Origin of the sequence: Spirillospora sp. NPDC047279, assembly GCF_040643285.1 — a bacterium.
In the GTDB taxonomy this organism is placed as follows: Bacteria; Actinomycetota; Actinomycetes; order Streptosporangiales; family Streptosporangiaceae; genus Spirillospora.
This window is the reverse complement of sequence record NZ_JBEYUA010000010.1, coordinates 1-57,671: the sequence shown is the minus strand read 5'-3', so window position 1 is coordinate 57,671 and position 57,671 is coordinate 1. Positions and strand designations below refer to the sequence as shown.

47 protein-coding genes, 1 tRNA gene, 1 other RNA gene and 1 pseudogene (1 of these 50 running past the window's edge) are annotated in these 57,671 nt (G+C 67.3%); 33 read left to right on the top strand and 17 right to left on the bottom strand.

The window, feature by feature from the left end:
- From ABZ810_RS25420 to ABZ810_RS25395, 6 genes are all read left to right on the top strand, one after another.
- Positions 1 to 888, top strand: the 3' portion of a protein-coding gene (locus ABZ810_RS25420) for a DUF2637 domain-containing protein (RefSeq protein WP_358407173.1). It extends 237 nt beyond the left edge of the window; 888 of the gene's 1,125 nt are visible here — the last part of the coding sequence; its start codon lies beyond the left edge, outside the window; the stop codon is at positions 886 to 888.
- Positions 888 to 3,077, top strand: a complete 2,190-nt coding sequence (locus ABZ810_RS25415) for a hypothetical protein (protein WP_358407171.1) — start codon at positions 888 to 890, stop codon at positions 3,075 to 3,077. The genes ABZ810_RS25420 and ABZ810_RS25415 overlap by 1 nt, the downstream gene beginning before the upstream one ends.
- A 173-nt stretch (positions 3,078 to 3,250) precedes the next feature.
- Positions 3,251 to 3,505 carry a hypothetical protein gene (locus tag ABZ810_RS25410; RefSeq protein ID WP_358407170.1) on the top strand — a complete coding sequence of 85 codons (255 nt, stop codon included), beginning with the start codon at positions 3,251 to 3,253 and terminating at the stop codon, positions 3,503 to 3,505.
- 48 nt (positions 3,506 to 3,553) lie between these two features.
- Complete coding sequence (locus ABZ810_RS25405; RefSeq protein WP_358407168.1) at positions 3,554 to 5,542, top strand: DUF3987 domain-containing protein; 1,989 nt, start codon at positions 3,554 to 3,556, stop codon at positions 5,540 to 5,542.
- Positions 5,543 to 5,757: 215 nt separating this feature from the next.
- A complete protein-coding gene (locus tag ABZ810_RS25400) occupies positions 5,758 to 5,964 on the top strand; it encodes a helix-turn-helix domain-containing protein (RefSeq protein ID WP_358407166.1) in 207 nt (68 codons plus the stop codon).
- A gap of 18 nt (positions 5,965 to 5,982) precedes the next feature.
- Entirely contained in the window at positions 5,983 to 7,248 is a 1,266-nt protein-coding gene (locus ABZ810_RS25395) for a site-specific integrase (RefSeq protein ID WP_358407164.1), read from the top strand.
- 90 nt (positions 7,249 to 7,338) lie between these two features.
- Here ABZ810_RS25395 and ABZ810_RS25390 read toward each other — a convergent pair.
- Positions 7,339 to 7,423 (bottom strand) — tRNA-Ser (locus tag ABZ810_RS25390).
- Positions 7,424 to 7,433: 10 nt separating this feature from the next.
- Positions 7,434 to 7,778, bottom strand: coding sequence for a DUF952 domain-containing protein (locus ABZ810_RS25385; RefSeq protein WP_358407163.1), 345 nt, complete (start codon positions 7,776 to 7,778; stop codon positions 7,434 to 7,436).
- 60 nt (positions 7,779 to 7,838) lie between these two features.
- Here ABZ810_RS25385 and ffs point away from each other — a divergent pair.
- From ffs to ABZ810_RS25350, 7 genes are all read left to right on the top strand, one after another.
- Positions 7,839 to 7,934: signal recognition particle sRNA small type (gene ffs, locus ABZ810_RS25380), an RNA gene on the top strand.
- 37 nt (positions 7,935 to 7,971) lie between these two features.
- Positions 7,972 to 10,071 carry a DNA polymerase III subunit gamma and tau gene (locus tag ABZ810_RS25375; RefSeq protein ID WP_358407161.1) on the top strand — a complete coding sequence of 700 codons (2,100 nt, stop codon included), beginning with the start codon at positions 7,972 to 7,974 and terminating at the stop codon, positions 10,069 to 10,071.
- A gap of 251 nt (positions 10,072 to 10,322) precedes the next feature.
- The gene (locus ABZ810_RS25370; RefSeq protein WP_358407159.1) at positions 10,323 to 10,727 is read left to right on the top strand and encodes a YbaB/EbfC family nucleoid-associated protein; all 405 of its coding nucleotides are present in this window, start codon (positions 10,323 to 10,325) and stop codon (positions 10,725 to 10,727) included.
- A 45-nt stretch (positions 10,728 to 10,772) separates the two neighbouring features.
- A complete protein-coding gene (gene recR / locus ABZ810_RS25365) occupies positions 10,773 to 11,372 on the top strand; it encodes a recombination mediator RecR (RefSeq protein ID WP_358407158.1) in 600 nt (199 codons plus the stop codon).
- Entirely contained in the window at positions 11,365 to 11,913 is a 549-nt protein-coding gene (locus tag ABZ810_RS25360; RefSeq protein ID WP_358407156.1) for a DUF5063 domain-containing protein, read from the top strand. The genes recR and ABZ810_RS25360 overlap by 8 nt, the downstream gene beginning before the upstream one ends.
- Before the next feature lie 357 nt (positions 11,914 to 12,270).
- A complete protein-coding gene (locus tag ABZ810_RS25355; RefSeq protein WP_358407154.1) occupies positions 12,271 to 13,545 on the top strand; it encodes an aspartate kinase in 1,275 nt (424 codons plus the stop codon).
- 262 nt (positions 13,546 to 13,807) lie between these two features.
- Positions 13,808 to 14,476, top strand: a complete 669-nt coding sequence (locus tag ABZ810_RS25350) for a TetR family transcriptional regulator (protein WP_358407153.1) — start codon at positions 13,808 to 13,810, stop codon at positions 14,474 to 14,476.
- An 85-nt stretch (positions 14,477 to 14,561) separates the two neighbouring features.
- Here ABZ810_RS25350 and ABZ810_RS25345 read toward each other — a convergent pair whose 3' ends face one another.
- The 3 genes from ABZ810_RS25345 to ABZ810_RS25335 all read right to left on the bottom strand — a co-directional run bounded on the left by ABZ810_RS25345 (position 14,562) and on the right by ABZ810_RS25335 (position 17,817).
- The gene (locus ABZ810_RS25345; protein WP_358407151.1) at positions 14,562 to 15,170 is read right to left on the bottom strand and encodes a hypothetical protein; all 609 of its coding nucleotides are present in this window, start codon (positions 15,168 to 15,170) and stop codon (positions 14,562 to 14,564) included.
- 193 nt (positions 15,171 to 15,363) lie between these two features.
- Positions 15,364 to 17,136 carry a prolyl oligopeptidase family serine peptidase gene (locus ABZ810_RS25340; RefSeq protein WP_358407150.1) on the bottom strand — a complete coding sequence of 591 codons (1,773 nt, stop codon included), beginning with the start codon at positions 17,134 to 17,136 and terminating at the stop codon, positions 15,364 to 15,366.
- A 57-nt stretch (positions 17,137 to 17,193) separates the two neighbouring features.
- A complete protein-coding gene (locus ABZ810_RS25335; RefSeq protein WP_358407148.1) occupies positions 17,194 to 17,817 on the bottom strand; it encodes a serine hydrolase in 624 nt (207 codons plus the stop codon).
- A 19-nt stretch (positions 17,818 to 17,836) separates the two neighbouring features.
- On the opposite strand from ABZ810_RS25335, the gene ABZ810_RS25330 reads away from it, so the two are divergent.
- Positions 17,837 to 18,463: a hypothetical protein gene (locus ABZ810_RS25330; RefSeq protein WP_358407145.1), complete on the top strand. Its 627-nt coding sequence runs from the start codon at positions 17,837 to 17,839 to the stop codon at positions 18,461 to 18,463.
- A gap of 116 nt (positions 18,464 to 18,579) precedes the next feature.
- Here the strand turns inward: ABZ810_RS25330 and ABZ810_RS25325 are convergent, their stop codons facing one another.
- A complete protein-coding gene (locus ABZ810_RS25325; protein WP_358407848.1) occupies positions 18,580 to 19,386 on the bottom strand; it encodes a MerR family transcriptional regulator in 807 nt (268 codons plus the stop codon).
- 103 nt (positions 19,387 to 19,489) lie between these two features.
- On the opposite strand from ABZ810_RS25325, the gene ABZ810_RS25320 reads away from it, so the two are divergent.
- The gene (locus ABZ810_RS25320) at positions 19,490 to 20,152 is read left to right on the top strand and encodes a mechanosensitive ion channel domain-containing protein (RefSeq protein WP_358407143.1); all 663 of its coding nucleotides are present in this window, start codon (positions 19,490 to 19,492) and stop codon (positions 20,150 to 20,152) included.
- Positions 20,153 to 20,313: 161 nt separating this feature from the next.
- On the top strand, positions 20,314 to 20,526 hold the full coding sequence (locus ABZ810_RS25315; protein ID WP_358407141.1) for a hypothetical protein: 213 nt from the start codon (positions 20,314 to 20,316) through the stop codon (positions 20,524 to 20,526).
- A gap of 3 nt (positions 20,527 to 20,529) precedes the next feature.
- Here the strand turns inward: ABZ810_RS25315 and ABZ810_RS25310 are convergent, their stop codons facing one another.
- The 3 genes from ABZ810_RS25310 to ABZ810_RS25300 form a co-directional block, all read right to left on the bottom strand.
- Positions 20,530 to 20,670, bottom strand: a complete 141-nt coding sequence (locus tag ABZ810_RS25310) for a hypothetical protein (protein ID WP_358407139.1) — start codon at positions 20,668 to 20,670, stop codon at positions 20,530 to 20,532.
- Positions 20,671 to 20,735: 65 nt separating this feature from the next.
- Positions 20,736 to 21,005 carry a hypothetical protein gene (locus ABZ810_RS25305; RefSeq protein ID WP_358407138.1) on the bottom strand — a complete coding sequence of 90 codons (270 nt, stop codon included), beginning with the start codon at positions 21,003 to 21,005 and terminating at the stop codon, positions 20,736 to 20,738.
- A 202-nt stretch (positions 21,006 to 21,207) separates the two neighbouring features.
- Positions 21,208 to 22,161 (bottom strand): LysR substrate-binding domain-containing protein, encoded by a 954-nt coding sequence (locus ABZ810_RS25300; protein ID WP_358407135.1) that lies wholly within the window; start codon positions 22,159 to 22,161, stop codon positions 21,208 to 21,210.
- A 94-nt stretch (positions 22,162 to 22,255) separates the two neighbouring features.
- Here ABZ810_RS25300 and ABZ810_RS25295 point away from each other — a divergent pair, with 94 nt between their 5' ends.
- Positions 22,256 to 23,410 (top strand): diaminopropionate ammonia-lyase, encoded by a 1,155-nt coding sequence (locus tag ABZ810_RS25295; RefSeq protein WP_358407133.1) that lies wholly within the window; start codon positions 22,256 to 22,258, stop codon positions 23,408 to 23,410.
- 516 nt (positions 23,411 to 23,926) lie between these two features.
- The gene (locus tag ABZ810_RS25290) at positions 23,927 to 24,928 is read left to right on the top strand and encodes a serine hydrolase domain-containing protein (RefSeq protein ID WP_358407130.1); all 1,002 of its coding nucleotides are present in this window, start codon (positions 23,927 to 23,929) and stop codon (positions 24,926 to 24,928) included.
- Between the two features lie 12 nt (positions 24,929 to 24,940).
- Here ABZ810_RS25290 and ABZ810_RS25285 read toward each other — a convergent pair whose 3' ends face one another.
- From ABZ810_RS25285 to ABZ810_RS25265, 5 genes are all read right to left on the bottom strand, one after another.
- Complete coding sequence (locus ABZ810_RS25285) at positions 24,941 to 25,747, bottom strand: SAM-dependent methyltransferase (RefSeq protein WP_358407128.1); 807 nt, start codon at positions 25,745 to 25,747, stop codon at positions 24,941 to 24,943.
- A 204-nt stretch (positions 25,748 to 25,951) separates the two neighbouring features.
- Entirely contained in the window at positions 25,952 to 27,187 is a 1,236-nt protein-coding gene (locus ABZ810_RS25280; RefSeq protein WP_358407127.1) for an amidohydrolase family protein, read from the bottom strand.
- Positions 27,188 to 27,330: 143 nt separating this feature from the next.
- Entirely contained in the window at positions 27,331 to 29,268 is a 1,938-nt protein-coding gene (locus ABZ810_RS25275) for an acyl-CoA dehydrogenase (RefSeq protein ID WP_358407125.1), read from the bottom strand.
- A gap of 107 nt (positions 29,269 to 29,375) precedes the next feature.
- Complete coding sequence (locus ABZ810_RS25270) at positions 29,376 to 30,869, bottom strand: aldehyde dehydrogenase family protein (RefSeq protein ID WP_358407124.1); 1,494 nt, start codon at positions 30,867 to 30,869, stop codon at positions 29,376 to 29,378.
- Between the two features lie 269 nt (positions 30,870 to 31,138).
- Positions 31,139 to 32,098 (bottom strand): hypothetical protein, encoded by a 960-nt coding sequence (locus ABZ810_RS25265; protein ID WP_358407121.1) that lies wholly within the window; start codon positions 32,096 to 32,098, stop codon positions 31,139 to 31,141.
- Positions 32,099 to 34,476: 2,378 nt separating this feature from the next.
- Here ABZ810_RS25265 and ABZ810_RS25260 point away from each other — a divergent pair.
- Positions 34,477 to 34,655, top strand: a pseudogene (locus ABZ810_RS25260) (IS5/IS1182 family transposase); the annotation flags it as partial.
- A 167-nt stretch (positions 34,656 to 34,822) separates the two neighbouring features.
- On the opposite strand, the gene ABZ810_RS25255 reads toward ABZ810_RS25260, so the two are convergent.
- Positions 34,823 to 35,746: an NAD-dependent epimerase/dehydratase family protein gene (locus ABZ810_RS25255; protein ID WP_358407118.1), complete on the bottom strand. Its 924-nt coding sequence runs from the start codon at positions 35,744 to 35,746 to the stop codon at positions 34,823 to 34,825.
- Between the two features lie 382 nt (positions 35,747 to 36,128).
- On the bottom strand, positions 36,129 to 36,425 hold the full coding sequence (locus ABZ810_RS25250) for a hypothetical protein (protein WP_358407115.1): 297 nt from the start codon (positions 36,423 to 36,425) through the stop codon (positions 36,129 to 36,131).
- Positions 36,426 to 36,463: 38 nt separating this feature from the next.
- Between ABZ810_RS25250 and ABZ810_RS25245 the strand changes: the two genes are divergently transcribed.
- From ABZ810_RS25245 to brxL, 13 genes are all read left to right on the top strand, one after another.
- On the top strand, positions 36,464 to 37,006 hold the full coding sequence (locus ABZ810_RS25245; RefSeq protein WP_358407112.1) for a hypothetical protein: 543 nt from the start codon (positions 36,464 to 36,466) through the stop codon (positions 37,004 to 37,006).
- 11 nt (positions 37,007 to 37,017) lie between these two features.
- Complete coding sequence (locus tag ABZ810_RS25240) at positions 37,018 to 37,221, top strand: helix-turn-helix domain-containing protein (protein WP_358407109.1); 204 nt, start codon at positions 37,018 to 37,020, stop codon at positions 37,219 to 37,221.
- A 438-nt stretch (positions 37,222 to 37,659) separates the two neighbouring features.
- On the top strand, positions 37,660 to 39,021 hold the full coding sequence (locus ABZ810_RS25235; RefSeq protein ID WP_358407107.1) for a site-specific integrase: 1,362 nt from the start codon (positions 37,660 to 37,662) through the stop codon (positions 39,019 to 39,021).
- A gap of 581 nt (positions 39,022 to 39,602) precedes the next feature.
- Positions 39,603 to 39,815 carry a DNA-binding protein gene (locus tag ABZ810_RS25230; RefSeq protein WP_358407104.1) on the top strand — a complete coding sequence of 71 codons (213 nt, stop codon included), beginning with the start codon at positions 39,603 to 39,605 and terminating at the stop codon, positions 39,813 to 39,815.
- Positions 39,812 to 40,378, top strand: coding sequence for a BrxE family protein (locus ABZ810_RS25225; RefSeq protein ID WP_358407102.1), 567 nt, complete (start codon positions 39,812 to 39,814; stop codon positions 40,376 to 40,378). The genes ABZ810_RS25230 and ABZ810_RS25225 overlap by 4 nt, the downstream gene beginning before the upstream one ends.
- Positions 40,375 to 41,160, top strand: coding sequence for a BrxA family protein (locus ABZ810_RS25220; protein ID WP_358407100.1), 786 nt, complete (start codon positions 40,375 to 40,377; stop codon positions 41,158 to 41,160). Before ABZ810_RS25225 ends, ABZ810_RS25220 begins: the two co-directional genes overlap by 4 nt.
- Positions 41,157 to 41,732, top strand: coding sequence for a BREX protein BrxB domain-containing protein (locus ABZ810_RS25215; protein WP_358407097.1), 576 nt, complete (start codon positions 41,157 to 41,159; stop codon positions 41,730 to 41,732). The genes ABZ810_RS25220 and ABZ810_RS25215 overlap by 4 nt, the downstream gene beginning before the upstream one ends.
- Before the next feature lie 14 nt (positions 41,733 to 41,746).
- Complete coding sequence (gene brxC / locus ABZ810_RS25210) at positions 41,747 to 45,292, top strand: BREX system P-loop protein BrxC (RefSeq protein WP_358407095.1); 3,546 nt, start codon at positions 41,747 to 41,749, stop codon at positions 45,290 to 45,292.
- Positions 45,289 to 47,265: an ATP-binding protein gene (locus ABZ810_RS25205; RefSeq protein WP_358407093.1), complete on the top strand. Its 1,977-nt coding sequence runs from the start codon at positions 45,289 to 45,291 to the stop codon at positions 47,263 to 47,265. The genes brxC and ABZ810_RS25205 overlap by 4 nt, the downstream gene beginning before the upstream one ends.
- A complete protein-coding gene (locus tag ABZ810_RS25200; RefSeq protein WP_358407092.1) occupies positions 47,258 to 49,084 on the top strand; it encodes a DNA methyltransferase in 1,827 nt (608 codons plus the stop codon). The genes ABZ810_RS25205 and ABZ810_RS25200 overlap by 8 nt, the downstream gene beginning before the upstream one ends.
- Before the next feature lie 641 nt (positions 49,085 to 49,725).
- Positions 49,726 to 51,165 (top strand): hypothetical protein, encoded by a 1,440-nt coding sequence (locus tag ABZ810_RS25195; RefSeq protein WP_358407091.1) that lies wholly within the window; start codon positions 49,726 to 49,728, stop codon positions 51,163 to 51,165.
- A 1-nt stretch (position 51,166) separates the two neighbouring features.
- Positions 51,167 to 53,722, top strand: a complete 2,556-nt coding sequence (locus tag ABZ810_RS25190; protein WP_358407088.1) for a PglZ domain-containing protein — start codon at positions 51,167 to 51,169, stop codon at positions 53,720 to 53,722.
- 23 nt (positions 53,723 to 53,745) lie between these two features.
- The gene (gene brxL, locus ABZ810_RS25185; RefSeq protein ID WP_358407085.1) at positions 53,746 to 55,758 is read left to right on the top strand and encodes a protease Lon-related BREX system protein BrxL; all 2,013 of its coding nucleotides are present in this window, start codon (positions 53,746 to 53,748) and stop codon (positions 55,756 to 55,758) included.
- A gap of 463 nt (positions 55,759 to 56,221) precedes the next feature.
- Here the strand turns inward: brxL and ABZ810_RS25180 are convergent, their stop codons facing one another.
- Complete coding sequence (locus tag ABZ810_RS25180) at positions 56,222 to 56,692, bottom strand: ATP-binding protein (protein WP_358407083.1); 471 nt, start codon at positions 56,690 to 56,692, stop codon at positions 56,222 to 56,224.
- Between the two features lie 220 nt (positions 56,693 to 56,912).
- On the opposite strand from ABZ810_RS25180, the gene ABZ810_RS25175 reads away from it, so the two are divergent.
- Positions 56,913 to 57,620, top strand: a complete 708-nt coding sequence (locus ABZ810_RS25175) for a helix-turn-helix transcriptional regulator (RefSeq protein ID WP_358407081.1) — start codon at positions 56,913 to 56,915, stop codon at positions 57,618 to 57,620.
- Positions 57,621 to 57,671: the final 51 nt, after the last annotated feature.

The following is a 57,671-nucleotide window of genomic DNA, read 5'->3' as shown; positions in this document are numbered from 1 at the left end:
TTCGCCGCGCTGGACATCGTCCTTGCCCGGCTCGACATGCGGGTGCGGTGGCTGCGCCTCATCCCGTGGACGCTGACCGCCGCGACGGTGTACCTGAACGTCGCCGAGGAGACCACCTTGTTCGGCGCGGTCGCGCACGCGGTCCTGCCGTGCCTGTGGGTCGTCGCGGTCGAAGTCGGATCACACGTCGTCCGCATCCGCGCCGGTATTGAAGCCGGGACGCGGATGGACGGCATCCGGGTCTCGCGGTGGGTGCTGGCGCCGTGGCCGACGCTCAAGCTGTGGCGCCGCATGGTGCTGTGGGAGATCCGTTCCTACCCCGAGGCCCTCGGCCGCGAGCGTGACCGCGTCCTGGCTCTGACCGACCTTCAGGACACCTACGGCCGGTGGGCTTGGCGCCGCAAGGCACCCCGCCGCGTCCGCGCCATGTACCGCCTCGGCGAGCTCGTCCCCGTCAACGAGACCGCCATCCCGGTTGCGCCGGACCGTCCCGCCATCGAGCCCGGACCGTCCGATGCCTCTCCGGCCGAGCCGTCCGGGACCGCCCCGGAGACCGCGCCCAAGACGGTCCGTAAGACCGCGCGCGGACGGTCCGGCTCGTCGTCCGGCGCCCGGTCCCGGACGAGCACGCGGCCCGCACGTACCCGGAAGACCCGACCGGTCCCGGACGTGGACGACCTCATGCCGCTGGGATGGCGCATCGCCGCCGATCTCGGCGAGCAGGGCCAGGCCCTGACCCGTGACGCCTTGGCCGCCGAGCTGCGCAAGGCCGGAAGCCCTGTCGGTAACGAACGCGTCGGTGCGCTGCTGTCCCGCCTCAAGACCGAGGCGCCCACCGATGACGCCGAACTGGTGACCGTGAGCGCAACCGAGGGAGACCACGCCTGATGAGGATCAACGGCACCCCCAAGCCCCTGGCCGAGGTCGTCCGCCTTCCCGTGGCGTCCAGCCCGGACGCGCCCGCCGATCCTGGTCCACGCGCCGAGGACGCCCAGGCGCCGGACACCGCGCCCGAGATGCAGGACACCTCCTACGCGGTGACGCTTGACGACCCGGACGAAGAGAGCAACGACACCGCTGCCGGACCGGTGTTGTCGGGAACGGTCCTGCGCCCCGCGGGCGACGACACGAGCACCGAGGGTGCTCGGCGCCCCATCGTCCCGCCCGTCCTCCGAGACCGTGTGACGTTCAAGGCCGCTGTCCGCAAGCTGGTCGGGCGGTGGCTGCACATCACCGGCTATCACGCCATCCGCGCGCCCTGGTACTCGGTCAAGATGACCGGCTACGCCCTGGTCGGCACGGGCAAGCTGGCCGCCAAGCAGGTGCGTTGGTGGTGGGTGCTGGAGCAGGAGCCGTTGCGCCAGGCCGCCGCGAGCAAGGGCGACGCTGACCTGTGGCTCAAGCTGCACCGCGAGGCCACCAAGGTACGTACCGGGCGCGGCCTGGCCGTGCTCGCCGAGACCGCGCTCCTCGGCCTCGGCGCGGTGTACCTGGCAGGGTCCCCGTGGGGGATGGCGTGCGCGGTGGTCATCACGGTGCCGCTGCTCGCTCGGTACGGACGTCCAGCCGGCCGGAACATCGCAGGCCACGCGGTCATCCCGTCGCGGTACCGGGTCATCACCCATGACGTGGTGCTGCGCGCGTACTACGCCGCCAAGCTCGGCCACCCCGACAAGCCCGGTCAGCAAGTCCAGTTCGCCGCGCCCGGCCTGGCCGCCGATGGCGACGGCTCCAAGGTCACCGTGGACCTGCCGTACGGGAAGGGCTTCAACGACGTCGTCCAGGCCAAGGACGCGCTCGCCTCGGGGCTGGACGTGGCGATCTCGCAGGTGTTCGTCTCTCGGGACGCGACCTCGCACCGGCGTCACACCTTGTGGGTCGCCAACCGTGACCCCCTGGCGGTGCCGGTCGGGCGTACGCCGCTGCTGCGGTGCAAGCCCACCGACATCTGGGAGCCCGCGCCGGTCGGCCTGGACGAGCGAGGCCGCGCCGTGGTCGTGCCGCTGCTGTGGAACTCGACCATGGTCGGTGCCCAGCCCCGGCAGGGAAAGACGTTCTTCGCGCGCCTGTTGGCGCTGTACGCCGCGCTCGACCCGTATGTACGGCTGTCGGTGTTCGACGCCTCGGGCAAACCCGACTGGCGCAAGTTCGCGCTCGTGGCTCACCAGTTCTCCTCCGGCCTGGTGATGACCCGCGACGGCGATCCCGTCGAACTCCTCATCGAGGCGCTGCGGGAGTTGAAGGCCGACGTCCAGGACCGCTACCAGCGGCTCTCCGACCTGCCCACCGACGTGTGCCCCGAGGGCAAGCTCACGCGGGACATCGCCCGTGACCCCAAGTACGGGATGCCGGTCCGTGGAGTGTTCCTGGACGAGTTCCAGGAGTACTACGACACCCCCGACGCCGAGGCGAACAAGGAGATCGCGTCCCTGCTGTTGTTCCTGGTCAAGACCGCCCCGGCCGCCGGAGTGTTCATGGTCGACGCCACTCAGAAGCCCTCCGGCATCGGCGCCGGGCAGGTGGCGACCTCGTTCAACTCCTTCCGCGACAACCACCAGGCCCGCTTCAGCCTCCGTACCGGCTCGTGGCAGGTGTCGGACCTGGTCTTGGGCGCGGGCGCGTACTCCGAGGGCTTCGACTCCTCGCTGTTGCTGCCCTCCTACAAGGGCGTCGGCATCCTGCGCGGTGCCTCCGACGACACCCCAACTGTGCGCTCCCACCTGGCCGACGCCGAGGACGCCGAGAAGATCCTCAACGCCGCCCGCGAGATCCGCGAGCGCACCGGAACCTTGTCCGGGCACGCCGCCGGCGACCGAACGGCCCGCCAGGTGCGAGACGTGCTCGCCGACGCGCACGCCATGTTCATGCCCGGAGAAGGGTTCCTGCCCTGGCAAGAGCTGGCCGTACGCCTGGCCGACAAGTTGCCCGCTTCGTACGGCGACCTGACCGCCGAGGCGATCTCGGCTCAGGTCCGCTCGTTCGGTGTACCGAGCGTGAACGGCAAGCGGGACGGCCAGGTGCTCAAGGGCGCCAAGCACGACGCCATCCAAGGCGCGCTCCAGGCCCGCACGCCCTGACCGGCCGTCCGCCCGGCTCGGCCACCCACCGAGCCGGGCGGACGGTAGCGGACACCCCGCAGCGGTAGCGACCGCGCTACCGCCCCCGCTACCCACCTGATCAGCGCGAATACCCGCAGGTAGCGGGTAGCGCGCCCCGTTCTCCCTGCCCAGAAACGGCCCTCGGAGGCACCGTGACACCCCTCGTCGCCGCTACCGCTACCACCACCAGCGCTACGCCCGCCCTCCTCGCCCTCGGCCTCCTGCTGCTCGCCGGATACGCCGCCGCCTGCTGGCTCTGGCCCTTCCGCGCCTGCACCCGCTGTCACGGCACCGGCAAGTTCCGCTCGCCGTCCGGCCACGCCTGGCGCTACTGCAACCGCTGCTCCGGCAAGGGCGCCCAACTCCGCCTCGGCCGCCACGTCTGGAATGCCCTCACCCGCCGCTAGCCCGCTCCGGCCGCCTCACTGACCGCGTTCTTCCGAGAGGAACCCACCTTGACCACGCCCCGCCTGCACGTCGTCAACGGCGATCAGGACGGCCAGGCCGCCGAGCTGGCCGAGTTCGTCCGGCCGCTGCCGCACAACATCCAGGCCGAGCAACACCTCCTCGGCGCCGTGATGCTGGCCCCCGCCGAGCTGCCCGAGGTGCGCGGCCTGCTGGACGGCACTGAGTTCTACCGCCCCGCCCACGGCGTCATCTGGTCGGCCATCGTCGGCCTGGCCGACCGAGGCGCCCCGTTCGAACCCGTCGCGGTCGCCGCCGCCATCGCCGCGCGCGACCTGGCCGCTCTCGGCGGTGGCCCGTACCTGCACACCCTCATCAGCCAGGTGCCCACCGCCGCGAACGCCACCTACTACGCACACCTCGTCCGGGGCCTGGCCTATGCCCGCCAGGTCGTCACCTCCGGCACCCGGCTGATGCAACTCGGCTACGCCGCCACCGGCGACACCCACAACGACCTACGCGGCGCCGTCGTCGCCGAGCTGGCCGCCGTCACCGCCGCCCAGTCCCAAGGCTGGGCCGAACCCACGCCGCTCTCGGCCGCCGCCGAGCTACCGCCGTTCCCGGTGTGGGCGTTCCCGGACTGGCTCGACGAGTACACCGCCGGACTGGCCGAGGTCACCCAAACCCCGCCCGACCTCGCCGGGTGCCTCGCTTTGGCCGTCCTCGGCGTCGCCGCCGGCGGAAAGGTCTGGGCACGCGCCACCACCTGGACCGAGCCCACCAACCTGTTCACCCTCGTCGTGCTGCCGCCCGGCAACCGCAAGTCCGAGGTGTACAAGCACATGACCGCGCCGATCAAGACCGCCGAAGCGGCCCTTGTCGAGCAGGCCAAGCCCCGCATCGCCGAGGCAGCCGTAGCGCGCAAGGTCGCCGAGGCCAACGTCGAGAAGACCGAGAAGGCCGCCACCGCCGCCATCGACGCCACCCAGCGCGCTGTGGCGATGGACGAGGCCGCCGCCGCGCGCCTGGACCTGGAGGAGACGCCGATCCCGGCTGAGCCGTGCCTGTTCTCCGATGACGCCACCGTGGAACGCCTCACCAGCCATGTGGCCGAGCAGGGCGGCCGGTTCGCGATCCTGTCACCCGAGGGCGAGATCTTCTCGATCGCCGCCGGCCGCTACTCCGGCGCCCCGAACCTGGCCATCCTCAAGTCCGGCCACGCAGGCGAAGAGATGCGCATCGACCGCATGGGCCGCGCCTCCGAACGCATCACCGCCGCCACCATCACCCTCGGAATCTGCACCCAACCCGGCGTCCTGGCCCGCCTCGGCGAGACCCCCCAGTTCGGCGAACAAGGACTACTCGGCCGCCTGCTCTACTCGGTGCCCGCCTCCCTGCTCGGCTTCCGCAACGAGCGGCCCGACCCGATGCCCGAGCACATCCAGACCACCTACAGCGCCAACGTCCAAGCACTCGTCCTATCCCTGGCCGCCCTGCCCGAGCCCGCAACCCTGCACTTCGCCACCGACGCACAGGCCGCCATCCTCGACCTGGCGCGCGAGCACGAGATCCGGCTACGGCCCGGCACCGGCGACCTGGCCCACATGACCGACTGGGCAGGCAAGTACGTCGGTGCCGTCGTCCGCATCGCCGCCCTGCTCCACCTCGCCCAGCACATCCACGACGGCTGGGACCGCCCCATCACGCTCGCCACCTTCACCAACGCACGGCTGATCGGCGAGTACTTCACCCTCCACGCCCAAGCCGCCTATGACGCCATCGGCGCCGACCCCGCCGTCAACGACGCCCGCGCCGTCCTGGACTGGATCGACCGCACCGCCACCACACGATTCACCGCCCGCGACCTCATGCGCAGCGGACTCAAGAACCGCTTCAAGAAGGCCACCGACACCGAACCCGCGTTGCGCGTCCTGGAGTCCCACGGCTGGATTCGGCGCCTCCCGAGCCCGCCCAACCCGCGCAACCGGCCCACCGCCCCGGCCTACGAAACACACCCCGACCTGACCAACACCCCATGACCGCACGTGCCACCCTCCGCGACCGGCCCGCAGGACCCCAGGGAAGCCGGGGGACAGGGGGACACAGGTACAGAAGGCGACAGAACTACTTCTGTCGGCTTCTGTCACCCCGTCACCGCGTCACCAACCCCCGATCACCCCCGTTCCGGCCTGGCCGTACGTGACGCTCCGCAACCGTCCAGCGATGCCGTTCCGCCCAGCCCGGAGGTTCCGAAGTGACCGCCCTCATGACCACCGACTCGGATCTTCTGCTCACCGTCGAAGAGGCCGCCCAGCGCCTCAAGATCGGCCGGACCCAGATGTACAGCCTCATCACCTCAGGCGAGGTCCAGAGCGTGACCATCGGCCGCCTGCGCCGAATCCCCGCCGAGTGCCTCGCCGCCTACGTCTCCGGCCTCCTGGCCGCCGTCCAGCCCAGCTAACCCAGAGGAGATCGAGTAATGGGGCGCAACGCCAACGGAAGGTCCAGCATCTACAAGGGTGCGGATGGCTACTGGCACGGCCGCGTGACGGTGGGCGTGAAGGATGACGGGAAGCCTGATCGGCGGCACGTCAAGAGCAAGTCCAAGAGCATTGTCACCGGGAAGGTTCGCGACCTGGAGCGGCTTCGGGACAAGGGGAGTTTGCCGAAGGCCGGCCAGCGCTGGACCGTCGAGAAGTGGCTTGAGCACTGGATCGACAACATTGCCGTACCGCCGAGGATCTCGGAGAACGCGCATTCCGGTTACCGGGTGGACGTCGAGAAGCACTTGATCCCTGGCCTTGGTGCTCACCGTCTGGACAAGCTGACTCCCGAGCATTGCGAAAAGCTCTACGCCAAGATGCAGGACCGGGGCCTGTCCGCAGGCACGGCCCATCACGTCCATCGGACCCTGCGAAACGCCCTGAACGTGGCCGTGAGACGTGAGGCCGTCGGAACCAATCCCGTGCTCATGGCTGCCGCCCCGAGGCTGGATGAGGAGGAGCCAGAGCCGTACGAGATTGACGAGATCAAGCGCCTGCTCAAGGTCGCCCAGAGCCAGGAACGCAACGGCGCCCGGTGGGTGCTGGCGCTCGCGCTCGGCCTCCGCCAGGGCGAGGCTCTCGGGCTCAAGTGGGCTGACGTTGACCTGGCCACAGGGATGATCCGAATCAGGCGGGGGCGCCTACGTCCCAAGTACGCCCACGGCTGTGGGGCTAAGCCGTGCGGCCGGAAATCGGGCTACTGCCCCCAGCGTGAGCAGACACGTCCGGAGACGGGCCGCACCAAGTCCAAGGCTGGCCGCCGAACCATCGGGCTGCCGACACCGTTGATCAGGCTCTTGGAAGCCCACCGAGACAAGCAGACCGCCGAGCGTGATCAAGCCCGCCAACTCTGGTCGGAAGGCGGCTACGTGTTCACCAAGCCCAACGGGGAGCCCCTTAACCCGAACACCGACTACCACGAGTGGAAATCGCTCCTGGCGATCGCCAAGCTTCGCGAGACGCGACTTCATGACGCCCGGCACACAGCCGCGACGGTGCTTCTGATCCTCGGGGTCCCCACGCCTACGGCTATGGCGATCATGGGGTGGTCAAGCGCATCGATGGCCACGCGCTACCAGCACATGAGCGACGCTATCCGGAACGACGTCGCCGCCCGCGTCGGTGGTCTCCTCTGGGAGCCCGGCCAGGACCGCGACGAGGACGACGAGGACCCTCCGGAGGAGGCGGAACCGGCCGCCTGAAGGGTCAACTGAGACCCAAATTGAGACCCAACGTGATGAGGGCGGCACCTGTGGGTGCCGCCCTCATCACGTTTTGCCTGCTTAGAGACGCGGAGGATACGAGATTCGAACTCGTGAGGGGTTGCCCCCAACACGCTTTCCAAGCGTGCGCCCTAGGCCACTAGGCGAATCCTCCGCCGTAGAGACTACCGGGTCCGGGGCACTGGTCGGACATCAATAACGGCCGGGAGCGGGATCGGGCCGTAGATATGGGGGAAGAGCTGGCCGTCGGCGGGTTCGTGCCGGACCTCGGCGCCCAGTTTGGCGACGTCGATGGTGAGGAGGACGAGGTCAGCGGGGTCGACGGCGGTGTAGAAGCGGTCGAGGACGCCCTTGGCCTGGGAGAGGTCGGCGGAGCAGTGGATGAAGCCCTCCTCGGCGAGGGTCACGCCCAGGGTGGACCACGCGTACGACACTCCCGCCTGGCGGGCCGATTCCCAGTGGCGGCGTTCGGCGATGTGGAGAAGGGTTTCGGTGGGTTCGTCGGCCATGGGGCCGGAGCCTACGTGGCAACCGTGCATATCGGGGGCCGGGGATGCCATAGACTCTCTGCAGACCCCTCGCACGGCGTCATCCTGTGAACCTCCCCAGGGCCGGAAGGCAGCAAGGATAAGCAGGCTCTGGCGGGTGTGCGGGGGGTCCCTTTGCTTCTGACGCTCTGCTTCTCGAGGGAGGGCGGACCTCGTGAGTCTGGCTCTGTACCGCAAGTACCGACCAGCGACGTTCGCCGAGCTCAAAGGGCAGGAGCACGTCGCGGAGCCGCTGCAGCAGGCGTTGCGCAACGGCCGGATCAACCACGCGTACCTGTTCAGCGGGCCGCGCGGGTGCGGCAAGACGTCCAGTGCCCGGATCCTGGCCCGCTCGCTGAACTGCGAAGAGGGCCCGACGCCCGATCCCTGCGGCAAGTGCGACTCGTGCGTCGCACTGGGGCCGTCCGGCAGCGGGCACATCGACGTCATCGAGATCGACGCGGCCTCGCACGGTGGTGTGGACGATGCTCGTGACCTGCGTGAACGTGCGTTCTTCGCCCCGGTCTCGGCGCGCTTCAAGGTGTACATCATCGACGAGGCGCACATGGTCACCCGGGAGGGATTCAACGCGCTGCTGAAGCTCGTCGAGGAGCCGCCGCCGCACCTGAAGTTCGTCTTCGCGACCACCGAGCCGGAGAAGGTCATCGGGACCATCCGGTCCCGGACGCACCACTACCCGTTCCGGCTGATCCCGCCCGGCACCCTCCAGGAGCTGGTCGAGGAGATCCTGAAGTCCGAGGACGTGCCGTACGAGACCAACGCGCTGCCGCTGGCCGTGCGGGCGGGCGCGGGGTCGGCCCGCGACACCCTGTCGATCCTGGACCAGCTGCTGGCCGGGTCGGACGAGAAGGGCATCACGTACACCAAGGCGGTGTCGCTGCTCGGCTACACCGACTCCGCGCTGCTGGACGAGGTGATCGGCGCGTTCGCCGCCCGTGACGGCGCCCAGGTGTTCGCGGCGATCGACCGGGTGATCGAGAGCGGCCAGGACCCGCGCCGGTTCGCGGCCGACCTGCTCGAACGTGTCCGCGACCTGGTGATCCTGTCGAACGTGCCGGAGGCCGGCGGGACCGGCCTGCTGAACGTCCCGCCGGACGAGCTCGAGCACATGCGGCGCCAGGCCGGCTCGCTGGGGCCGGGGGAGCTGACCAGGGCGGCCGACCTGCTGCACACGGGACTGACCGAGATGCGCGGGGCGACCTCGCCGCGGCTGCTGCTCGAACTGGTCTGTGCCCGCATCCTGCTTCCGGCGGCGTACGAGGACGAGGCCTCGATGTTCGCCCGCCTGGACCGTCTCGAGCGCCAGGCGTCCCAAGGTGGCTTCCAGGCGGCGCCTGCTCCCTTCGCCGCGTCGGCGCCTCCGCCCGCCGCCGCACCCGCGGCCCCGCCCGCGCCTGCCTCCCCGCCGCCTGCCGCGCCTGCGTCGGCTCCGCCGAGTGCCGCCCCTCAGGCGGCCACGCCGGTCAGGGAGACCGAAGCCCCGTCGCCGCCTCCCAGCAGGCCGGAGGCTCAGCAGGCGCCGCAAGCCCCGCCTCCCAGGCCCGAGCCGCGGCAGGCGCCGCCCGCACCCGCCTCGGCTCCGCCGCCGGCGGCGCCCGCCGCCGGTGGTGGCATGGACATCGGTACGGTGCAGCGGTTGTGGCCGGACATCGTCGAGGCGGTCAAGCAGAAGAGCCGGGTCGCCTGGATGGTGATCATGAACGGCGCGCGGCCGCTCACGCTCGACGGCAACCTGCTGACGCTCTCGTTCGAGGCCGAGGGCGCGCGCACGAACTTCGCCAACGGCGGCCGTGACGCCGTGCTCCGCGAGGTGCTCAAGGAACGGATGGGCGTCGACTGGCGCATCGACACGGTGCTCGGCGGCGCCGCGCCGGGCGGCGGACGTCCGGGCGGTGGCGGCGGACGTCCGTCGAACGGTCCGGGCGCGCCCGCCGCGGGCTTCTCCAACTCCACCGCACCGGCCGCGCCGCGTCCCAATCCCGGGCCGACGCCGTCCGCACCGCCCGCCGAGCCGAGCCCGCCCGCCGCGACCTGGCCCGGCGACCCGGCTCCCGCGAGCACGCGGTCCGTTCCGCCGCCCGGCCCGCCCGCCGACGAACCGCCTCCGCCGCCCGAGCCGCCCCTCGACGAGAGCGACGAGGTCGACCCGGTCGGCGACGCCGATGCCGACGGGACCGAGGCCGAGGCCAGCGGCATGGCCCTGATCCAGCGTGAGCTGGGCGGCAAGATCATTCGCGAGATCGACAACACCTGATCCTCGTTCGCGCGCCCGGACGTCCGTGTGGTTTGCGGCTCATCCGGAGGGCGGCGGAACGGGACGCGGCGGCCGGACGTTTCCGGGCTGAGGGCGTCGGCCGTCGAAGAATGCCGACGTCAGACCAGACACCGGCGCCGGTACGTACCGCACGACGGTCGAAACCCGTAGTCTCGGGGAGACACACGTCCGTGGTCGGCGGGTCGCCGAGCAAGAAGGCCCGGTACCGGGCCGGAAGGAACGGAGAAACCGTGGAACCCGGTGGTCAGTTGAACATCCAGGAGCTGCTGCAGCAGGCGCAGAAGATGCAGGAGCAGCTCTTCAGCGCGCAGCAGGAGCTCGCGGAGGCCGAGGTCGTGGGCAGCGCCGGTGGCGGGCTCGTGAAGGCCACGGTCAACGGCCAGGGCGAGGTGACGGGGATCTCCATCGACCCGAAGGCGGTCGACCCCGACGACCCGGCGGACACCGCCGAGACGATCGCCGACCTGGTGCTCGCCGCGATCCGCGACGCGGGCCGTGCCGCCCAGGAGCTGATGCAGGAGAAGATGGGCCCGCTGGCCGAGGGACTCGGCGGCGGTGGCGGCCTTCCCGGCCTCCCGGGGCTCCCCGGCATGCCCGGCGGCCCTGGTGGCCCCGGTGGCCTGCCCGGCGCCTGACACGCGTACGTCCCCTGATCGATCGAGCTTGGAAGGAAGGGTCCGTTGTACGAAGGGGTGGTCCAGAACCTCATCGACGAGCTGGGAAGACTTCCCGGCGTCGGCCCCAAGAGCGCGCAGCGGATCGCCTTCCACCTGCTGGCCGCCGATCCCGCCGACGTGGAACGGCTGACCAAGGCGCTCAAAGAGGTCAAGGACAAGGTTCGTTTCTGCAAGACCTGCGGGAACGTCGCAGAAGAAGAGGAATGCCGGATCTGCCGAGACGCGCGCCGCGACCCGCACATCATCTGCGTGGTCGAGGAGTCCAAGGACGTCGTCGCGATCGAGAAGACCCGGGAGTTCCGTGGCCGCTACCACGTGCTCGGCGGGGCGATCAGCCCCATCGAGGGCGTCGGTCCCGAGGACCTGCGCATCAGGGAGCTGATGCAGCGCCTCGCCGACGGGACGATCACTGAACTGATCCTCGCCACCGATCCCAACCTGGAGGGTGAGGCCACCGCGACGTATCTCGCTCGGCTCGTGAAACCCATGGGCCTGACCGTCACCCGTCTGGCCAGCGGCCTGCCGGTGGGTGGCGACCTCGAATACGCCGACGAGGTGACGCTTGGCCGCGCATTCGAAGGACGGAGGCTGCTCGATGTCTGACACCAACAGCCCGCAGGACTGGAACGCGCTCGCCGAGCGGGTGGCGTGCCATGTCGAGAACTACCTGAGCGGACTGGAGGCGGTCGCGCGGGGCGAGGCGGCCGCGCATACCGTGCCGATGCTGCTCCTGGAGGTGTCGCAGGTCATCCTCGCGGGCGCGCAGCTCGGCGCCACCGCGGACGTGATCCTGCCCGACAACTGGGAGCCGGAGGTCGGTGAGGACCCCGACCTGGACGCGGTCCGGCAGGGACTGTCCGAACGGCTGATCTCGGTGGACGAGTACGTCGAGGTCTTCGACCCGTACAAGGACACCGAGCCCACCGCGTACCGGCTGTCCGACGATCTCGTCGACGTGGCCAGCGACCTGGTGCACGGCCTGCGCCACTACCAGCAGGACCGTCCGCTGGAGGCGCTCTGGTGGTGGCAGTACTCCTACTTCAACCACTGGGGCAACCACGCGGGCGCCGCGCTGCGGGCGCTGCACGCGGTCATCGCCGGCGCCCGTCTGGACGTCGCCGAAGAGGTCGCCGCCGTCCCCTAACGGACCCTGAGCCGTTCCCAGCGGTCCAGGCCGTTCCCTGACGGGTCCCGGCCGCTTGGCCTGATGGGCTTGGCCGTGTTCCGCAGCGGGGTTGCGGCCGTTCGTGAGCGAGTCCCCGGTGCTCTGGACGAGCACCGGGGACTTTGCCATGTCGGCGGAGCCACCTTGCTGTCGCCCGACGCCAAGCGGCCCAGGCCTCCCCACGTCCCGCCGGGCGGAACCCCGCCCGGACCCGACCGGATCTCGTATTGCGGACGCCGGTATCGAATGTTGGAGTTACCTGCTCGTAATGCATTCGTCTGGCCTCGGTAGACTCTTCGCCGAAACGCCTGACCCCGATCCGAGGAGCGCCCACTCGTGGCTCTTGTCGTGCAGAAGTACGGTGGCTCCTCCGTCGCTGACGCCGAGGGCGTCAAGCGGGTCGCCCAGCGCATCGTCGCGACGAAGAAGGCGGGCAACGACGTCGTCGTCGTGGTCTCCGCGATGGGCGACTCAACGGATGAGCTGATCGATCTGGCCGAGCAGGTCAGCCCGCTGCCCCCGGCACGCGAGCTGGACATGCTGCTGACGGCCGGGGAGCGGATCTCGATGGCCCTGCTGGCCATGGCGATCGCCAACCTCGGCCACGAGGCGCGGTCGTTCACCGGTTCCCAGGCCGGTGTGATCACCGACGGTTCCCACGGAAAAGCGCGGATCATCGACGTCACGCCGGGCCGGCTGCGCACCGCCCTGGACGCGGGCTCGATCTGCATCGTGGCCGGTTTCCAGGGTGTCTCCCAGAACACCAAGGACATCACCACGCTGGGCCGCGGCGGCTCCGACACCACGGCCGTCGCGCTGGCCGCCGCCCTCGGCGCGGACGTCTGCGAGATCTACAGCGACGTCGACGGCGTGTTCACGGCCGACCCGCGGATCGTGCCGACGGCCCGCCGCATCCCGCGCATCTCGTACGAGGAGATGCTGGAGATGGCCGCCAGCGGGGCCAAGATCCTGCACCTGCGCTGCGTGGAGTACGCGCGCCGCTACAACATCCCGATCCACGTCCGCTCCTCCTTCAGCACCAAGGTGGGCACGTGGGTGGTCGACTCGAGCGAGATCGAAGGACAGGACATGGAGCAGGCGATCATCTCCGGAGTCGCACACGACCGGAGCGAGGCCAAGATCACCGTGGTCGGGGTCCCGGACAAGGTCGGCGAGGCCGCCACGATCTTCACGGTCCTCTCCGAGGCCGAGATCAACATCGACATGATCGTGCAGAACGTGTCGGCGGCGTCGACCGGGCGCACCGACATCTCGTTCACGCTCCCGGCGAGCGACGGCCAGACGGCGATGACCACGCTCAACAAGCTCAAGGAGCGCATCGGCTTCGAGTCCCTGCGCTACGACGACCGCATCGGCAAGGTCTCCCTGATCGGTGCGGGCATGCGCTCCCACCCCGGCGTCACCGCCACGTTCTTCTCCGCGATCGCCGACGCCGGCGTCAACATCGAGATGATCTCCACGTCCGAGATCCGCATCTCGGTGGTCGTCGCGCAGGACGACATCGACACCGCCGTGGCCAGCGCCCACCGCGCGTTCGACCTCGAGGCCGACCAGGTCGAGGCCGTGGTCTACGGAGGCACCGGCCGCTGACCGACCGGGGCGGCCCCAAGCCCCGCTGACCGACCGGCAATCCTCAGGCCCCGCGGAACGAACGCCCGTCCGCGGGGCCTTGCCGTCCCCAACCCCGCCTGCACCCAGACACAACCTCCGCACAGACCCCCCGCCGGCACGGCAGCCGGGGCGGGGGCGGGGCGTGGCATTGGATGATCGTTCAGGGTGACGATCTGTCACTGGACGCACGTAGAGTTGACAGCTCCGCAAGTCCGCGCATCCGCGCTTTAGGGTGGCGTACGTGACCGAGACCAAGGCCGTGAAGTCGGAGCAGACCCGGGCGCTGATCGTGGAGACGGCGCTCCGGCTGTTCCGCGAGCGCGGGTACGAAGCGACGACGATGCGCGCCATCGCCAAGGAGGCGGGCGTCTCGGTCGGCAACGCCTACTACTACTTCGGCTCCAAGGAGGAGCTGATCCAGGCGTACTACGACGAGCTGCAGGACGAGCACGTGGCCGCCTGCCGCGCCGTGCTGGACGCCGAACGTGACTTCGCGCCCCGCCTCCTCGGCGTTCTCAAGGCCCGGGTCGACACGATGGTGCCGTACCACGAGTTCGCCGGGAAGTTCTTCAAGTTCGCCGCCGAGCCGACCAGCCCGCTCAACCCGTTCAGCGCCGAGTCGGGCCCGGCCCGCGCCGCCGCGGTCTCGATCTACCGCGAGGTCGTCGACGGCTCCACCTTGAAGATCGACGACGAGTTCCGCCGGGAGCTCCCCGAGTTGTTGTGGCTCTACTCGATGGGCATCGTCCTCTACTGGGTGCACGACAGCTCGCCGGGCTGCCGCAAGACCTACCTACTGGTCGAGCGCACGGTGCCGCTCGTCAACAAGATGGTCTCGATGTCGCGCATCCCCGGCTTCAAGTCCGTGACGCGCGAGCTCGTTCACGTGATCCGTGACGTGCGCGCCTAGCCGGAGCGGCGGGCTTCGGGCTGCGGCCTCGGGCCTCGGGCCTCGGGCTGCTGGGTCTCCGGCCGCAGCTCCTCAAGCCCGCGGGTCAGCGGAAGGTGATGTCCCAGTGGCTGTCCTCGCGGGCGTAGACGTCCGCGGCCGGTGAACGGTAGAGCTCCGCGCCGTCGCCGCGCTGTCCCACGTGGCGGTAGGTCCGCGTGATGTGCCGGTCGGTGCAGCGGCTCGGCATCACGTCGATCTTGTAGCCCTTGCCGTGGCTGTAGCGCCCCGGGGCGTGGCCGCGTTCGGTGCCGCCGGAGACGACCAGGCGGCAGCCGCTGTCCTCCTTGAAGTCGATCAGTCCGTCGATCGACCCCCAGCGCATGCCGTCGAACGAGGTGCAGTCGACCCGGTCGCGGTCGTTGCAACGGCCGTTCGACCGCCAGCCGATCCCGTTCGTGCGCAGCGACCACTCGGCGAACCGGTGCCGCATGCGGACCGACTTCGAGATCCGCGCCGAACGTGCGTACCGCTTGTAGATGGCGGGCATCGACCCGGTCGGGTGGGCGCTCCCCGCCGCGGGCCCGTCGTCCGCGGTCGTGTCCGCGGTCGCCGGCGTCAACCCGGTGAACGTCGTCGCCGCGATGACGGCACAGCTGAGCAGCGCGGTGCGGCGCCGCCCGGGATGGTGGTACGGCTCGTCCTGATTCGACATGGTTCCCCCCGGTTCTGAGTCCTCGTGATGAGGGCGTGAACTGAGCACCGCGCCGTCGCGTCGGGCGACGGCGCCGGGGGGACCGGTTCTTTCCACCGGTGATCGCTCTTCCCTGGCCGAGATCAGGGATCCCCGTCGTGCTGATCGCGTAAACCGCGACCTGGAGGAATGGGCCAGTTCCGGGCCTGTCAGATCAGGACATACCTAGATATTTCAGGGCGAACGTCAGCTCCGTTTCCATCTGCTTGATGCGTTCCTCCACGACCAGCGAGCCGTGCCCGGCGTCGTAACGGTAGACCTCGTGCGGGACGCCCAGCGCGGCCAGCCGGTCCAGATAGTTGTCGATCTGGCGGATCGGGCAGCGCGGGTCGTTCTCCCCGGCCAGGATCAGCACCGGCACCGTGACCTGGTCGACGTAGGTCAGCGGCGACGACTCGCGGTACCTGTCGGGCACCTCGGCCGGCGAGCCGCCGAACAACGAACGGTCGAACGCCTGCAGCCCCTCCATCTCGTCCTCGTACGCCGCGACGTAGTCGGCGACGGGAACGGCCGCCACCGCCACCGTCCAGTCGTCCGGCCGGGTGCCGATGCCGAGCAGCGCGAGGTAGCCGCCCCACGAGCCGCCGGTGAGCACGAGCCGGTCCGGGTCGGCGAGCCCCGACTCCACCGCCCAGTCGCGTACGGCCGTGACGTCCTCGACCTCGGTCAGGCCGACGCGGCCCTCGTTGGCGTCCCGCCACTGCGAGCCGTAGCCGGTCGAGCCCCGGTAGTTGACCTGCACGACGGCGAAGCCGTGGTCGACCCAGGCCGCCGTGGACGCCACGAACGAGTCCTCGTCCTGCGCGGTCGGGCCGCCGTGGACGTCGAAGACCGTCGGGAACGGCGCCGACCCGGTGGCCGGGCGCCGGATGAGCGCGTGGATGCGCCCGCCGGGACCGTCCACCCACGCGTCCTCGACCGGGACGGACGGCGGCGCGGCCGGGCCGGGCGGCGTCAGCACGACCTCGCCCGTCGTCGAACGGATCGCGGGCGGCTCGGCGGCCGATGACCAGGAGTACTCCACGGTGCCGTCGGGCCGCGGCGCCGCCCCGCCGATCACGCCGCGCGGCGTGTCGATGCGGGTGAGCGAACCGGCCGCCAGGTCGTAGCGGTAGAGCTCGTCGCGCGCCTCGTACGAGTGCGAGATCAGCAGCGCGGAGCCGTCGGTGTACCAGCGAGCGCCGACCTCGCCGGGCAGGTCGAGGACGATCTCCTGCTCGGTGCCCTTGACCGGGTCCCAGATGAGCAGTTCATCCTTGCCGCGGCGTTCGTGCCCGACCAGGAGCCGCGAGTCGCCCTCGACCGGGGCGAACGCGTCGCCGTACACGCCCTTGCCCGGGCCGTCCCACAGATCGGCGACCGTCGTGCCGTCCTGCCGCACGACGCGCAGCGCCATGTGACGGCTGTCGCCGTGCTCGCTGTGCCCGATCGCGATGAGGCTCTCGTCCCGGGAGAGCGCCGCGACGTGCGCGTCCTCGGTGTGCTCGTACAACGTCTCGGGCGTGCTCGCCGCGTCCGGCCTGCACAGGTGCAGAGAGCTCCCGGACTCGGTGGAACGGCCGATCACCGCGACTCCGCCGGTGCCGAGCGCCAGCCCGGACGGGAACGACGGCTCCAGGCCCGGCACGGCGGGCGAGCTCTCGCCGCCGCCGAACGGCGTCCGGTGCCACACGCCGAACTCGTCGCCATCGGTGTCGGCGAACCACCAGATCCACTCGCCGGAGGGGTCGACGCCGGCCATCCAGGTGCCGTTGGGGCGGTCCGTAACCTGGCGTTGCTCGCCGGTGTCACGGTCCCACGTGTAGATCTCCCACGTCCCGGTGGCGTTCGACCGGTACATCGACCGGTGCGGTGCGTTCCGTGCCCAGGACGGAAGGCTCACCCGAGCGGCCCGGAAACGGGCCTTCCAGCGCTCATCGTCGACCATGCGACCAAGTATGGGCCAGGCGGCTTAACGGTATGTCCAGAACGCCGCGCCGCTGCGTCACGCATGGGGCGGGACGGAACCGTCGGAGGTCTCCCAGGTCTCGTCGGGCACGGTTTCGGTGGTCGTGCGCTGGCCCGGGTTGAGCCGCCCATGGACCGCGCGGGCGACACGTTCGATCGTACGGACGCCGTACGTCATGGACGGCGTGCCGCGGGTGAGCACGACGATCATGTAGTCCTGGCCGCGGCCGGAGAAGGCGCCGATGCTGTGGACGCGCCAGTACCGGCCATGGCGCGGCAACCAGCCGTTCTTCACATGCCAGCGGACCCCGCCCGGCCGGCCTGCCGGCGTGCCCCAGCGCTGGGACGGGATCACCTTGTTCATCAGGCTCAATTCGTACCGCCGCGCCCGGTCGGTGAGGACCTTGGTGCGCGAGGTCAGCACGGTGAGCAGCTTGATCTGGTCGCGGGCGGTGATCTGGGTCAGCCCCCAGTAGCGGCCCGGGCCGAGCCTGGTCTGCGTCATACCGGCGAGCCTGAGGAAGCGCTGCATCCGCGTTCGTCCGACCGCCCCCCACAACGCCGACGCGGCCGCATTGTCCGAACGTGTCATCATCCTGCCCGCCAGCGTCCGCTCCGTGGACGTGAGCCACCGCCTCTGCTCAACGGCCCGGCGAAGCACGGCCCCGAGAATCGTCGCCTTGACGACACTGGCCGAGTCATACCGCCGCCCCGGAGCGACGGCACAGCGGATCTTCCTCCGCCGGTCGTACACCACGACGGACTCAACACCCGCACGCCCCCGCAGCGCCCCCAGAATCCCGTTACCCAGGCTCCGAGCGACCCGAGAATCCCCCTCCGACCGACACACCCCACCCATCCCTGTCGCCGACCTCCCCAGAGCCACCGCCGACGCCGGAGCCGACGCCACCGCCGACGCCGGAGCTGTCGCGTTCGCCCTCGGTGCCACCGCCGACGCCAGAGCCGACGCCAGAGCTGTCGCGTTCGCCCTCGGTGCCAGCGCCTTCGCCGGGGCCGCCCCTTCCCCCGCTCTCGAATTCGTCGCCGTCGTCGCCGTGGGGGTTGTCGCCGCGAGCGACCTCAAGTTCGTCGCCGAATTCGGCTTTGGGGCCGGATCCGGAGCCGTCGCTGACGCTGACGCTGGAGCTGACGTCCGAATTGGCGCCGAGGTCGTCGCGGGCGCTGTTGCCGACGTTGCTGGGGTCGACGCGGAGGTTGGTGCTGAGCTTGTCGGAGGTGTGGCGATTGCTGGAGGTGTGGGGGAGAGGAGGGCGGTGGTGAGCAGGGTGACGGACAGAGTTCGGTAGGCGCCCCGTGACATTCGAGTCACGTTAGCGGTGGGTTACAGGGTCTGTTCGGTTGGTGACCGGGGAGTTGGTCATGAGTGGGTATTGCGTGGTCGTCGCAGGTGGGCCGGGGTGGCTCAGGTGGGGTCTGGGTCGTCGGTGGGGGTGGTGGCGGCCAGGCGGCCGAAGACCCGGTCGATCTCCTGGCGGACCCGGCGGTCCATGGCTCGGGCGAAGCCGGCGTCGACCGCGACCTCGGCGCCCGGACGGAGCTGGGCGAGGGTGGCGGTCAGGTCGGCCAGCTCATGGTCGCCGAGCGTGGTGGTGTTGATGGGCCCCACCACGTGCTTCATGATCATCTCTACGAACATGTCGGCGAGGTCGTCCACGCTGCGCTGGAGGCGCCGGCTGGTCTCGAGCACCTCCGACAGGGGCACGCCCGCGCGCACGAGCGTCACCGTGGCGTCGAGCTGCCGCCGGCTCCAGTGCGTGACCTGGTCGCCGTCGATCGAGATGTGGCCGAGCGAGATCGCCTGCTCCACCCGTTCCGGATCGACCTCGCCGGGGAACAGCGCGGCCAGCTCCGACAACGACATGGTGACCGGCACCTCGGTGGACCACGGGGTGGTGACGGCCTTCTCCAGCCCGAGCACCGCGGCGACGTCGTGGCCCTGTTCCCAGGCCGACAACAACTCGCGGATGCCCTCCAGGGTGTGCCCGCGTTCGAGCAGGTTGCCGATCACGCGCAGCCGGGCGAGGTGCTCCTCGGAGTACAGGCCGATCCGGCCCTCGCGCCGCGGCGGCGGGAGGAGCTTGCGCTCCTGGTAGTAGCGCAGCGTCCGGACGGGGACCCCGGCCTCCTGCGCCAGTTCGCTGATCCGGAATTCGCGGGCTTCCGGACCGGCTTCGGGGCCGGTCTCGGGGCCGGCGTCCTGGGCAGGCATGTCGCTCACGACCGCCAAGCATAGTTTCACCATCGATGATCAAGGGCACAGTCCCGGAAGCCGCGGGACGCGGCGGTCAGGTGCGGCGAGGGGGGTCCGCGCGATGACGAACGGCATCGGGGCCGGCGGGCGTCCGCCGCGGATCCAGGTGACGCCAAGGCCCAGGCTCCGGCGGACGATCGTGTTCGGCGTCCTGGCGTTGTGCGCCGCCGTGGCCGCCAGGTTCGGCGATCCGGACGGGGCCGACGCGGCGTCCAAACTGCTCGCGTGGACCGGCGCGTTCGTGTTCCTGGCGTTCGCGGTCGCGTCCGTCGTCAGCCTGGGCGGCGAGCTGCGCCGGGTCACGGTGCCGCGCCTGGGGGAGGCCCGCGCCGCGATCGTCCGGCTGTGCGTCGTCCTCGCCGGGGCCGTGATCGCGCTGATCACGATGCTCGGCCTGGTGAACCTGCCGATCGGGCAGCTGATCCTGGGCGGTGCCCTCACCGGCGTCATCCTGGGCATCGCCGGGCAGCAGACGCTCGCGAACGTCTTCGCCGGCATCGTGCTGCTCTACTCGCATCCGTTCGACATCGGCGACGAGGTCCACATCCGGTCAGGGCCGCTGGGCGGCGAACTGGAGGGGACGGTGCAGGAGATCGGGCTGCTGTACGTCCAGCTGAAGAGCGCGGAGGGGCGGTTCGCGGTGCCCAACTCGCTGATGCAGAGCGCCGCCGTCGCCCGTCTCGACAGGGCCGCCGCCGGAGAGTCGGTGCCCGCGCGCCGATGACCGCCGGAACGGTCGTGCGCGCCGCCGCGTCCAACCACCGTCATGTCTCCGGCCGCTGACGCTCATGTCCTGACCGTCCGCTCCGGAGCACTGGTGATCAGATGTTCTGCGTTACCCTCTGCCACGCAGGGTGTCCTTCAACCCCCCGAAAGAGGCCGAACATGCCCTCCAAGGCCCGTAACACGGTGCTCGCGATGACCGTTCTGGTCGCGGGTATCGGGTTGAGCGCGTGCTCCGGCAAGCGCTGGTGTGAGCTCGACGCGACCGACCAGAAGGTCGCCGACAGGTACTGCGAGGCCGGGACGCCCGGCTACGAGTGGGAGCCGGACAGCGACAAGAAGAAGAAGTCGAAGAAGACCAAGAAGCGCTCCTGATCCTTATGTCACACGGCGCCGGGTCATGGCGCGGCGATGCTTGCGGCGCGTCCCGTTCCTGCGCTCGGGCGTGCCGGTCGCCAGCAGGTCGCTGAGGCTCTGCGGGGCGATCTCTTCGGGACGGACGGCGTAGCGCGAAGTCATCTGGATCTCTCCTCGGATCAGGTTGCTGAGGCCGTGGGTGGTCGGTGGTGGTCCGCGGCGCCGTCTCAGGCGGCGACGCCGGGGGAGTAGGCGCGGGCCACGGTGTCCAGTGCCCAGCGCATGCGGACGGCGTACGCCTCCGGGTGGTCACCGGCCTCCTGGGCCACGGACGCCAGACAGGTGCCGCAGTCGGATCCCCAGGAGCACAGGCGCTCGTCGATCGCGGCGCGCACCTGCTCGGTGGTGGGGCGGTCGGAGGCCTGAAGCCGGGAGGTGAAGAGGAGGCGAGCCAGGTCGCTGGTGCTCAACGCGGTCGGAGAGAGTGTGGTCGACATCGCGTGCCTTCTTCCTTGAGCCGGGGTTCTACCGCCCCGTTCGCTTACAGACCACGATGACAACCGGCTTTAGAACGCGCCATCGGGGAAAACCCCCAACCCGGGTGGAGCCAACCCCCTATGCCTCCCCTAGGCAGGCCCCACCCGTCTCAGGGGCCGGCGGCTCAGCCAGGGACTTCGCCTGCTGCCATCGTGCTCGCGGTCATATGTCCGCTCCCGGTTGATTCGCTCCAGCGCCCGCTTCGGATGTCCCCGCTGTACGACGAAGGGCCTCACGGCACGCGCGAACGGCGGGATGACGGCCCCCACCACGGCGAACGGCCGTCGTCAGGCGCCGCCGCCGCTGGTCCGACGGCAGGGACCGCAGCACGACGCCCTCCGCCGGCGGCCCGCCCGACCAGACCAGGTCGGGGAGCAGCGCCACCGCGTGCCCCTCCTCGACGAGCCGCGCGTGGAGCAGCAGGTCGCTCGACTCGAAACGTACGTCGGGTTCGAAGCCGGCGTTGCGGCACAACGCCATCGCCCACTGCCGTGGTTCGCCGCCCGCCGGTTCCATGACCCAGGGGTGGTCGGCCAGGGCGGCGAGGTCGGCGAGGTCGGTGCCGGCCAGGGTCTCGCCCAGCCGCCGGGGGAGTGCCAGCCGGATCTCGTCCTCGCACAGGTCCTCCTGCTCGATCTCGGCGTACCGCGGGTTGGGGTTGCCGGGATACTCCTCGGAGATGACCAGGTCGAAGTCGCGGGCGAGGAGCGCGGGCAGCGCGGTCTCGGGCTCGGTCTGCGTCACCTGGACGCGCAGCCGCGGGTGCTCCTCGCGCAGCAGCGTCAACGCGTCCGGGAACAGGGCGAGCGCGGCGGTCTGGAACGTGGCGACGCGGATGACGCCGGTCAATCCCGACATCGACGCCGCGAGCTCGGCCTCCGCCCGTTCGAGCTGCTCCAGCACGGCCTCGGTGTGGGCGACGAGGATCTCCGCCTGCTCGGTCAGGCGTACGCGGCGTCCGACCGGTTCGAGCAGCGGTACGCCGACCTCCTTCTCCAGGACGGACAGCTGCTGCGAGATCGACGACGGGCTGTAGGAGAGGGCCTCGGCGACGGCGGTGAGGGTGCCGCGGTGCTTGAGCTCGCGCAGGAGCCGGAGGCGGTGGAGGTCGAGCATCGGCACGGTCTCCCGATCTTTAATTGAATCCGAACGTTACCGCTCGAAAAGTTTCGCTGGACCGATCAGATCAGCCTACGGCACCGTGAGGGACATGGCCGCTCACACGTTCCTCGCGACGCCCGCCGCCGGTACCTCGACCTGGCTGGCCCGCCCCTCCGCGCGTACCTGGACCAGCCCGCCGTCCGCCGCCCAGGTGACCTACGACGTGGCCGGGTTCCACGCCCAGCTGCCCGGCTACGCGCCGACGCCGCTGGTCGAGCTGCCCGCGCTCGCCGCCGAACTGGGCGTCGACCGGGTGTTCGTGAAGGACGAGTCCGCACGCTTCGGGCTGCCCGCGTTCAAGATCCTCGGGGCGTCGTGGGCGATCCACCGGGCGCTCGCTCGGCATCACGGGCTCGGCTCCGTCTCGTTCGGCGAACTGCGCGAACGGATCGCGGACCTGCCGCCGGCGCGCCTGGTCACCGCGACCGACGGCAACCACGGCCGCGCCGTCGCGCGCATGGCGACCCTGCTCGGCCTCACCGCCGAGATCTACGTACCGCACGGCGTGCACCCGGCCGCACGTGGCGCGATCAAGGCCGAGGGCGCCGAGGTCGTGGACGTCACGGGCGACTACGACGAGGCCGTACGTCGTGCGGCGGCCGTCGCCGAGCAGCGCGACACCCTGCTCATCCAGGACACCGCCTGGCCCGGGTACGAGCGGGTGCCGCAGTGGGTGGCCGACGGCTACTCGACGCTCTTCGCCGAGATCGACGTGCAGCTCCTGGCGGCGGGCGCCGCCCCTGCCGGGCTGGTCGCCGTCCCCGTCGGCGTCGGCTCGCTGGCCCAGGCCGCGGTCGCCCATTACCGGCGCCGCCCAGATGGCCCGTCGCTGCTGTCCGTGGAGCCCGACACCGCCGCGTCCGTCCTGACAAGCCTCGCGCGCGGCGACCTCACCACCATCGCCACCGGATCGACGATCATGGCCGGGCTCAACTGCGCGACCCCGTCCAGCCTCGCCTGGCCCTACCTGTCAGGCGGCCTGGACGCGTCGGTGGCCGTCTCCGACGCCGACGCCGCGGAGGCCGCCCGTGACCTCGCCGGACTCGGCGTTCCGGCGGGCCCCTGCGGCGCCGCGTCCCTCGCCGGCGTCCGCGCCGCCCTGACCGCAGCCGACCGCCGCGCGTCGCTGGCACCAGGCCACGCCCGTACGGCCGTCCTGCTGAGCACGGAAGGCGCAGCCGCAAACCCGGCGCTCTCCGCCTGACCGCGCTCCCGTCCTGACCAAGGTGGATGTAGGTACACCGCCACCCGGGTGTTCAAGGCCATTCAGCACGGAGTCCTCCGCGGCCAGAGTTGATCACGTAAACGACTCACACGCCGCACGAACGAGGAGCCTCCCGTGTCGACTCTTCCGTCCCGCCGGGCCACCTTCCTGAGCCTCGGCCTGAGCACCGCCCTCGCCGCCACCCTCCTCCCCGCCACCCTCCTCCCCGCCACCATCACACCGGCATCCGCCGGGACCGCCCGCGCCGAACGACCCGAAACCGCGTCCGCGCAGGCCGGGTCCGCGCAGGCCGGGTCCGCGCAGGCTGGAGCCGGGTCCGCGCAGGCTGGAGCCGCGTCCGCGCAGGCTGGAGCCACGTCCGCGTCCGCTGGGGCCGCGTCCGCGCGGGCCGGGGTCGCGTCTGCGCCGGCCGGGACCACATCCGCTGGAGCCGGGGCCGAGCCCGCGCGGCGCGCGGCCACGTCCGTGCAGGCTGGAGGAGCGTCATCCGGGCCGTTGAGGGGTGCTGCGGAACGGCTCGTGCGCGACGGCCAGCCTGGCGTGATCATCCTGAGCCGGCGCGGGAACGAGGTCACGCGCGCCGGCGCCGGTGTGGCCGACAAGGCGACCGGTCAGGCCATGGACCCGCGGCTCCGGTTCCGGATCGCGAGCGTGACCAAGACGTTCACCGGCACCGTCGTCCTCCAGTTGGTGGCCGAGCGGCGCGTGTCGCTCGACGACACCGTGGCCGAGTGGCTGCCGGGGGCCGTCACCCGCAACGGCCACGACGGAAGGCGGATCACCGTCCGGCAGTTGCTGGCGCACACCAGCGGGCTGGACGACTACACGCGCGACCCGCGGGTGATGACCGACCCGCGCCGCGAGTGGACGCCGCAGGAGCTGGTCGGCATCGCGCAGGAGACGCCGCCCGTCGCCAGGGGCACGTACTCCAACACCGGCTACGTCCTGCTCGGGATGCTCATCGAGAAGGCGACGGGCCGGAGCGTCGAGAGCGAGTTCCAGCGCCGGATCATCCGACCGCTCGGGCTGCGGCACACGTCGTTGCCCGCGTCCGGCGACCGCTCGTTCCCCGGCCCGTACGTGCACGGGTACTGGGGCGACTACGGCGACGTCAGCACCGAGATCAGCATGTCCAGCGCCTGGACGTCCGGCGGTCTGATCTCCACGGTGGACGACGTCGCGCGGTTCCACCGGGCGCTCTACACCGGCCGTCTCCTCCCGCGCCATCTGCAGCGCGAGCTCAAGACCACCGCGAAGGTCTCCGACGGTGACGTCGTCCAGGACTACGGTCTCGGCGTCGTCAGGACCCGCTTCTCGTGCGGCGAGGCCTGGGGACATGACGGCGGCTTCCCCGGCTACCGCACGTGGACGTACACCAGCGCCGACGGCCGCCGCCAGGCCGTGATCACCTACAACGAGAACGGCCCCGCGATGGAGGCCGACCCGGTCTTCGAGGCCGATCTCGCCAAGGCCGCCGAAACCGCCTTCTGCGGCTGACGGGCGCAGGGGTCAGAGCTTGCGGGCCACCCCGCCCCAGAGGGGGACGGGCTCGGGGGTGCCGTCGTTCGCCGGCGGGTTCCAGAGGGGCGGCGACACCACGCCCGGCTCGACGAGTTCGAGGCCGTCGAAGAGGCCGGTGACCTCGGGGAGCGTGCGGGGCTGGGCCTTCGGGTGGGCCGTCGCGTTCCACATCTCGAAGGCCGTCTTGACCGCCGGGCCGCCGATCTCGTCCGTGCTGTGGGTCAGGGCGAGGAAGCTGCCCGGCGGGACGGCCTTCATCAGCCGGCCCAGGATGGACGTCACGTCGTCGTAGTCGGCCACGAAGTGCAGGACGCTCATCATCAGCACCGCGACGGGGCGTTCGAAGTCGAGCGTCGTGCGGGCCTCGCGGAGGATGTGGCCGGGCTCGCGCAGGTCGGCGTCCAGATAGTCGCAGGCGCCCTCGCTGGTCGAGCCGAGCAGCGCGCGGGCGTGCACGAGCACGATCGGGTCGTTGTCGACGTACACCACGCGGGTCCTGGAGTTGATCTCCTGGGCGACCTGGTGGACGTTCGGCGGCGTCGGCAGCCCGGTGCCGATGTCGAGGAACTGGTCGATCCCCTCCTTGGCCAGGTGGCGCACGGTCCGGTGCATGAACTCGCGGTCGCCGCGCGCGGTCGCCACCACGTGCGGGAACATCCCCGCGATCTGCTCGCCCAGCTCGCGGTCGACCTCGAAGTTGTCCTTGCCGCCGAGCCAGTAGTCCCACACCCGGGCGGAATGCGGACGGGTCATATCGACGCGCTCTGCGGCCGCCGAACTGTCACCGGTCGTCATGCCCTGCACCGTCCTCTTCGCTGAGGGTTCCCGGGGATTCGCGGCGATCGTACGGGCTGCCGGGCGCCCGGGTGGTGGAGATCGACGATCTTTAGTCGAATTCGACCGGAAATTACAGAAAGTGTCTGAAGTGGTCCATCGGACGTTAACGCTCTGCTTGACGCTCGCTCTTCTACGTGGTCATGGACGAGTGCTCAAGCCCGTTCAGAGCGAGCCTGAACGCACCCGGCCGCCAGTCAGGACGGTAATTGCGGACCGGTCCTGGAGAACGGTGATGTCGGACGCCGGATCGCCGTCGACGACGAGCAGGTCGGCGATTTTCCCGGGCTCGACCGAACCCAGATCATGGCCCCGGCGCATCAGCCTGGCACCGTTCACCGTCGCCCAGCGCAGCACGTCGAGCGGCGCGATGCCGGCCTTCGTCACGTACGTCTCGAGCTCCTTGGCGTACGAGCCGTGCGGCAGGCCCTGCGCGCCGTAGTCGTCCCCGATCACCAGGTTGACCCCGGCCTTGTCGGCATGGGTGAGCATCTCGTACGGGCGCCCCTCGCCCAGGTGGACGCGCGACGCGACCGAGCCCCAGCCCGGCACGACGTCCCGCATCACCTCGGTGAAGTGGATGCTCGGCGCGACCGACGTGCCCTTCTCCGCGAGCAGTTCGACGCACTCCTCGTCCATGTCGTCGCCGTGGTCGACGACGTCGATGCCGAGCCGGACCGCGGCCAGGATGGCCTGCTTGCCGACGATGTGCCCGCGGACGATGACGCCCCGCCCATGGCCGGTCTCGATGGCGGCGGCGAGCTCCTCCCGCGACATCTCCTCGGCGTCCTTGGAACGCACGACGCCGTGCCCGCCGGTCACGAACAGCTTGATGACCTTGGCGCCGCGCTTGATCTCCTCGCGGATGCCCTTGCGGAACTCGTCGGCGCCGTCGCAGGTGCGCATGCCGCCGAGCGCGCGCAGGTCCCAGTGGTACGGCGTCATGTCGTTGCCGAACCCGGTCGTGCTGATCTCGCGGCTGCCGGGCAGGAAGCGCGGCCCCTCGACCAGGCCGGCGCGGATGGCGCGGTTGAGTGAGGCGTCGACGTCGTTGGCCGCGCCCGCGCTGACCACGCTGGTGAACCCGCACTCCAGCGCGGTACGCAGGTTCCGGGCGGCCAGCAGCGCCTGGTAGGGCGGCGCGTGCTCGAGCCCGATCGGCACCGGCGACGGCCCGAGCTCGTCGTACGTCGAGTGGTAGTGGCAGATGATCATCCCTGGCATGACCGTGCGTCCACCCAGGTCCACCACCTGCCCGTCACCCGAACCGGAGGCCGACCCGCTCCCGGAGCCTGAGCGCACCTCGGTGATGCGGCCGTCCTCGACCACGACCGTGCTGGCGGGGCGCGGCGGGTTCAGGCCGTCGATCAGGTTGGCGTCGGTGAGGACCAGGCGGCTCATGGCACCTCTTTCACAGCCGGAGACTTCCAAGCCGGATCTCCACGGGAGGCTACCCACCATCCAAAGCAAGCGCTAGGTCCGCCGAGTTTCGGTCAGACCGCCCGTGCGTCCGACCACTTGTTCGGCTGACGGTGGGATCCGGGTCAGGTGCGGTCGACGGGCGCCTGCGGGTCGCGCGTCATCGGGACGTCCAGGAGGTTCTCGGGAATGGCGAAGGCGTCGACCAGGGTGCGGGCGTGCGGGCGGAGGGCCTTGCACAGGTCGTTGACCGTCTCGATCAGCGCCTTGGACGTGGCGGGGCTGAGCCGTCCGTGTTCGAGGAACCAGCCGCGGTCGGCCTCGATCGTCGACAGCACGTAAAGGTCGCACACCCGGCCCAGCAGGTCGGTGGCCGAATCGTCGCACCGGTCGAGCGCCGCGACGAACGCCTCCAGGACGATCCGGTCGACGTGCGCCCGGGCCGCGCGCAGCACGTGGTCCTGCGCGTCGTTGAATACCTCGAACGGGTCGGCGTCGTCGGACGTGGCCCGGCGCAGCCGACGCACCAGCCCTTCCAGGACGTGCTTCTCCCGATCCTCGAACGCCTCCAGCTGCCAGGCGCGGTCGAGCAGATCGGCCTCGCTCGGCTCGCCCCTCGCGGTCAGCAGCCGGGCGATGGTCGACCGCGCCGCCGTACGTTCGATCAGCGCCTCGGCGAACTGCTCCGCCACGAAGCGCGCCAGCCCCAGCGTCCCCAGATCGTCCACGTCATGCTGGAAGCGGGTGAGCAGCCCCTTGGCCACCAGTTGCAGCAGAACGGTGTTGTCGCCCTCGAACGTCGTGAAGACGTCGGTGTCGGCCTTCAGCTGCGTGAGGCGGTTGGCCGTCAGGTAGCCCGCGCCCCCGCACGCCTCCCGGCACGTCTGGATGACCTTCGTCGCGTGCCAGGTCGAGACCGCCTTGATCCCGGCCGCGCGGGACTCCAGCTCCCGCTGCCGCCACTCCTCGTCCTCTTCCTTGATGTCGTGCAGCGCGGAGACGAGCTCCTCCTGCGCGAAGTGCATCGCGTAGGTCGTCGCCAGCGCGGGCAGCAGTTTGCGCTGGTGGGCGAGGTAGTCGAGGATCCGCACCTCGGTCCCGGTGCCGGGACGTTCGAACTGCCGCCGCCCCTCCCCGTAGGTGACGGCCAGCGCCAGCGCGGTCTTCGACGCGGACCCCGCGCCTCCCGCGACGCTCACCCGGCCGCGGATCAGCGTTCCGAGCATGGTGAAGAACCGCCGCGACGGGTTGTCAATCGGACTCCGGTAGACGCCGTCGGCGTCCACGTCCCCGAACCGGTTGAGCAGCGCCTCCCTCGGCACCCGCACCTGGTCGAAGAACAGCCGTCCGTTGTCGACCCCGTTCAGCCCGCCCTTGTGCCCGCAGTCGCCGATCCGCACGCCCGCGCAGGGACGTCCCTTGTCATCGCGGATCGGCACCATCAGCGCGTGGACGCCCTGCGACGTCCCGTCCACCACCAGCTGGGCGAACACCACCGCCATGCGCCCGTCGCGGGCCGCGTTGCCGATGTACTCCTTGCGCGCGCTCTCGTCCGGGGTGTCGACCACGAACTCCGCCGTCTCCGGGTCGTACGTGGCGGTCGTCCGCAACTCCGCGACGTCCGACCCGTGCCCGGCCTCGGTCATCGCGAAGCAGCCGAGCAGTTCGAGATCCATGATGGCCCGCAGGTACTTCGCGTGATGCCGCTCGGTGCCCAGCGCCTGCACAGCGCCGCCGAACAGCCCCCACTGCACGCCCGTCTTCACCAGCAGCGACAGGTCCCCGAGGCCCAGCATCTCGAACGACACCACGGACCCGCCGATGTCGCCCTGACCGCCGTACTCCTTCGGGAACCCGAGCCCCGGGTAGCCGCCCTCCGCGAGCTTGTGCAGCTCGGCGAGCACCCGTTCGCGCTGCTCCTCGACGTCGCTCGTCTCACCGGCCGGCGGCTCCAGCTCCCGCATCCGCGTCCGCGCGGTCTGCCGGACGGCCTCCCACCGCCCGTCCAGCACGCGCCGCAGCGCCTCCGGATCGACCGACCCCTCCAACGGCGAAAGCTTCACAGCCGGACCTCCCCTTATGCGATCTCCTCCGTACTCACCGCCTACCCGCCGGTAGCAACCTCATGCCCAGCACGAACGTCACGCCGCTCACACCACTCGTGCCGCCGTCAGCCGCGCGAGCGAGGCCGCTGGCTGAACCGTTCGAGCCCCAGACCGTGCCGGGCGATCCCCGGAAGCCGCGGCCGGCGCCCGGTGTAGAGGGCGTCGATGAAACGGTTGAACCGGCGGTGCTTCTCCTCGGTGTACGGGTACCAGTTGGCCTCGATCTTCGACGTCGCCTTGTCGATGAGCACCGCCTTACTGACCGTGAAGCCGAGCAGCCCCTCCGGACCCCGCAACTTCCCGAACCCGCTCTTCTTGACCCCGCCGAACGGCAGCCCCGGGTTGCCCTCGCTCATGTTGACGTTGTTGATGGACACGCCGCCGACCTCGAGCGCCTCGGTGACCCTGAGCGCCCGCGCCCGGTCGGCGGTGAAGACGCTCCCGCACAGCCCGTACCCGGTGTCGTTCGACAGCCTGACCGCCTCCGCCTCGTCCGCGAACGGCATCACGGGCAGGACGGGCCCGAACGTCTCGTCCCGCCAGACCGCCATGTCCGGGGTGACCCCGTCCAGGATGACCGGCCGCACCACGAGGGAGTCGCGGCCGGGCACCTCCCCGAACCGCAGCCTCGCTCCCCGGGCCAGCGCGTCCTCGACATGCGCGATGACCTTGTCGCGCTGGAACCCCGCGGTCATCCGCCCGATGTCGGCGTCACCCTTGTCGTCCGGCCGTACGACGAGCTTCCCGGCCTCCTCGATCAGCCGTTCCATGAACCGTTCGTAGACCGGGCTCTGGACCAGCAGGCGTTCGACCGCGCTGCAGGACTGCCCCGCGTTCGTGAACGCCCCCCACAACGCGCCGGCGACCGGACGTTCCAGCGGAGCGTCCGCGAAGACGATCATCGGGTCCTTGCCGCCCAGCTCCAGCTCGACCGGAATCAGCTTGGCACCCGCCTGCGACATTATCTTCGCGCCGGTCGCCCCGCTGCCGGTGAAGAAGACCTTGTCCGGCCCCTCGTCGATCAGCGCCCGCCCCATCGAGCCGTCGCCGTACACGACGTGCACCAGGTCCCGCAGCACCTCCGAGCAGGCCAGCATCTCCTCGACCAGGCCCTCGCACGGGGCGTGCTCCGACGGCTTGTAGACCACCGCGTTCCCCGTCACCACCCCCGCCGCGATCGCCGTGATCGCGTTGTGGAACGGGTAGTTCCACGGGCAGATGACCAGCACCACCCCGAGCGGCCGGCGCAGCAGCATCGACTTCTTGCCGAGCAGCGTGATCGGCGTCTTCACCTTCCGCGGCTTGAGGAGCCCGGCGGCATGGCGTTCCAGCCAGCTGATCCAGTCGACCGTCCCGATGATCTCCGCGATCAGCGCGTCCGTGCGGCTCTTCCCGACCTCCGCCATCACCCGCTCGACGATCTCGTCCCGCCGTTCGAGGATGACCGCCTTCATCGTGGACAACGCGGCCAGCCGTTCCCGCACGCCCAGCCCACGATGCGCCTCGAACCCGGCCCGAGCCCGCTCGAACGCCTCCCGCGCACCAGGTGCGTCCTCCATGCCGACCCCACCCACCTTCCCGAAGCCGAAGTTCGCAGGTCCGAGGCCGCATTCTGCCCGCCCCCGAAAACCCGCACAATGCCGGCCGCCGGCCTGTGGATAACTCCCGATCATGAGGAAGTGGCCGTTCACGTTCGCGACGACCTCACCGGGTTCTCCACCCGAGCGAGGGCCCTCTTCACCCGCACCGGACGCCGCGGGCCACGCCGACATGGGTGAGGCCCGCGCCGTCGCCGGCGCGGGCCTCGATCAGGCGACAGGTACCGGGATCACACCCGGACCGACGGGGAGGCGGGGGCCGAACGGCCCTCGGGTCCCCGCTCCAGCCGCTTCAGCCGTCCCGGGCCGGGCTCCGGGGCAGGCCCGGTGCCGCCGGTGGCGGGCGGGCCCCCGGCGTTGCCCGGGCTTGGCTGCTCGCCCCCGGCCGGTGGACCGGTCGGGGCCGGGGCGGCGCCGGACGGTGCTCCCCCGGCGGGGGGACCGGACGGACCGACACCGCGACCGCCGCCCTCGTTCAGCGTGTTGCCGTCTCGGCGGGGCGGGGTGCCGCCACGATCGGGATCGATCGTGTTGTGGCCCCGGTTCTGGTTCCCGTAGCTCGGCTCGTCGTCGTCCCGCCAGCCCTCGTGGGGCATTCGGCCGCCCGACCCGACGCCGTGCCGCATTTCCTGGCCGTACATCCGCACACCGGACTTCGGTGGACCCGCGTCATGAGGCTCCTGGGGCGGAGCGAGCTCCACCCGCGGCGCCGACGCCGGCGGCTTCCGATCGCGGAGCAGCAGCAACCGGTCGAGGCCCTTGCCCTCCATTCCCGTCCTGTACTGGTACAGCGCCGGGGTGTCGCGGATTCTGGCGATGTCCGCCGGCGTGAGCACGCCGGTTCGGTCGAGCGGATTCTGCGGTGTCAGCGAAACGTCGTCCAGCGGCTCTCCGGTGGCGACCAGCTCGGGGTAGAGCCTCTTCACGAGTTCGGCCAGGTCATGACGTAGTTCGCTGGACTTGTACGTGTTGCCTCCGAACGGCCAGGTCCACTTCGTCCAGGTGTTGCGGTTCCGGTTGTTGTACTCCTCCAGGAACACGCGTGCCGCGTCCCGGTCGGTGGCGAACTGCCGGCCCAGTTCGTTCGCCCTCCGGTCGGCCGCGTCGGCCAGTTGGAGTCCGTAGTTACGAGCGATGACCTGTGCCTGCATCTCCGCCACGCCCAACGTGATGGCGTAACCCCCGGCCATGTTCCCCACCCTGCCGGGGATGACCGGAGGGGCGGTCCTCGTCACCGGCGGGCGCGCCGTTCCGAGCGCGGGGATCTGCGGACGCGGTCCGCCGGGCGACGGCCCCGGCACCCCTGTCCCCGTCCCCGCACTGGGTGGACGCGGCACCGGTCCGCCGAGGGGCCCCGAAACAGGCGGGCGCACGGTTCCACCGAGAGGCGCCCCCGGAGCGGGCGGACGCACCGTTCCGCCTCCCGGGACTCCTGAGACGGCTTGGCGCACCGGCCCGGCCTGCACGGGAGGCCGAGGGTCCACCGCACCACCGGACGGCGCAGGCGGCACGGGCCTGGGCCCCGTGGACGGCCCCGGCCGCGCCGGCGGTGGGTCCCCGCCTTCACCGCCGTTTCGTTTGGGTTTGAGGGTGGGCCAGGTGCCTTGGCGGTTGCCTGGGCCTGGGATGGGGCCGGTTCGTGGTGTGGGGTTGGGGTTGGGTTTGAGGGTGGGCCAGGTGCCTTGGCGGTTGCCTCGGCCCGGAATCGGACCGGTTCGTGGAGCAGCCGCCGGAACAGTGCCGGCCCGTCCGGACGGTTGTCCGGGGCGTCCGGACGGGCCCGACAGCGGGGTCCGGTCGCCCTCGCCCGGCCTCCACCCGGCGCCGCGCGCCCAGGGCTCGCGGTCTAGCTGGGCGGCGGCCACCAGGGTGCTCCGCCGCGCATCGCCCGCCATGACCTGGTTGTTGGCGAGGAGACCGCGGGTGACCGGGTTGCGGGTGGCGGCGCGTGCCGCCCGGAGCTGATCGAGGCGGGCCTGCGTTGACCGCAGGTCCGCACGGATCCCCTCCACATGCGCCCGGCGCTCCCGAAGGAGGTTGGCGTTGGCCCGGGCCAGGCGCCGATAGGCGCGCTGGGTCCCAGCGCCCCGATCGCGAGCACGCTCGACGGCTCGCGCCGCACGTTCCGCCCGCCGTTCGGCCCTGTCCAGCGCCTGGGCGCGGCGCGCGCTGAGATACGGGTCGAGGAAGTCCCCGACCGGCTGGATGAAGCGCGTGAGCCCGATGGGGTCGATGCCCTCCGTGAACATCGGTACACCCGTGAAGATGAACCGCTGGACCACGGGGTCGACACCGTCCCCTGCGACGGCGGTCGGCCCCCACAGCGCCCGCATGGTGCGCGGACTCGACATGATCCATGGACCGGGAGTGAACGGCCCGCGCCTGACCCGCACGTAGCGCTCGCGCGTACGGCGGACCGGCGGGCTCGCCCCCACGGCGCGGCCGACCTCGCGCCACCAGCCGGAGGTGCGCTGGCCGAAGGGCACGCCGGGCTCTTCGTCATCCCGTCCGGGCGGACGCCCCGCAGTCTGTCCGAAGGACGGCGGGCCGTTCTCAGGAAGGTTTCCCGAGCCTTCCCCAGGACGCCCCAGGGGACCGGGCGGAATCGGGGAGTCAGAGGGGTCCGACGACCCAGGGGCACCCGAGCCCGGTCCCGGCTCGGCAGGGGAGCCGTCAGAACCGTCCGGATTCCCGGCCCGGTCCAGCCCGCCCGGGTCTTCGGACCGAACCACGGGCCGGTCGGGTCCGGCCGACGGAGAGCGCGGTTCCACGGACTGCGACTCGGCCCGCCGCCCCCTCTGCGGAAGGTCCTGCGGGCCGGTCCGCCGGGGCTGCTCCGCCGCCGTCCGCTGCCGTTGGAGGTCCTGCCGGATTCGCTCGATCCGCTCTCGCAGCCGCCGCTGCTCCGCCTCGATGCGATCGGTGAAGGGGGTCGTGGACGCGCGTGGGAACGTGTCGGCGCACACCATCGTCCGCGCGTCCCCGCCATGGCCGGTGGGCAGGCACCGGCCGGGTGGGGCGACGGGCGCCGCGGCTCGCGCGAGCGCCGGCGGCGCGGGACCCGCCGCGGCTCGCGCGGCGTCCGCCGCCAGCACGTCGCAGGCCATGGCACCGAGGACGGCGAGGAAGAATCCCCCGACCAGGGTGAGGCCCACTCGTATCGGACTGATCATGCTGCCCAGACCATCCGTCCGGACGGGTGTCCGGCAACCATCTGCGCCGCCCGGACGCCCAACCGGACACCTTCTGGACATTTCGCACGGCCCCGGCCGCTGGCCATCCCGTAGATGTACGGGTCACGCGGCCCGTGGCGAGCTCCGGCATGCTTCGACAACCCGCGCCCCGGGCGGCCTTCCCCGGAACGCGCCGGCCCGTCGAACGCCTCTGACCTGGCCGGACATCACCGGACACCCGGCGCTCGATCGCGTTCAGTGAACCTTTCAGCGGCGGTGTGAGGGGTTGCTGATCACAACATGATCGCGGGCCGTGTGTTGGCCGGGAGTATGGCGAAGCCCCTGGTAGGCGGGGTGATCACCACAGCCTCCCCATTCACACCAGAGGGCCTCGCATGCTGTTGTATCGCGCTTCGCTGCCGTTGTCGCCTTCGACCCTGAACTACGTGACCGGAGTCGTCCGTCGGCATCGCACCAGCCTGGGCAGCAAGGGCCGGGCGCTCACCCCTGGCATGCAGGCGTTGATGGTGCTGGTCTACCTGCGCAGGGCGAGACGTTCGCCGAGCTAGGCGCTGAAAAGCTCACTGTGGTTGGTGGGGGGTAGGCGGTGCATTGGAGACAGGCGCCCGCACGTACTTCGGCGATTTGCTGCTGGAGGAGGCCGGCCAGGTGCACACCGTCGCCTCTGCGGCAGGACGTTGCCGGTCCGCAGCGTCTCGCGGTGCTGCCGGGCCAGCTAGATTACGCGCGTCGTTCCCAAGCGATGGTCGCGCGAAGCGCGTCATCCATCGGCGTGGGGCCGATGCCGAATGTCGTCTCGAACGCGGTGGAGTCGAGCAGGAACGGCCGGTCGAACTGATACCGGGTCTTCTTGAGCTCGCGGACCACCGGCGACGCGACTCCGATGGCGCTCATCGCCCAACGTGGCAGCTGGGTGACGCGCGGTGCCGGTGCGCCGGCGAGCGTGCACAGCCGCTCGGCCAGCTCCTGGGGTGACATCGCCGCATTGGTCGGCACGTGCCAGGCGTGTCCCCAGGCGCGCTCGTCTGTGGCGGCCAACGCCATGGCGCGTACGACATCCGGCAGGTAGGTCCAGCTGTGCGGGACCGTTGGGTCGGTGGGGAACATCGCACGCTTACCCGCCAGCAATGGCGGCACGAACCGCGAACCGGCCGGGGTCTGGTCTCCCGCGCCGGGCCCGAAGTAGTCGGAGCTGCGCACCTCGGTGACCCGTGCACGCCCCGCCTGGTGCGCGGCCAGCGCGTCAGTCCACATTTTCGCGCGCACCTGGCCCTTGGCCAGCGTCGCGGCGAGCGGCAGGTTCTCGGTCATCGGTTGATCGACCGGCCCGTATCCGTAGAGGTTGCCGGCCGTGACCAGCACCGCTCCGGTCGCCTTCGCCGTCGCCAGCAGCGCCGCGAACAGGGGCGGCCACTCCTGCGGCCAGCGGTGGTACGGCGGCGCGGCGCAGTTGTGGAGGGCGTCCGCACCTTTGGTGATCTCGATCAGCCGGTCCTGGTCGGTGGCGTCCGCTGCCACATTGGTCGCACTGTCCGGCCCCGAACCCGATCGGCTGACCACTACGACCTCGTGCCCCTGCTCAGCCAGCAGGACGGCCAACCCTCGACCGACTTGCCCTGCCCCGACGATGACGTGCTTTCCCATGACGTCCTCACGATCTCTTGGATGAGAGCAATGCTCTTCTTTGTGAGCACTGATGTCAAGAGCAGTGCTCTCATTTATGTGCATTGATCTCTTGCGTGTTGCCATGGTCTTCACCGCCGGCATCGTCGCCTTGACCGACCAGGCGCGGGCCCACGGCTGACGTCGGACCGACCCCCACCCCCACGCCCGAGAACTCGCAGCCCGTGAGCTTGAGATACGCACGGGCACGGGCACGAGGAATCAGAGGTCTTGACGGTTTCTGCAGGTTCAGCACTCAATCCCCATAGCGTTCACAGGCGATGAGGTGTCGTGGCGCCGGCGCAGCCTCGGGTGGAATACGCCAGGAGGTCCTCAGCGCCGGGGCCTTCGACGCCGCCGGGCCTCACGACCCGTGTCGATCGCATATCAGATTGTCCATCGCGTCGTTGACCAGCTTCTCGACCGGGAGCGCGTTCTCGTTCGGCATCCACAATGTGGTGAACAGGACCATCCCGCGGCGCCCGTCCTCGGTGAACCCACTGTGAGCGGTGTGGCCGGGCGTGTTTCCGGCGTGACCCCAGTAGGTGCCACACGGGGATGCGAACTGGCCGATTCCCAGGCCGTAGCGTGCGCCGGGCCAGACGGGGTCCCATTCGGCGGCGGGAACGGTCTGTTTCATCGCGGCGAGCTGTGCCGGCATTCCGCAGGATGCACGCCGCCGTACTCAGGAGCGTCCGCATGACCAACGCAAGCCAAGAGCCGATCTCCCCGGTCCGTGACGACGACAGCACCATGCAGCTCGCTCGTGATCTCCACGAAGGGGTCCGGCAGCTCAACCACGCGACCAGCGGTCCACCCGACCTGACCGAGGTGGGCACCGCCTACGCGGTTCTGAGTGACCCCGGCGTCGCAGCCCACGGCCTCGGCCAGACCATCACGCAACTCAATGACTTCCTGGTCCACGAGGAAGAGGCTGGCCGACTGGGCCACGATCTCGGAGAACCGGTCGCGCCCTTCGTCCGCAAGTTCGGCCAGGCGCTCTCCCTCGCCGGACGTTACACGGGCGACCTTCACGGTGCTCTCAGCGAAGCTCAGCGTGCGATCAATGCTCTCCACGGCGTCCCCGTGTCAGCGCCGGAACGTGTGATCGGCAGCGCTGCCGAGACCGCTGCCGAAGACTTCCCGCTCTCGATCAACGAGGTGTCGGTGTCTCTCCCACCCGAGGACCATCCGCGGCCTCAGGCCGCGCCCATCGACCGACGGACCCGGCGGAAGGTCTGACGATGAAACCCATGAGCCGCGAAGAACTGCTGGCCCTGCCGACTACGACGACCGTCGAGGTCGCGGCGCGTGCCCTGGGCCTTGGACGCACACGTGCCTACCAGCTCGCCAAGCTCGGGCGGTTCCCCTGTAAGACGATCCGCATCGGTGCCAGCTACCGCGTCATCACCGCCGATCTTCAGCGCCTCCTGGAGCATCACCCCACGGCTCGTTGAGGCGCCGAGAGGGAGCGCTCGCTTCACCTGAGCGCTCGATGCGGTGACCTTCATCAGGAGGGCGGGCTCCAGCCGGAGCCCGCCCTCCTGATGTCGGAGATCTGAACAGGCGCGCCCTGCGACCGCCCTGGCCGGGGACGATCCTGTGCCGTCAGAGTGAGGGTCCGTGATGCATGATCACGTTCAGTCCGAGGGTCAAACGATCAAGAGGCCGTCTCCCTATGAAGGGAAACGGCCTCTGACCTTCATCAACCTGTCGGGGTGGCGGGATTTGAACCCACGACCTCTTCGTCCCGAACCGAAAACAATGGCCATAAGGGGGTCATGCAAGTAAAGACGATCCGCGTTAAAATCCCAGGTAGACGGCCTAAGACGGTGCCAGCCATTCACGGACAAGGATGGCCCGTCCGCCGCCGTCCACGGACAAATCACGGACGGATGATCAAGGGGGATTGCGCCTTGGGATATGCGAAAAAGCGCAAGGGTGACAACGGAAAGTATCGCTACACGGCCTGCTACCTCGACATCAAAGGACGACTGCGGTCAGCCGGTACATACTCCAACAAAAAGGACGCAGACAAGGCATGGCAACGACAAGAGGTCGAGGTCGCCAGAGGCCGAACGGGAGATCCCGGCCGCGGAAGACAGCGGTTCAAGGACTACGTGGAGCAGACCTGGCTCCCAAACCACCAGATCGAGGCCACCACCCGTGAGGGCTACACGTACGCGATCTACAGAAACATCATGCCGACGTTCGGCTCGATGCGGATGATCGACATCCTCCCCGAGCACGTCCGCGCGTGGATCACGGCCCTCAAGAACCAAGGCATGAAGCCGGTGACCATCCGCTACCAAAAGATCATCCTCAGTGCCATCTTCACCACGGCGATGGACGACCAGGTCACCTTCATCCACCCCTGCCGCGGAGTACGCACGCCCCCGGTCGTCCGCAAGCCACTCGAGATCATCACGCCCGAGCAGTTCGACGACGTCTACCACGCACTCCCCGAGGGAACCTTCCGGCTCCTCGCCGAAACCGAGATCGAGAGCGGCCTCCGCTGGGGCGAGCTCAGCGAGCTCCGCGTGAAGGACATCAACCTCAGAACCCGCATCCTCACCGTCAGCCGCACAGTCGTCGAGCTGAACCCGAAGTTCCACCCGGAAGGCCGCCACTTCCTCGTTAAGGACTACCCCAAGGACAAGGAGTACCGCCGCTTCAAACTCAGCACCCAGATCACCGAGAAGCTAGAAGCCCACATCAGCTCGGCGGACCTCACCCGAGACGACCTCCTCTTCCAGATGCCACCCCAAGACAAGCCCCGAGCCCGCATCACCGAGATCCCAGACCCGGACACCCTCGGCCGCACGGAACCGAACGAGAAGGGCCGCACCTACAACCACGGCACCCTCAGCGCGTACACCGCCGGACGGTGCCGCTGCGATTACTGCCGAGGCGCCTTCACCCTCTACCGAGCCGCCCGCCGCGCGAAGGGCAAGGACAACCCTCGCCCCCGCCGCGTCCGAGAGACCGACGGCCACATCCCCAACGACTGGTTCCGCCGCAGAATCTGGTACCCCGCTCTAGCCGCCGCCGGCCTCAACTCAAAACCCACCATGCGCGACCTACGCCACGCCCACGCCTCCTGGCTCCTCAACGGCGGCGCCGATCTCCAGGTCGTCAAGGAACGCCTCGGCCACGCCTCCATCGCAACAACCGAGCGCTACCTACACACCCTCCCCGACGCCGACGAGACAGCCCTCACTGCCCTAGCCAGGACCCGCAACCGTGCCAGCGGCTAGTAACAAGCGTTCCGACCACGACGGAACTGAACACGGCGCCTGATGCCATGGTCAACATCAAGTTGTGAGGTGAGCTTGACGGCGGAGCGTGTATGCAGGCGCCAAGCAGAAACCTGTCTGGGGAACCGGGCCGGGAGTGTCTCCGTGGAACCGACTCAAAAGGGACACCTGCTCCGCCTCTGCTGGGCCAGCGCTTCATGTGACGGGTACCGGTGCGCTCAGGCGACGTCTCGCCTACACACGGTGTATCACCTGTCATTACTCCGACAGCCCTCAAGGCTTGATCATCCGCGGATCCGTGCCCCTGCGACCGGCGGGTCCAGGCGCCGCCGGACTGCTGCAACATCCTCGGCCTAGCCAAGGCCGGTCACCTGGCAACATCTACCATGGCGGTTTACATCCCTGCAGGGCTCGCGATGCAGGCCAGTCTCCGAGAGGCCAAGCGACCCGAACAGTAAGCCAGCGGTAGCAGCCGACATGTGCCAGGTAGAGTTGAGCGGATTGTCTTGGGGATTCGTGGGCAGAGCGAGGCTCTGGTGGCTCTCCACGGCCTACGCTGGTCTCATGCTTGAGAGGAGCCGATGAACACCGAGCCGTGGGACTTCGCCGAAGGCGTCGCCAGCCACCTCGGGGTAGCCAAAGACTCGGTGTGCTGGTGGATCGAGCCGCAGGTGCTGCCCGCACACGAGATCGGCCACCTGCGGAAGTTCAAGCTTTCGCAAGTTGGCAAGTGGGTCCGGGCGGGCGGCGTCGATGAACCCGACGCAGGCGCAAACGGGCGGTCCACAAGATGACCACTCCAGTAATTGACCTCGACCTACTGTTCCGGCTCCGGGTTGTGGTCGCGCGCTTCGGTGAGATGGACAGTGCGAAGTGGTGGAACACGAAGGGGCAACTCGGGCGCTATGGCGCAGCGGCCCTGCGGCGAGGTCTCCCGCGCACACATTGGTTCGCACAGGCTCGGTCTGTCTTCGCAGTGGCGGCTCACCGTTGCGATGAGGTCTTCAACCCACCTGGCTGTGTGACACTCTGGCGGCTTCCCGAGGCCATCGAGGAGGACTTCGAGGCGCGCTGGGAGCACTGGCTAGACAACGCCAGAGACTGGTCCGCCTTCTTCGGGCGGATCGAGCAGACTGACGAGACTGACCTGGCCCGCCTACTTCACGGGTTGCGCTTGGTCGATGATAAGGATCTCGACACGTTGACACGGCTTCGCCGCTCTGCCGAAGGGAGGACTGTGGCGTTGCCTGGCGTGTTCTCGGGCACCAATGAGGATGTCCGCCTTCTGGCATTGGGATTCGCGCGCGGCGAACCCGGCGCGCTCACCGTCCCCTATACACGTAGGGCTGAAGCATGACAGTCACCTCTCGGGCCAACGTGGCGTCGTCCTTCACCGTTGTGAAGGGTGCGATGATCGCGGAGACATACACGGCGTTCGCGCGCTGGGACTTTGCGCTGTCGAAGCGAGAGAATCTTGACCGGCTTCGAGCCGACAACTCCATCGGCGCTAAAAGCATGACGTGGCTGCGCGACGTCGCCAAGGTACTCAACCGTCGGTACGATCCGGCGGGCCGGGACCGGCCGCTGGTGCGATTGGCCCAGAGCGGTTGTGATGTCTCTGAGTGGAAACCGCTACTGCTCTGGCACATGACGCGCGACGAGTTTCTTGTACGTGATTTCTTGCAAAACTGGCTCTTTGATGCTTACGAATCTGGCGTGTTTCGGATTCGCTCGAGCGACGTAATGGCCTATCTAACCGACATCGGAAGCCGTGGCGGAAAGACCGAGCATCCGTGGTCCGATACAACAAAGAAGAGGGTCGCCGTTGGCCTGCTGCACATCGCCGCGGACTTCGGATTGTTGCGGGGGGCGGTTGCCCGCGAATTCACGGGATACCACCTTCCTGAACGCAGCTTCATATATCTGCTGCACGTGATGACGGAAGAGCTGGGAAATCCGAGTAAGGTTATTGCGTCACCAGACTGGCGGCTGTTCTTGATGCGTCCCGCCGACGTCGAAAGCGAACTGTTCCGGTTGCATCAATTCCGGAAGCTCGACTTCCAGGTAGCAGGTAGCATCGTGCAGTTGTCGTTGCCTTGCGTGGACTCCGAACGGTACGCGGAAAGGATGATCGCATGAGCAATCTCGACCAGCGAATACGCTGCGATCTCGAACCCATTCTCGAGATGTCCGATCCCCGCCCGCGTATGAGTGCGTACCACGACATGCCCTACGCGATCTTCCCATACAAGCCCAGCGAGGAGTTTAGGCTACGAGCTCAGTTGACGATGCTGGAGATTAGGCTCACCCAAAGGGGGAAGCAGGTGCATCGTATCTCTCTGGCGGAGTGTCTTGACGAGGCGATGCGCTCGCAGAATTCGCTCGAAGACTGGTTTGCCGTCGAACGCGAACAGGGTGTCGCCACCATTGTCGACACCGTCCACGCGGTCATATCGGAATACTCGCCTCTCGTGGATCACGTTGCTGGTCGTATGCCGGCCGACCCCGATCCATCGCGCGACATAGTGTTCATCGTCCGCGCTGGCGCCTTGTTTCCGATGTACCGGACATTCTCCCTACCCGAACAGTTGAAAGGCCAGGTCCACGTACCAACGGTGCTTTTCTATCCCGGAGAAGTGGAGGGCGCTGGAGGCCTGAAGTTCATGGGAGTGCTTGACGCCGAGCACAATTACCGCTCGAAGATCATCTGATAGGAACTCTTCCGATGACCAAAGACCAGCCGATCAAGGCGCTTTTCGCCAACGATATCCACCGGCGCATCGAAGAAGTCATCAAGGTCGACCAGACTGATGAAGAGATCATCCGCGATGAGATAAACGAGTACGTCGTCACCGGCGCCATACGCCAGCACTACGCCCGGATTCTCGAGGAGTACCGACAGGCACCGAACAATCCGCGCGAAGGCATTGCCATTTGGGTGTCGGGTTTCTTTGGTTCGGGAAAGTCAAGCTTCGCCAAGATGCTGGGTCTTTCTATAGAGAACAGCATGGTGGACGGGGTACCTGCTGGCCTGCGTTTCGCCGAGCGCGCAGGAGACAGTAGGATCCAGGTCCTGCTGCAGGTGATCAACGAATACATCCCCACACACGCAGTGGTCTTTGACGTCTCCACCGATCGGGGCATTCGCAGCGGAAATCAAACCCTTACAGAAATCATGTACGGCCTGCTCCTGAACAGCCTCGGGTATGCTAAGGATCTTGATCTTTCAGAGTTGGAAATCTCACTCGAAGAACAGGGTGATCTGAGTCGTTTTGAGCAGGAATATCAACAGCTTTTCCATAAGGACTGGAACAAAGAAAAGGGCAAGATCGCTTTCGCGTTGAGCGAGGCCAGTCGAGTTTTGCACAGTCTTGATCCGGAGACGTATCCGATGGCTGACTCGTGGGTAAAGGCGGTTAAGAACAAAGCCGATATCACGCCGGGTAAGTTGGCCGAGCGCGCGACCGAGCTTATGAACCGACGTCGACCCGGCCAGGCGCTTATGTTCGTCGTCGACGAGGTGGGGCAGTTCGTTGCCCGTGACGTGCAAAAGATGCTCGACCTACAGGCCATCGTGCAGCGCCTCGGCGTGATAGGCCGGGGCCGGCATTGGGTGGTCGTCACCTCTCAGGAGAAGCTCGGCGAACTCGTCAGCGGCCTAGACGACAAGAAGATCGAGCTGGCCCGGCTTATGGATCGCTTCCCGCTCCAAGTGCACCTGGAACCCTCGGACATCTCCGAGGTGACGAGCCGTCGCGTTCTACTCAAGAACTCCACCGCCGAGCAGACACTTGGTGCACTCTTCGAGGAGCACCGCGGGCGCCTGCTGCACCACACCCGGCTCACTGCGGACATCAAGCTGCCCGAATTGAACCGGGACAGCTTCGTCGATCTCTACCCGTTGCTGCCGTACCAGATCGACCTCATCATCCAGGTCGTCTCTGGCCTGCGTACCCAAGCTGGCGCGAGCAGGCATGTCGGCGGCGCCAATCGGACGATCATCAAGCTCGCGCAGCAGCTTCTGATCAATCCGGCGGTAGACCTGGCCAATCATCCGGTCGGTGAACTGGTCCGGCTGGATCAGGTCTACGATCTGGTTGAGGAGAATATTGGCTCCGAGATTCGCGCCAAGATCGCGACGATCCCTCGAGAGCTAGACCACCCGTTTGCACAGCGTGTCGCGAAGGTAATCTGCTTGCTCCAGTACGTCAAGAGCGTCCACCGCAGTGCAGAGAACATAGCCGCCGCCCTCCTGCCCGGGGTCGAAAGCGACTCGCCGCTCGCCCCTGTAAAAGAAGCGCTGCGGGAACTGGAAGCGGCCCACAAGGTCCGCCGAGGTGACGACGGCTACCGCATCCCGACCCCCGCCGAGGATGACTGGGAACGACTCCGCAACGGCATCAGCCCCAAACCTGGGGACGCACACCGCCTCTATTCCGAAACTCTGGCCAGCTTCTGGCAGCCCCAACCCTCCCACACTCTGTTCGAGACCAAGACCTTCAAGGCTGGCCTGGCGATCCATGGCCGCGACGTCACCGGCGGCGATCTGACTTTTCAGTTCCACCTGGCCGAGGAAGGGTCCGACTTCGAGGCGCTGGCCAACGAGCTGCGCAGCCGCAGTCAGCAGGAACGCAGACATGTGTTCTGGGCGGTGCCCCTCGACAATGCCATCGATCGGGAAATTGAGGAGGTCTTCCGGTCTCGTGAGATGATCGCTCGTAAGGAGCGGGAGACCAAGAGTGAGGATACTCCACTCTTGATCGCCGAGGAAAGGCTTCGGCAGCGCCTTCACCAGGATCAGCTTCGGCGTCTACTCCGGACGGCCTGTCTCGCCGGCCGGGTGTACTTCCGCGGTCACGACCGCAGCCCGGACGAGAGGGCGGTGGAAGTCTCCAAGACGGCCGCAGAGATCCTCGGCCAGGTGTTGCCCGATGTCTTTGACCGCTTCCAGGAAGCTGCTGCGAAGGTTAACGACGTCCGGAGGGGCACCGACGCGATTTTCACTGCCCAGAACTTGAGAGGCCTACCACAGGTTTTCAACCAGTTGAATCTGCTCCGCACCGAGAACGGCCAGACACTGTTCAGCGTCGACAGCGGCCCACTCCGGGAGGTTTTGCACCGGATTGATGATCGAGCCAACTACGGTGAGACCGCCAGCGGGAGATACCTGAACGATGAGTTCGCCAATGAACCGTTTGGATGGGACTTCGAGGTGGTCCGGCTGCTGGTCTTGGCCCTCATGCGTGCCGAGAAGATCGAGGCGACCAGCAAGGGGCGCACGCTCAACACGGTGACCAGTGTCGAAGCGCGCGAGGCCTTCTCCAACAACAATCTCTTCCGCCAGGCATCCTTTCGCCCGCGAAAAGGCATCGAGTACGTAGAAGTGGTGAAGGCGGGTGAGGCGTTCTCCGACACGTTCGGGGAAGACTGCCGCGAGCTGACTGCCAACGCCATCGCCGCCGAGCTACGCGAACAGATCGCTCGCCATGAGGACGTGATCGCCTCGATGCAGTCCACACTGGCGGCCCACCGCCTTCCCGGCGGTGGCGTCCTGGAGACCGCCCTTGGGCAGATGAAGGTGATCCTGCGCGGGTCGGACGATGAAGTCATCGCCACGTTCAATGCGAGCCATCGGGCGATCAAGGACGCGATCAGGCGCGCTACCGAGCTCGAGCACGTGCTCTCCGAGCCTCGGCTGCACGATCTTAAGCGAGCACGTCAGGCAGCCGAGGTAGCTTGGCCTGCGCTAAAGGACGAGCTGGGAATTGGCACGGAGTTGGAGTCACGCGCCACGGAGTTGGTGGATCTCCTCGCTAGGGAGACGTTCTACCGCGACCTACCTGCCATAGAACAGCATTCCCGGGCGATCGAGTCGGAGTACGCGCGCCGATTTGACGACGCCCAGCAGGCGCGCATCGACGCCTATACCAACGCGTTCAAGCAGCTCACCAGCGAGCCCGGCTGGCATGATCTGACCGAGCAAACTCAACAGGACATAGCGGCCAAGATTCTGGCCGGTCAACGCCCACTGCCGCAGACGGTGCCGATCTCGCTGCTGCGCTCCGAACGTGACGCTTGTGAAGGGCGCCTTCGCGACGCCGTCCGGCGGATGCAGGAGACCCTCGAAGGGGACCGCCTGGCACCCGTGAAAGTTCAATCTTACTTCTCCGGTGGGATTGAGACGGAGGAGCAGTTGGATGCCGCACTCACCGGTCTGCGCGAGGAGTGCGCGCGGCTGATCGGCGCGGGAAAGAAAGTCGTGCTGTCATGACCGCGCTTATCGATCTTGATGAGCTGGCCCGCCGGGAGAACGAACAGACCGAGTGGAAGGAGAACGTCGCTGACATCGACGACGTCGTGGCCACGCTCACCGCCTTCGCCAACGACCTGCAGAATCTCGGCGGAGGTTATGTCGTCTGTGGTGTCCGCGAGGACAAGGACAAGCATGGCTTCCCGGCCTTGGTGCGCGTTGGTCTGACCGCGAACAGGCTCAGGGAGATCGAGGGTACGGTGCTGACCCGCTGCCGAGACCTGGTTTCGCCGCCGATCACACCGTTGGTCGAGGAACTGGACACACCGGACTCGCAGCTAAGAATCCTCGTCTTCGTACAACCGGCCACCGGAACCGCACACACCTTCCGCCGCCGTAACGACGGCGCCAAGCACTACGTGCGGGTCAGCCGGTCCACTATCGAGGCCAGGAACGGGACACTCAAGGATCTCCTCGTCCGCAAGGGCGCCCTTGAGCCGTGGGACCGTCGTCCGTGCAACGGAGCCACGGAGTCCGATCTTGACCTGTTGGCGCTACGCGAGGCGCTGCAACGGATGGGGATCTTCTCACATGAAACGGGCGTCGAGCCGTATCTTTCGCCGGATGTGCAACTGAGTGCATTCGTCCCGCCGCTGCTCGCCAGCGAGCCGCTGACTGGGGTCCTACGCCCACGGAACTTCGCGGTCCTACTATTCGGCAGAGAAACCCAGCGTTTCATCCCCGGAGCCGTGACGTACTTCTCCATCTATACGGGTGGGGATCGCTCGGATCCGCACGCCGAGCGGCACGATCTGGCAGGAAACGTACTCGAGCAGGCATTGCGGCTCCAGGAGCTACTCGATATCCAGTCGTATACGGCCTTCGACAAGACCGATGCCGCCTCACCGAATGTCATTAAGTACCCAAAGCGCGCACTCTACGAGGCGATGGGCAACGCTTTGGCTCATCGAGACTACGAGCTGCCCGACCCCACGAGGCTGACCGTCTTCTCGGATCGGATCGAAGTAGCGTCCCCTGGCGCCTTGACCACCGGGATAGATATCGAAACCCTTCGCACCGGAACGGCATCACCGAGATGGCGAAACCAGTCACTCGCCTGGTTCTTCTCCCGAATGCAGCTGGCCCAGGCGGAAGGGCAGGGTATCCCCACGATTCTTCGGTCGATGCGAGAGGAAGGGTGCCCACCTCCGACCTTCGAGGCCGACACGATCCGAGTGCTCTGTGTACTGCCGGCCCATCCGCGGCACGCTGCGTTGCGCGATCTTCGCTCGGCTGAACAGGCGCTCGCCTTGGGTGACCTAGAGACGGCGCGGATACAGGTGGAGCGGGTACTGGCCAGCGACAGCCTCAACTTCCGCGCGATCCAGTTGTTCGCCGAGGTCCAGCACGCTCGGCGCGACCCCGAAGCTGTGTCAGCCTGGATCCGGCAGCACCTCGACCAGATCGAGTCGTTGCCTCCGCAGGTGTTGGTGCAACTCGCCGAGGCGCTGGAGAGCGATCAAGCAATTGATGATCATCAGCAGCTCGCCAGCAAGCTGCTGTCATCGGCTGCCCGTGGGCGGCTGGAGGAGCGTGAACTGCGACGTATCGCGGTGGCCATGAGCCGCGCGCACGACTACCAGAGCGCACTGGCTCTCATTGAGAGGAACTTGCTGGAGCACCCGGAGTGGCAGACAAACCCGTCGCTACGCCAACTTCGTGGCGACGCCCTCATCGGTCTGGCGAAGCTGTGCCGTACAACGGCGCGGAACCGGGATATCGCAGAGGCCACACGTCAACGTGCTTGGCGCGAGTTTCACGCCTACCTAGACCGGGCTGAACACGACCTGCGCGACGCAATTGCGCACAGCGTTGACCAGAATCTCGGTGATCAGATCCAGCGGAATCTCGATTATCTCGAACGGCTCAGGCGGGACAACCAACCCCCGCAGAAGCGGGCCTCGCGTAGCCGCCGGAGAGGGCATCGTGGATAAGCAGGCACGAAATGCTATCGACCGCGCTACCCAACGCGCTCGCAGTCTCCTGGAGGATGAGTTCGCCGAGCAGCTCGAAGCTGACTTTGACGTGCTCCGTAGCGGCAAGGTTGCTACCCAGCACAGCCCGCACCTAACTCCACACCAGGTCTACCAGCGCAGAAAGATTGTCGCGGTGCTGGAGCACAGGTTGGCCACGGGCATGAGCACGGCCTCGGCCGTCACCGACTACATCCGGGAATCGGCGTTCACCACCCTGAATCGGTTCGTGGCGCTCAAGATGCTCGAGGCTCGCGAGCTAGTGCAGGAGTGCGTTAGCAAAGGCGAGGAGTCGGTCGGATATCGTGAGTTCTGCGGGATGGCTTCGGGACTGCCGCTACTGCCTGGTGGCGCCGGTTACCGCCTCTACATTGAGTCACTGTTCGATGAATTGTCAACCGAAGTTAAGGTGCTGTTCGACCGGCGTGACCCGGCGTCGGTGTTGTGGCCGAGACGCGCCCCCTTCGACGAGTTGCTGGCCATCCTCAATGCTCAGGACCTTGCTGGTATCTGGGCCGAGGACGAGACCATTGGCTGGTTCTACCAATATTTCAACAGCGAGAACGAACGCCGGAGGATGCGTGATGAAAGCCAAGCTCCTCGTAACGGCCGGGAACTGGCTATCCGGAATCAGTTCTTTACACCCCGATATGTGGTTCAGTTCCTCACCGACAACACCCTCGGACGCATTTGGTACGAGATGCGCGGCACCGACACGGCGTTGGCTGAACGATGTGAGTACATGGTCTGCAGGCCAGGCGAGCAGTTCGCACCTCGGTCGAAAAAGGATCCGCGTGACATCCGAGTACTGGACCCGGCTTGCGGCAGCGGCCATTTCCTACTTTACGCATTTGACCTGCTCATCATGATTTACGAGGAGGCGTACGTCGACGCAGAGAGCCCTGCCAGCGAGGTGACCGGTCGGACTCTCGCCGAGGACTACACCACCCTCGAGGCCCTTCGCCAGGCGATCCCAAGCCTTGTCCTCGCACACAACCTTCACGGTGTCGATATCGATCCGCGCTGCGCACAGATCGCCCAGTTGGCACTGTGGTTGCGAGCGCAGCGCGCCTACCGTGACTTCGGCATCGGGCGCAATGCACGTACGCCGATCCGGCGCTCGAACATCATCATCGCTGAGCCACTGGTCGCCGACGATCAGGTTGCTGCCGACTTCGTTGGGCGCCTCAACGACCCAGAACTCGCGCAGATCCTCAAGGAGCTTGTCGGTTCTCTCGCCCTGGCAGGCGACCTCGGGCTGCTGCTCCCCCTCGAGTCAGGCGGTGTCCAACCGCTGGCCCCAGGCTACGAGCATGATCTCCTGACCCCTCCAAAGGAGCGCCTGCACGAAGCCTTGCACCGCTTCTCGGTGGATCCGGCCACCCGTGCCAGCATCCGACGCCGGCTATTCTCGGACGACGCATCTTACGGACTCGGGTTGATATCGATAGCAGACAAACGATACGACACCGTGCTAATGAATCCGCCGTTCGGCTCGGGTAGCGCTAGAGCCAAAAAGGTCTTCGATAAACTTTATCCCCTCACGAAAAATGATGTTTACGCGGCATTCGTTGAACGGGGTATCGATCTGCTAACGTCCCGCGGGCGACTTGGCGCGATTACGTCTCGAAGTGGGTTCTTCTTGTCCCGATTCCAAAAATGGCGCGAAGAAATCGTCCTACGGACAGCACCTCCTGTAGTTTTTGCCGATCTCGGGAACGGTGTCCTGGATGGTGCAATGGTGGAGACGGCAGCGTACTGTCTGGAGGCGGATAATTGACAATCTTCTTTCGCCTTACAGGACGTAAAGCGCAAAACAAGGAAGCGGCGCTCGCGGAGCTAGTGATTGCCGTGTCAAAGGGGCAGGCCTCTGGGGCGATTGACAGAGATTGCTTCGATCGAGAAGTCCGCGAGCTGTCAGTGGTGCCGCGTACCCCCTTCGCTTACTGGGTAAGTGATGAGTTGCTCGCCCTATTTGCCGAGCTTCCCCCCTTCGAGCATGGGGGCCGTGTCGCACGGCGAACTAACGGCACCACTGACGACAAGAGGTGGCTTCGACTTCTATGGGAAATTGGCGAAGCTGGGCGCGATAGTCAAACTTGGATTCCTCATGCGAAGGGCGGAGCGTTCTCTCAATTCTATGCAGACCTCCACCTCGCTATAGCCTGGGACCCAGCGCGCAAGACTTACCCTGGTTACCTTGGTACCCTCCATCGCCCTGACGTCCGCCCTGCATCACTACAGTACTTTTTTCGCCCTGGGCTTACCTGGTCACGTCGCAGTCAAAAAGGCTTCAGTCTGCGAGTACTGCCGAAGGACTCAATATTTGGAGACAAGGGACCGGGATGCTTCCACTTCCAGGATTCAGAGACTGACCTACTTGCCACGGTGGCGCTTGCAAATTCGCAAATATTCAGATTTTTGCTCGCACTACAGATGTCGTTTGGGTCGTATGAGGCAGGCGTCATTCAAACCACGCCATTTCCGGCGCAAGGTCCTGAAGAGCGCTACGCTTTGGCGCAATTTGCGCGCAAGGCGTGGTCTCTAACGCGAGCCTTCAAGACAATCGATGAGACGTCTTGTTCGTTCGTGCTCCCGGCAGCATTCAATGAACGTAGAGGATTCGATCCAGCACGAGTGGCACTTGAGCTCTCCAACCTGATGGCGGATATCGATGACCTGGCCTTCCGTCTTTATGGAGTTAGCCAGAAGGATCGTCATGTTATAGAAGAAGGCGAGCTGTCTGTCACTCGTGTCGCGAACGAACTAGACGATGTTGAAGGGGGGTCCGATGAGTCTGATGAGGTAGAACCGGAGTACGGCTTGACAGACTCGGGGGATGACGGCCTAATTTCGTGGCTCGTCGGTGTCGCATTTGGGCGATTTGATTTGCGACTTGCTACCGGAGCACGACCGATTCCGCCTGAGCCAGAGCCGTTCGATCCGCTGCCCGTGCGTTCCCCCGGGATGTGGCCAGAGAGCGAGAAGCCCCCCGTACGTCCGCCGGACATCTTGGTCGACGATCCCGGCCATCCGCAGGATCTGGCTTCGCACGTTATGGCCGTCGCTAACGCTGTCAAGGTTGCGGAACCAGAAAACCTGCGCTCCTGGCTGGCCCGCGAATTCTTCCCCGTACACATCAAGATGTATTCGAAGAGCCGGCGCAAGGCCCCGATCTACTGGCAACTGGCGACGCCGTCGGCGAGATACTCTGTGTGGCTCTATATCCACGCGTTTACCAGAGACACGATGTACCGCGTACAGAATGATTACGTCGTACCTAAGCTGATGCTCGAGGAGCGTCGCCTGGAGACTATGCGACGTGAGCGTCAGGAACGCTCGACGGCGGCGGAGCGCCGTGCGCTCGCCGATCAGGAGACCTTCGTGGACGAGTTGCGCAGCCTCCTGGATGAGGTGAAGCGGGTGGCGCCGCTGTGGAACCCGGAGCTCGACGATGGAGTTGTTATCAACTTCGCCTCGCTGTGGCGTCTGGTCTCTCATCACCGACCATGGCAAAGGGAGCTCAAGTCGGCCTGGGATGCACTCTGCGCCGGTAAGTACGACTGGGCACACCTCGCCATGCACCTGTGGCCTGAGCGGGTCATCCCGAAGTGTGCCACCGATCGCAGCCTTGCCATCGCGCACGACCTAGAGGACGTCTTTTGGGAGCAAAGTACGGATGGTAGCTGGGCGGCCCGCCGGGCGCCGACGCAGCCGGTCGACAAACTGATCCAGGACCGGACGTCGCCAGCAGTCAAGGACGCACTGCAGAACCTGCTCAACGCACCGACAGCCGCCAACGGCGTGGGGACCCGGCGTCGGCGCGCTGCCGCTGGCGTGGGCAATGGTGGAGGTCGCTGACATGCACCCACTTCACGACTACATAGCGAAGCTCCTCGCTGACAAGCTCAACAACCGGAAGATCGTTGTCTGGTACGACCAACGAAGCGAGTTCACGCCGTTCATCAACGAGGTTCGCAATGGTCCGCGTATTGATGCTGAACTTGCGCCGGTGTCTGTAGGGGGAGTCGACGCCCGCTTGGCTGAGTACGACGGGTCGATGTTTGAGGTACGGGCCGCGGCTGAGCCCTATGTGAGCGGCGACACGCCAGGCGTCGTCGTCATCTATCTGCCTGGCTGTGCCCGCGACGCCCGCAGCTCGGTGCTGATGGAGCTGGAGGAGGCAGGTACCCGGTGGAACCCAGGCCTGGTTCAGCTGGCCAGAAACCTGCTACTGAAGACGCATACGCTCGGTGTCGTCGATCAGATGCTCGCGGCGGACCGGAAGCTGACGTACACGGATCTGGCGCGGATGGCCGAAAGTGACGGGCCTGAGCCGCCGTCGATCCTCAAGACAATCTTCCATGACGCCCGGGACAGTGACGCGATGCTGGGGTCCTGGCTGACTGACGAGTCCCATGACGCCGCCATCAGCGCGAAGGCTGCCACTCCTGAACTCGTCGCATTGATCAATGCGAAGCTGGGCCTGGACCCACCCGGCAACGCCACCCTATCCAAGCTAAGGGCGGTGACCGCGCGCTACGTTCTAGCCAGCGAATTCCGACTGGATTTGGCGTGCCCGCCACCGGCGAGCCTTGAAGGGGTTCCAACACCCCCCTCTGCCGAATCCGCCTCAGCCGTGCGAGCGCTGGCCACGCGGCTCCGCGTCGACTTCTCAGCTGCCTACCCTGCGTTGGCCGACCAGGTCGAAAACGACCTGCGACTGCGCGAGACGGAGATACCCGCGAGCGCGCTCGGCTCGACCGACACATTCCGTTTCGAAGAGCGTGAGTTGTTGCGCTACTGCGCGGACCTGATCGTGGCAGCGCAGTACGACGAGGTGCTCGCCATTGTCACCCAACGCGAGCATTGCTTCTGGCTGAAGCTGGACGTCGGCCGTAGGGCCCAGTGGGAAGCGGTCCGCCGGATGGCGGAGCTTGGCCGTGAAGCACTCCGGGTGCGCGCTGAGGTGGGCAGGGCCAACGGGAACGTGCGCACCTGGCTGATGAGGTACACGGATGCCCCGAGCGAGTGGTACCGCCTGGACCAGGCCCAACGGCAACTCGAAGCCTGGGTGGCCACCCTGGACGACGATCCGGACGAACGACTGCTGGGTCTGGTCCGGCGGGCGTACGAGGACACCTGTCACCTAATGGCGGCGAAATTTGTCGACGCTCTTTCCTCATCTCATTGGGCCATCCCCGATGCCCTGCACCAGACCCACGTCTACGGCGAGGTTGTCGCGGAGCAGCCGAAACCCGTGGCCTACTTCCTAGTCGACGCGATGAGATACGAGATGGGCGTCGAGCTAGCGAGTAGGCTGCCGGAAAGTTCGGAGCTCTCAGTACGGCCCGGCGTCGCCGCGCTGCCCAGCATCACGCCGGTCGGGATGGCTGCCCTGCAACCAGGCGCATCCGCCAGCTTTTCCGTCGTCGAGGAAGGCGACCGATTCGGCGCTAGAATCAACAGCACCTTCCTTCCGGACCTGACCGCGCGGCAGAGATACCTCAGAGCCCGCATCCCCAAGTCGGCCGACCTCTCGCTTGCTGAGCTGCTCAGCCTGGCGCCATCGAAGTTGACGAAGAAGCTTGATGATGCGCAAGTGGTGGTTGTCCGCTCGCAGGAGATCGACAAGGTGGGCGAGGCAGGATTCACTTTTCACGCAAGGCAGGTGATGGACACCGTCATCGACAACATCGCCCGGGCAATCCGCAAGCTGGCAGCTGCCGGGGTGGGCCACGCCGTGGTCACCGCAGATCACGGTCACCTCTTCTTCGCCAGCGACCGGGACGAGTCGATGCGTACTGACCCACCCGGTGGCCGCACGGTCGACCTGCACCGACGCTGTTGGATCGGTCACGGCGGCGCGACACCGCCTGGATGTGTGCGGGTCACAGGGTCCGCCCTGGGTTACGACTCAGACCTCGAATTGGTCTTCCCTGCCGGAGCGGGGGTGTTCAGAGCCGGTGGGGACCTCGCCTTCCACCATGGTGGTCCGACCCTGCAGGAGATGGTCATTCCCGTTGTGACGATCAGAACCGCAGCCGGCACGCTTAAGCCGGATGCCACCGCGAGTGTCACGGTGACGGACGTCCCAGAGGTCATCACGAACCGTATCTTCACTGTCACCCTGTCGTTGGGGAGTGGACAGATGATGTTGGGAACGACTGGGACCGCCGTGCGCGCCATGCTTATCTCAAATGGCAACCAGGTCGGCATGGTCGGCATGGTGGCCGGAGCGGAGTTCGACCGCGCCACCGAACGCATTCAACTCGAGTCCGACAGTGCCACTACCGTCGGGTTTCAGCTGTCCGACGACACAGCCGATTCACTGCAGATTGTCGTACTTGACCCGGAAACGGATGCGGAACTTTTTCGGTCACGGGACAAAATTCCTGTAAGGCTCGGCGTGCGATGAGCGCGGCGCCTATTCTTCGCGACATGCTTGACGACAAGGTCAACCGGCTCTTCGCTGGCAAGGTGGTTCGCAAGGACCTGGTCCAGAAGGTGAAGGTCGGGGCGAATGTACCCGTGTTTGTCCTGGAATTCCTGCTAGGCAAATATTGCGCATCTTCCGACGAGATGACTATCCAAATGGGGCTGCAGGTCGTCAACGACACTCTCGCGGACAACTACATCCGTGCCGACGAGTCGATGAAGGCACAGGCGATCGTGAAGGGCCGTGGCCGCCATACGTTCATCGACAAGGTCAAAGTCCGTCTGGTCGACTCCGACTATTGGGCCGAAGTCACCAACTTCGGACACAAGAACGTCCACATCCCCGACCACTACGTCCGCGAATACGAGCGACTAGTGATGGGCGGGATCTGGGCCCAGGTCGACATGCGGTTCGAGTATGACGAGGAGTCACAGGGCAGGAATCCGTTCTGGATCGACCGGCTGACGCCGATTCAAATTGCCACCTTCGACCTTGAGGAGTACCGAAAGACTCGCAGCGAGTTTAGCACGGATGAATGGCTAGACCTGATCATTCGCAGTGCAGGTTACGAGCCTAGCGAGATGTCCCGCCGGTTGAAGTTTCTCTTCCTGGCCAGGCTGATCCCGTTCGCCGAGCGAAACTACAACCTCGTTGAGCTCGGGCCGCGCGGTACCGGCAAGAGTTACGTAGTTCAGGAAGTCTCCCCATACTCGGCGCTACTCACTGGCGGCACAACAGTCGCTAATCTCTTCGGACATTTGTCGGGACGACAGAAAGGCATGGTCCAGATCTGGGATGTCGTCGGCTTCGACGAGGTCGCCGACCTGCAAAAGATGCCTAAAGAAGTCGTTTCAACGATGAAGACCTACTGCGAGTCGGGCACTTTTCAGCGCGGACAGGAAGCGATGTCCGGTGATGCAAGCATTGCAATGTTTGGCAACACCAATCAGCCTATTGACGTGATGGTACAGACTGGCCACCTCTTTTCGCCGATGCCCAGCGTCATCCGGGACGACATGGCCTTCATCGACCGCATCCACTACTATCTCCCTGGCTGGGAGATTCCTAAGATGCGCAATGAACTCTTTACCAACCACTACGGGTTCGTTGTCGACTATCTCGCCGAGGCCCTGCGAGAGCTGCGCAAGCACAACTATACGGAACTGATCGATCGGCATTTCTCGCTAGGTTCACACCTCAATGCTCGCGATCGCAAGGCGGTACGCAAGACAGTGTCGGGCTTGACGAAAATCTTGTTTCCGCACGGTGAGGTGACCCAGGAGGAGCTGGAGGAGGTCCTGGAATTTGCGCTTGAGGGCAGGCGGCGAGTCAAAGAGCAGCTCAAGAAGATGGGATCCTTTGAGTACTATCACACCTCGTTCAGTTACACGCTTCAGGAAACCGGCGAAGAGCGCTTCGTCGGCGTGCCCGAGCAGGGTGGGCGCGATCTAATCTCAACCGATCCATTGTCGCCGGGGACTGTGTACAGCGCCGGAGTCACATCCGACGGCACGGTTGGCCTTTACCGCATCGAGATTTCGATCTCTAGCGGGACCGGTAAGCTGAAGCTCGCAGGCGGCGTAGGTGGCGTCACCAAGGAGTCTGTACAACGTGCCTTCAGCTTTCTGTGGGCGAGGAAGGTTGAATTTGCGGTTGCCCGGGATCTAGACGTTTCCGATGTCCACGTAGAAGTTATCGACCTGCTCGCCAACCGCGTGGAGGCGGAGCTCGGTGTAGCCTTCCTTGTAGCTTGCTATTCGGCCTTGCGAAAGGCGCCGACAGGTCCCGCGCTTCTTATATTGGGCGACATGAGTGTGCAAGGAAACATAAAGCCGATGCGCTCACTTACTGAACCGCTGCAGGTCGCCAAAGACAACGGTGCCAAAAGGGCTCTCATTCCGATCGAGAACAAGAGAAGTTTCCTGGACGTGAGCGCTGAAATCATGGAGCATGTCGACCCAGTCTTCTACGGCGATCCGAAGACAGCCGCCATGAAAGCCCTTGGAGTTCAGTAGAAACTCGGCTGGCAGATCAGCCGTAAGCGCAGCTCGCGTTTTCCTGAACACCTCACGGTTGTTGAGCTCCGAAGGCAACGGCTGGACCCGTTCGCTTGGCGCGGGTACAGACCTGAGCGGCGACGGATCCAGCGCAGCATGACGCGTGATCGGAGACTTGTAAGTTCGTGTCGCCGTCACGGCCTGGCAACGCTCACCGGTGGTTCCAGGACTTGCAAATGACTCTTAATCTGCGGGTTGGAAGCCTAGTATCTGGCACCGCGCGATCCCGGAGCCATGTCAAAGTCGGCGGCTGATCGCTGACGTGACGCCATCTATTTATCAGGGATGCGCCTACGGCCATGCCTGTGGTCAGGTGGTCGGCCCGCTTCTGCCGGTGGCCAGAGTGACCTGGTGCTCGGCCAGGACCGCCATGACATAGTTCAGCCAGCATTTCTCCAGCTTGGTCCGCAGCGTCCTCATTTCAGATTGGGGTGTGTTCTTTAGCGAGCTCGCACCATACGATTTTGCCGCCGGTGGCGGGTTGGTAGTAGTTCCAGCGGCTCGACAGGATGTCGATCGTGAAGAGGCCTCGGCCGTTCTCTGCTTCGAGGTCGGCTTGTTTGATGGTGGGTGGTTCGGGGCTGTGATCCCAGACCTCGATGAGGAGCCGGCGGTGGTCCGAGGCCAGGCGCATCTGTATCGGCGGGACACCGATCAGGGCTGTGTAGCCGTAGTGTTCGACGTCTACCCCGGCTGCCTTGTAGGCGTTGGTGACTAGCTCCGACACCAGGAGTTCGGCGGTGCCGGTGAGGTGGGAAAGGTTCCAGCGGGCGAGTGTGTGGCGGGTGTGCTTCCGCGCCCAGCGGGCGGCGCTGGGCAGGCAGACGAATTCCATCTCGTCGCGGAGAGGCCATTGAGCGGGATGGCTGTCGGGCATGTCGGTTGCCTTCATCTCGGGATGGCTGGGCGGATCGTTGGGTAGAGCTAGGATTTATCACTGTCTGTGCTTGACTGTTCACGGTGGTCGGGTACACCGGACTGCGTCATCGGCGGGCGAGCCAGAGCGGTGGAGGGGCATCGATGCGGCATCCGTGATGCATCGCGCGGGTTGACCTGCCGAGACAGGCAGAAATCTGGGAACGTCGGACGCAGGGACGTTAGGAGGCCGGAGGATGGCGCTCAAACGACATGGCCTGGCGCACAAGCGCCGCTCTGCGGGGCTCAGCCAGGAGCAACTGGCTGAACGGCTGGGCGTCGAGCGTTCGACTGTGGGCCGCTGGGAACGGGCGGAGACTGATCCGCTGCCCTTCATCCGGCCTCGTCTGGCTGAAGAACTACGGATTTCGCTGGAGGAGCTGAGTTCTCTCCTCGATGACGTTCGTTGTGTTGAGCCGCAGCGAGATGAACGCCTGACGCATGTGCTGGACAACCCGGCTGGCGTCGATCTTGTCGCTGCTGCTCGGCTGCGCCAGCGCGTGCAGGCGCTCGGTGAGGAGTACGACCGGGTGCCGTCGGCCCTGCTGTTGGCGGCTGCAGGACAATGCCACGGGCAGGTGGCCTTCCTTCGGCAGAACGCTCCCAGTGGACGAGTTCTTCGCGAGTTGTTGGAGGCTGAGGCTGAGTCGGCCACGCTTATGGGGCAGCTTGTGTGGGACGCCTCTCAGCGGCGTGACCACGCGACGACCTTGGCCTACTTCGATGCTGCTCTTGCGGCGGCGCGGAAGGTCGGTGACGGCTTCGCTGAGGCGCATGCTCAGCTGCGCAGGAGTTATGTCGCCCTCTACGGATTGCGTAATCCGAGCGAGGGCTTGGCGCTCGCTGAGTCCGCCGCTCGGGCGGTAGGTGTCAAGTCAAACGAGACAGGGGCCAGTGATCGTTAGGCGGCTCGTTCCTCCTGGTCAGGGCCGGTCTGCTCGATGGCGTCCTCGTCG

Coding starts and splice junctions, on each gene's coding strand:
- ABZ810_RS25415 (WP_358407171.1), top strand. CDS start 888: ATGAGGATCAACGGCACCCCCAAGCCCCTGGCCGAGGTCGTCCGCCTT.
- ABZ810_RS25395 (WP_358407164.1), top strand. CDS start 5,983: ATGGGGCGCAACGCCAACGGAAGGTCCAGCATCTACAAGGGTGCGGAT.
- ABZ810_RS25385 (WP_358407163.1), bottom strand. CDS start 7,778: ATGGCCGACGAACCCACCGAAACCCTTCTCCACATCGCCGAACGCCGC.
- ABZ810_RS25360 (WP_358407156.1), top strand. CDS start 11,365: ATGTCTGACACCAACAGCCCGCAGGACTGGAACGCGCTCGCCGAGCGG.
- ABZ810_RS25345 (WP_358407151.1), bottom strand. CDS start 15,170: ATGTCGAATCAGGACGAGCCGTACCACCATCCCGGGCGGCGCCGCACC.
- ABZ810_RS25340 (WP_358407150.1), bottom strand. CDS start 17,136: ATGGTCGACGATGAGCGCTGGAAGGCCCGTTTCCGGGCCGCTCGGGTG.
- ABZ810_RS25325 (WP_358407848.1), bottom strand. CDS start 19,386: ATGCCTGCCCAGGACGCCGGCCCCGAGACCGGCCCCGAAGCCGGTCCG.
- ABZ810_RS25320 (WP_358407143.1), top strand. CDS start 19,490: ATGACGAACGGCATCGGGGCCGGCGGGCGTCCGCCGCGGATCCAGGTG.
- ABZ810_RS25315 (WP_358407141.1), top strand. CDS start 20,314: ATGCCCTCCAAGGCCCGTAACACGGTGCTCGCGATGACCGTTCTGGTC.
- ABZ810_RS25310 (WP_358407139.1), bottom strand. CDS start 20,670: ATGACTTCGCGCTACGCCGTCCGTCCCGAAGAGATCGCCCCGCAGAGC.
- ABZ810_RS25305 (WP_358407138.1), bottom strand. CDS start 21,005: ATGTCGACCACACTCTCTCCGACCGCGTTGAGCACCAGCGACCTGGCT.
- ABZ810_RS25300 (WP_358407135.1), bottom strand. CDS start 22,161: ATGCTCGACCTCCACCGCCTCCGGCTCCTGCGCGAGCTCAAGCACCGC.
- ABZ810_RS25295 (WP_358407133.1), top strand. CDS start 22,256: ATGGCCGCTCACACGTTCCTCGCGACGCCCGCCGCCGGTACCTCGACC.
- ABZ810_RS25285 (WP_358407128.1), bottom strand. CDS start 25,747: ATGACGACCGGTGACAGTTCGGCGGCCGCAGAGCGCGTCGATATGACC.
- ABZ810_RS25280 (WP_358407127.1), bottom strand. CDS start 27,187: ATGAGCCGCCTGGTCCTCACCGACGCCAACCTGATCGACGGCCTGAAC.
- ABZ810_RS25270 (WP_358407124.1), bottom strand. CDS start 30,869: ATGGAGGACGCACCTGGTGCGCGGGAGGCGTTCGAGCGGGCTCGGGCC.
- ABZ810_RS25265 (WP_358407121.1), bottom strand. CDS start 32,098: ATGGCCGGGGGTTACGCCATCACGTTGGGCGTGGCGGAGATGCAGGCA.
- ABZ810_RS25255 (WP_358407118.1), bottom strand. CDS start 35,746: ATGGGAAAGCACGTCATCGTCGGGGCAGGGCAAGTCGGTCGAGGGTTG.
- ABZ810_RS25250 (WP_358407115.1), bottom strand. CDS start 36,425: ATGCCGGCACAGCTCGCCGCGATGAAACAGACCGTTCCCGCCGCCGAA.
- ABZ810_RS25245 (WP_358407112.1), top strand. CDS start 36,464: ATGACCAACGCAAGCCAAGAGCCGATCTCCCCGGTCCGTGACGACGAC.
- ABZ810_RS25240 (WP_358407109.1), top strand. CDS start 37,018: ATGAGCCGCGAAGAACTGCTGGCCCTGCCGACTACGACGACCGTCGAG.
- ABZ810_RS25235 (WP_358407107.1), top strand. CDS start 37,660: ATGATCAAGGGGGATTGCGCCTTGGGATATGCGAAAAAGCGCAAGGGT.
- ABZ810_RS25230 (WP_358407104.1), top strand. CDS start 39,603: ATGAACACCGAGCCGTGGGACTTCGCCGAAGGCGTCGCCAGCCACCTC.
- ABZ810_RS25225 (WP_358407102.1), top strand. CDS start 39,812: ATGACCACTCCAGTAATTGACCTCGACCTACTGTTCCGGCTCCGGGTT.
- ABZ810_RS25220 (WP_358407100.1), top strand. CDS start 40,375: ATGACAGTCACCTCTCGGGCCAACGTGGCGTCGTCCTTCACCGTTGTG.
- ABZ810_RS25215 (WP_358407097.1), top strand. CDS start 41,157: ATGAGCAATCTCGACCAGCGAATACGCTGCGATCTCGAACCCATTCTC.
- brxC (WP_358407095.1), top strand. CDS start 41,747: ATGACCAAAGACCAGCCGATCAAGGCGCTTTTCGCCAACGATATCCAC.
- ABZ810_RS25205 (WP_358407093.1), top strand. CDS start 45,289: ATGACCGCGCTTATCGATCTTGATGAGCTGGCCCGCCGGGAGAACGAA.
- ABZ810_RS25190 (WP_358407088.1), top strand. CDS start 51,167: ATGCACCCACTTCACGACTACATAGCGAAGCTCCTCGCTGACAAGCTC.
- brxL (WP_358407085.1), top strand. CDS start 53,746: ATGCTTGACGACAAGGTCAACCGGCTCTTCGCTGGCAAGGTGGTTCGC.
- ABZ810_RS25180 (WP_358407083.1), bottom strand. CDS start 56,692: ATGAAGGCAACCGACATGCCCGACAGCCATCCCGCTCAATGGCCTCTC.
- ABZ810_RS25175 (WP_358407081.1), top strand. CDS start 56,913: ATGGCGCTCAAACGACATGGCCTGGCGCACAAGCGCCGCTCTGCGGGG.